A 50,975-nucleotide genomic window follows, 5' to 3' on the forward strand; every position below is an offset into this window, starting at 1 on the left:
GCGCGAAAGTTCGTAGGCAATCGACTGATAGCGGTCACCCTTGGCCTCGATGCCGCGCTCGTTCGATGGACCGAGGGGGGCGCTGAGCATTCCGGCGTCGCTTGAATGTCAACACACTCTAGCGCAATCTCGGGGTCGCCCCGACCACCGGGTGCTGCCGGGGGAACAAGGCGATTGACCACAGGCGGCCTGGGCGGTGGCCAGCGCTGTGATGCTGCACTGCGGTAAGCTAGAATTCGCCCTTTGCCGGCAGCCGAGGTTATCGATGAACGCACGTCTGCGCGAAATCCCCTACAACTACACCTCGTTTTCCGACCGCGAGATCGTCATCCGACTGCTCGGCGAGGAACAATGGGCGCTGCTCGACCAGTTGCGCGTCGAGCGTGTCACCGGCCGTTCGGCGCGAATGCTCTACGAGGTGCTGGGCGACATCTGGGTGGTGCAGCGCAATCCTTACCTCGAGGACGATCTGCTGGCCAACCGCGAGCGGCGAATCGCCCTGGTCGAGGCGCTTCGCCACCGTCTGCGGGAAATCGAGAAGCGCCGTCAGGGCAACGACCGGGTATCGCCACTGATCGTCGCTGCGGCGGCAGCGGTCGATGCCTTCGAGCGCCATTTCGACGACACCGCCAGGCTGCGCGCGCGGGTCAGGAAGGCCTTGCTCAGGCACACCCGTCGCGACAACATCGCCTTCGATGGCCTGGCGCGCGTCTCGCACGTGACCGATGCGACCGACTGGCGCATCGAGTACCCCTTCGTCGTCCTCCACCCGGACAGCGAAGAAGAGATTGCTCCGTTGGTGCGCGCCTGCATCAAGCTCGGGCTGACGATCATCCCGCGCGGTGGCGGCACGGGCTACACCGGCGGCGCGATACCCCTGACGCCGATGTCGGCAGTGATCAACACCGAGAAGCTGCTGGACATTGGCGGCGTCGAAGAAATCCTGCTGCCCGGATGCGAACGCCGGTACGCGACGATCCGGACCGGCGCCGGGGTGGTCACTGCCCGCGTCGCGGAAGCCGCGGCGGCGGCCGGCCGCGTCTTTGCCGTCGATCCGACCTCGGCCGAAGCTTCGTGCATCGGCGGCAACATCGCGATGAACGCCGGTGGCAAGAAGGCGGTACTGTGGGGGACGGCGCTCGACAACCTGGCGTGGTGGAAGCTGGTCGATGCCAGCGGTCACTTGATGGAAGTGACGCGGATCGGGCACAACTTCGGCAAGATCCACGAACAGGAGTTGGTGTCCTTCGAGATCAGGCGCTTCCGCAGAGATGGCAGGACGCTCTACGGGCAGCCGGAAATCCTCGAAATCCCGGGTCGACGGTTTCGCAAGGCGGGGCTCGGCAAGGATGTCACCGACAAGTTTCTGGCTGGTCTGCCGGGAGTGCAAAAGGAGGGGACCGATGGCCTGATCGTCGCCGCCCGCTGGGTATTGCACCGGATGCCGCAGCACACGCGCACCGTCTGCCTGGAGTTCTTCGGGCAGGTGCGCGAGGCGGTGCCGGCGATTGTCGAGATCACCGATCATTTCCAGCCCGGTGGCGGCGGCCAGCAGGCCGGGGTGCTGCTCGCCGGCCTCGAACACCTCGACGAGCGCTACCTGCGCGCCGTCGGCTACGCCACCAAGGCCAAGCGCAAGGCCGAGACTGCCGGACGACCGAAAATGGTCCTGATCGGCGACCTGGTCGGCGACGACGAGAGGGCCGTAATGAACGCTGCATCGGAAGTCGTACGGCTGTGCAACGTGCGCGGTGCCGAAGGCTTCATCGCCGTCGACGCCGAGACCCGCCGGAAGTTCTGGCTCGATCGCTCGCGCACGGCGGCGATTTCAAGGCACACCAACGCCTTCAAGCTCAACGAGGACGTGGTCATTCCGCTGCCCCGGATGGGCGAGTACTGCGACGGCATCGAGCGTATCAACATCGAACTGTCGATCCGCAACAAGCTGGCGTTGTGCGAGGCGCTGACGGACTTTCTGGCCGGCGACCTGCCCTTGCATCGTGGCGACGCCGACCTGGAAAAGGAACTGCTGATCGGTGAGCGGCGATCGGCAGCGATCGACGCGGTGGCCATGGTGCGCAGGCGCTGGCAGTGGCTGCTCGACAGTCTCGACCGGCCGCTGGCCGAAGCCGAAGGGCAGTTCACGGCGCTCGGTGTGCACGCCGGTATGCTGAAGAACCGGGCGTCTACCCCGACGCTGTTCCATCGCCTCCAGGACTACTCGGTACGCGTGTCGTGGAAGAGCGAACTCAAACCGCTGCTCGCCGACATCTTTGACGGCATCGTCTATCGGCCGGTCGTCGAGCGGATCGCCGCCATCCACCAGGAAACGCTGCGCAGCCGCCTGTTCGTGGCGCTGCACATGCACGCCGGCGACGGCAACGTGCATACCAATATCCCGGTCAACTCCGACCATTACGAGATGCTGCAGACCGCTTACGCGGTCGTCGAGCGGATCATGGCGCTGGCACGGGCGCTCGACGGCGTGGTATCGGGTGAGCACGGCATCGGGATCACCAAGCTGGAATTCCTGAGCGAGGACGAAATCCAGCCGTTCCGTGACTACAAGGCCAGGGTTGACCCCGAAGGCCGTTTCAACCAGGGCAAGCTGCTCCCGGGAGCCGACCTGAGCAGGGCCTACACGCCGTCGTTTTCGCTGCTCGGCACCGAATCGTTGATCATGGAGCAGTCGGAGATCGGCCACATCGCGACGATGGTCAAGGACTGCCTGCGTTGCGGCAAGTGCAAGCCGGTGTGCTCGACGCATGTGCCACGTGCCAACCTGCTGTACTCGCCACGCAACAAGATCCTCGCCACGTCACTGCTGATCGAGGCCTTCCTCTACGAGGAGCAGACCCGGCGCGGCGTTTCGCTGAAGCACTTCGAGGAGTTCAACGACGTCGCCGACCACTGCACGATCTGCCACAAATGCGTCACGCCCTGCCCGGTCGATATCGACTTCGGCGACGTTTCGATCAGGATGCGCAATCTGCTGCGCGAGCAGGGCAAGAAGAAGTTCGTCCCGGCGAAGGCGGCGGCGATGGCCTTCCTGACGATCAAGGACCCGGCGACGATCAAGTTGCTCCGCAAGCTGATGATCGACTGGGGCTATCGGGCGCAGCGGCTGGCGCACCGGCTGGCCAGGTCGCTCGGCCTGATCCAGGGTCAGACCAGGCAACCGCCGGCGACGCTCGGTTCGCCGACGCTGCGCGCGCAAGTCATCCATTTCATCAACAAACCGATGCCCGGCGGATTGCCCAAGCGCACCGCGCGCGCCTTGCTCGACATCGAGGATGACAGGATCGTGCCGGTCATTCGCGACCCGCACCAGGTCAGCGCGCCCGATTATGACGGCGAAGCGGTGTTCTACTTTCCCGGCTGCGGATCGGAGCGTCTGTTTTCGCAGGTGGCGCTGGCGACCCAGGCGATGCTCTACGAGATTGGCGCGCAAACGGTCCTGCCGCCGGGCTATCTGTGCTGTGGCTATCCGCAGACGGCGGCTGGCGAAGCCGACCAGGGGCAGAGGATCACCACCGATAACCGGGTACTGTTCCACCGGGTCGCCAATACGCTGAACTATCTGGACATCAAGACCGTTATCGTCTCGTGCGGGACTTGCATGGATCAGCTCGAAAAATACCACTTCGAGCAGATCTTTCCCGGCTGCCGCTTGCTCGACATCCACGAATACCTGCTTGAGAAGGGGGTCAGGCTGGATGGCGTCGGCGGCACTCGCTATCTGTACCATGACCCCTGCCATGCGCCGATGCGGACGATGCCGGGGATCAAGGTGGTCAACAGCCTGATGGCGCAGCCGGTCGACCTCTCCGATCGCTGCTGTGGCGAGTCGGGGACGCTGGCAGTCACGCGTCCCGACGTGTCGACGCAGGTCCGCTTCCGCAAGCAGGAGGAGATCGAAAAAGGCGTCGGCAAACAGCGCGCGGATGGTTTTGCCGGCCCGATCAAGGTGCTCACCTCGTGTCCGTCGTGCCTGCAGGGTCTGTCGCGCTACCACGATGACACCGGCACCGAGGCCGACTACATCGTCGTCGAGATGGCCAAGCGTCTGCTCGGTGACGACTGGATGGCACGCTACGTCAGCAAAGCCAACCATGGCGGCATCGAGCGGGTGCTGCTGTAGGCGCCGGCCGATGCTGCGCGGATCGCCTGGCAGCGTGGCAAACCGGCGGTTTGCTGGGGAGTTCGCGTTAGAATGCCAGCCACACTGCGGCGGCCGGGATCGACGATGGTCCCGCACCCGCGGCTGATTTTCTTCCCTGTCCTTGTTCGTTTCGGATTTGCCCGTGCCTGGCCGATCCCGGCCTGCTCCCCGGCGGATCAGCAAAGCTGGTGGCCAAGATCGTGAAGCTGTCTGGTTTGTCGTCACTTGCCGCAGGCCCGCGAGGGTTTCTCGCGGCGAACCGTTTCGCTCCCGCGCTGTACGTTCTCGGCGTGCTGATCACCGGTTTCGGCTTCCTGATGCTGATCCCCCTGGCGATCTCCTGGCTCACCGCCGACGGCGCGCACGGCGCCTACGACGAGGCGGTACTGATCACCATCGTCAGCGGCTCGCTGTTGTCGCTGTCGGTTGGCCGGCAGCATCGCGAAATGCGGGTCCGCGAAAGTTTCCTGCTGGTGGCCTTGATCTGGTCGCTGTTGCCGGCTTTCGGCGCGCTGCCACTGTACCTGCAGATCGACGGTCTGTCGTGGACCGACGCTTATTTCGAGGCCGTTTCGGGCTTGACGGCAACCGGCGCGACGGTGCTGTCGGGGCTTGACCGGCTGCCGCTGTCGATCAACTTCTGGCGCACTTTCATGCACTGGGTCGGCGGCCTCGGGGTGGTCGTTCTGGCGGTCGCCGTCCTGCCTTTGCTCGGTTTCGGTGGGCGCGGCATGCTCCGGGCGGAAACGCCGGGGCCGATGAAGGATTCGAAGATCACGCCGCGGATTACCGAAACGGCCAAGGGTCTGTGGGTGGTCTACGTGATCCTGACCATCGCCTGTGGATCCAGCCTGTACCAGATGGGGATGGGCGGCTGGGACGCCATGATGCACGCTTTCTCGATCATGGGCCTCGGCGGTTTTTCGAGCAAGGACGCCAGCCTGGGCCACTTCGACAGCCTGGAGATCGAACTGGTAGTGATCTTTTTCGCGCTGCTCGCCGGGATCAGCTTCAGCACCCACTTTCTCGCTTTCTCGCAGCGCTCGCTGCGGGCCTATCGTTTCGATATCGAAGCGCACTATTTCCTCGGCACGCTTGCCCTGAGCATCCTCGCGCTGTCGCTCTACCTGTGGCCGACGGACATCTATCCGGATTACCCGACGACGCTCCGCTATGTCGCTTTCCACTCGGTTTCGCTGGCCACGTCGCTCGGCTTCGCGACTACCGACTATGTGCTGTGGCCCTTGTTCGGGCAACTGTGGATACTTTTCCTGGGCAGCTTCGTCGCCTGCTCGGGGTCGGCCGGCGGTGGCATCAAGATGATGCGCGCCGTGGTCCTCTACAAGCAGGTGTCCCGCGAGCTGATGCGCGCCATGCACCCGCGCGGAATGCAGGCCGTACGCTTTGGCGAGACGGTGATTCCCGACCCCGTGTTGCACGCCATCCTCGGGTTCATGTTCATTTACGTGGTCAGCATCGTCTTGCTGACGCTGCTGATGGTTGCCACGCAGCTCGATATCATTACTGCCTTCTCGGCGGTCGTTGCCTGTCTGAACAACACCGGCCCCGGGCTCAATCTGGTCGGTCCGTCGACCACCTACGCCGTCCTGACCGACTTCCAGACCTGGGTGTGCACCTGGGCAATGTTGCTCGGTCGCCTGGAGATTTTCACCCTGCTGGTGCTGCTGACACCCGGTTTTTGGCGGCACTAGAAGGCAGCGCTCCGGACAGGCGCTCTGGCGCCAGGGGACCGCGCGATCGCGAGATAGTTCTCGGAAAGCGTTGACTTTCCGAGCTGGTGTCAGCTTCCAGTAAGAATCGCCATCAATAATCGCCCCGTGGTTCCTCTGGACGCTCTGAGGACCGCTAAACCGATCGAAAAAAATAATTGGAGGAGGTAATCATGGATGATGGCGGAAAGGCCTACTGGTCGGCGACCCTCGGGTTGCTGGCCAAGATCCTGGTCGTGTGGTTCCTGGTCTCGTTCGGGGCGGGCATCCTGTTCGCGCCGGCATTGAATGGCATCCATCTGGGTGGCTATCCCCTGGGTTTCTGGTTTGCCCAGCAGGGTTCGATGTACGTGTTCATCGCGCTGATCTTCTACTACCGGAAGAAGATGGGCGAAATCGACCGTCAGTTCGACGTTCACGAAGAGTAAGGGGCCAACATGGAACTGCAAACAACGATTTATCTGGTCGTCGGCGCGACCTTCGCGCTGTACATCGGCATCGCCCTCTGGGCTCGTGCCGGTAGCACCAGCGAGTTCTACGCCGCTGGCGGACAGGTGCCACCGGTGATGAACGGCATGGCGACGGCCGCGGACTGGATGTCCGCGGCTTCGTTCATTTCGATGGCCGGCCTGATCTCCAACATGGGCTATGGCGGCGGCCTGTTCCTGATGGGCTGGACCGGCGGCTACGTCCTGCTGGCGATGCTGCTCGCGCCGTATCTCCGGAAATTCGGCAAGTTCACCGTGCCGCAGTTCATTGGCGACCGCTTCTACTCGAAGTCGGCCAGCACGGTCGCGGTGGCCTGCCTGCTCACTGCCTCGATCACCTACATCATCGGGCAGATGACCGGCGTCGGCGTCGCCTTCTCGCGCTTCCTCGGCGTATCGAGTGAAACCGGGATCTACGTCGGCATGGGCATCGTCTTTCTGTACGCAGTGTTCGGTGGCATGAAGGGCATCACTTACACCCAGGTCGCCCAGTACATCGTGCTGATCGCTGCCTACATCATCCCGGCGGTGTTCATCTCGATCCAGCTCACCGGCAACCCGATCCCGCAACTCGGTCTCGGCTCCAGCCTCTCTGGCCACGACATTTCGCTGCTCGCCACGCTAGACAAGGTGGTCACCGACCTGGGCTTTCCCAAGTACACCACGTCGGATGCCGGTGGCATGCTGAACATGTTCGTGTACACGATGTCGCTGATGATCGGAACGGCTGGTCTGCCGCACGTCATCATGCGCTTCTTCACGGTGCCGACGGTCGCTGCCGCGCGTAGTTCCGCCGGTTGGGCGCTGGTCTTCATCGCCCTGCTATACACGACCGCGCCTGCGGTGGCGGCGATGGCCAGGACCAACCTGATCCGGACGATCACGCCGGGCGTGGTGATGGAAAACAAGGACCCGTACGCGGCCGACTCGCAGATCGTGTACGACGAGCGTCCGGACTGGATGAAGCGCTGGGAGAAGACCGGCCTGCTCAAGTGGGAAGACAAGAACGGCGACGGTCGCATCCAGTACTACAACGACAAGTCGAAGAGCGAAGCCTTCAAGGCCAAGGCCGCAGAGGCGGGCTGGAAGGGCAACGAGCTGACGGTCAACGCCGACATCATCGTTCTCGCCAACCCGGAAATCGCGCTGCTGCCGAACTGGGTGATCGCTCTGGTTGCTGCCGGTGGTCTGGCTGCCGCTCTGTCGACTGCTGCCGGCTTGCTGATGGCCATTTCCGCCGCGGTTTCGCACGACCTGATCAAGAACGTCTTCGTTCCCGATATCAGCGAGAAGAACGAGTTGCTGGCCGGTAAGATCTCGATGGCGGTGGCGATCGTCATCTCCGGCTACCTGGGGCTTAACCCGCCCGGGTTCGCAGCGGGCACCGTCGCTCTGGCTTTCGGGATCGCGGCGAGTTCACTGTTCCCGGCGATCATGATGGGCATCTTCTCGAAGAAGATGAACAAGGAGGGCGCAATGTGCGGCATGCTCGCCGGCCTGTTCATCACCCTGTTCTACGTGTTTGCGCACAAGGGGATCTTCTTCATCAAGGGAACCGAGTACGTGGAGCTGATCGGCGGCCCGAATTCATTCTTCGGGATCACGCCGGAAGCCTTCGGTGCGATTGGCGCGCTGTTCAACTTCATCGTCGCCTTCGTGGTCGACAAGATGACCCCGGAACCTCCGGAGCACATCCAGGCGATGGTCGAGGCCGTGCGCATCCCGCGTGGGTCAGGCGCCGTTCATGGTGCTCACTGAGCGCAGTTAGCCGTATCATCACGCTGCCGTCGGCTCTCCGCTGGCGGCAGCGGGCAACAAGGGCAACCCCGCTGGCAGGTCTGGCGGGGTTTTTCTTTGCCCCTTTCCGACACCCGTAGCGCCATCGCTGGCGCGCGGCACAAAAAGGAGTCGTGGATGACTATCAGCATCGCGCTGACATGGATACTGTTTCTCGGGCTGTTCCCGATCGCCTTCTTCTGGCTGCGGCGGGCGTGGCGGATCCTCGTCAGGCGGGATTTTTCCGAGGTGGCCCTGAAGCGTGGCGAGCCGCCCGCTGATCCGGCAAAGTACGCGCCCTACGCGGCGGCCATCAATCTGGTTGCCGGCGGGGTCGCGGTGGCGGTAATCCTGATGGTGGTGGTCGGCGGAGCAGCTTACGACACCTGGACGGCGATTGCCGGCTCGACGATTTGGATGAAATTCTTTGCGGACTTCATTCTCAGCCGGCAGGCCCACCCCATATGGGGTCAGAAGAAGCAAGCGGAAACGTCTACCACGCCCAAAGACCGTCGCTGACGCTTCGCTGCTCGATGCGGTAGCGGTCTTGTGACGATCTGGTCCAGTGCTCCCTGACCGGGATGACGGTTCGCCGGGCTTTGCGGCGCGGTGGTTGGTCAGCCGCCAACAATGCTCTCGGGGTTGGCCGGCTGGCTCGGCTCGATGTGTACACCAAGTTCCCTGGCCTTGGCGTCGGGGATGATCTCCAGCAGGGTGACCACCTTTTGCACGTCGCTGGTGGTTCGCGCAACCTGGATGGCGGCATCCGCTTCCTGCTGGGTGACCAGGCCGAGCAGATAGACGACACCCGCTTCGGTCACCACCTTGACGTAGACCGCATTGAACTTGCCCGCGTCAACGAAGCGCGCCTTGACCTTGGTCGTGATATAGGAATCCTTGCTGCGCGTCCCGAGCGAGGTGGCGGGCGCAATGGCGAGCTCATTGTAGACCCCGCGCACCTGTGGTATCGCGGCGACCAGGCGTTCGACCTCGGCCTTGATCTCCGCGGAGGCTACTTCGCCGGTCACCAGTACCTTGCGGTTGTAGCTGGTGAAGTTGACGTGCGATTCCTTGCCGGCTTTCTCACTGATCTCCAGCGAGGCCTTCCATTCGATGGTTTCGTCTTCGGTCTGCGTGCCGAGAGAGCGGCGATCGATCGCTGCCAGGGTGGCCTGGGTCGCGCCGACGGCGGCGACCGTAACGCAGCCCTGCAGCATCGGCAGTAGCATGGCGCCGAGTACCAGCGTGGTGGGCAGGACTCTGTTCATTCTTCTACTCCCATGAGCAGGCAATCAATACCATCGCAAAGGCAGTGGATGGTGAGCAGGTGCGTTTCCTGAATTCGTGCAGTACGTTCGGCCGGGACCGAGATATGGACGTCGCTGTCGTACAGCAGCTCACCGATGGCGCCGCCACCCTTGCCGGTCAGCGCAACGACGCGCAGATCATTCTCGTGCGCGGCATGGATCGCTTCGATGACGTTGGGCGAGTTCCCGGAGGTCGAGATGGCGACCAGCACGTCGCCGGGCTGGCCGAGTGCACGCACCTGCTTGGCGAAAACCATCTTGAAGCCGTAGTCGTTGGCGATCGCCGAGAGGATCGACGAGTCGGTGGTCAGCGCGATCGCCGCCAGTTCGTGTCGTTCGGCTTCGAAGCGGCCGACCATCTCGGCGGCCAGGTGCTGCGCGTCGGCGGCCGAGCCGCCGTTGCCGCAGGCGAGGATCTTGCCATTGCCGAGCAGGCAGCCGACCATTGTCTCGATCGCCTGCGCGATCGGCCCGGCCAGTGGTTCCATGGCGTCCAGCTTGGTCTGCGCGCTGTCCCTGAAGTGCTGGCTGATTCGCTTGATCAAGTCCATGGGCTGTGCTTCGGCTCCGACCAAAGGAGGGGATTCTAACATCAGAGGATCAGCAGGACCTCGATCTCGACGCGGCGCCAGGGGTCGGGATGGTCGCGGACCCGTGCGACCCGCGCTTCGAGTTGCTCACCGTCGTCGAGCGCCCTGGCGACGGCAGCGTTCTCGCTGCGTGGCAAGTAGCCGAGCCGTCGCCCGTTCCAATCGACGCGAATCGCCTTGTGGTCGTGCCGATTGCCCGGCTCGCGAATCAGCTCCAGGCGGTCGCCAGGCCTGATCTGCGACGACACTTCGGCCAGCGCATAGTACTGACCGCCGGCCAGCGGCGAGGTCTGCACCAGAATCCTGACGCTTTCGGCGGCTATGGCAGGCCAGCAACACGCCAGCCCCAGCGCCGCGCTAAACAGCAGAAAACGCATCGCGGATCCATTCGATCGCGGTGTCCGACAGCGCGTCGAGCAGGATGCAGTCGAAGCGGCAGTCGGACTCGCGGCCTGGATGCGACGCCAGGTAGTGCTGCGCGGCGAGGGCGATACGCGCTTGCTTGGCGGCGGTGATGCTGGCCGCGGCGCCACCGTGGCTGGCGCTGCGGCGCAAGCGCACCTCGACAAATACCAACACCCGCTGGTCAGTGCAGATCAGGTCGACCTCGCCACCCCGGCAGCGATAGTTGCGCGCCACGATGGTCAGCGCGTGCCGCTCAAGAAAGCGCGCGGCGAGTCCCTCGGCAAGCGCGCCCGGGCTGGCCGAGTGCCCGCCTGACGCAGTCGTGCTATCTTTGTCGCTCACCTGTCGGCCTCCGATCATGACGGAAGAATTTCCCGCATTATATGTAGTTCCGACGCCGCTCGGCCACCTCGGCGATATCTCCCAGCGGGCCATCGACGTGCTGCGGCAAGTGTCCTGGGTGGCTGCCGAAGATACTCGCCACAGCGCGCCGTTGCTGCGGCATTACGGCTGCAATGCTCGCCTGCTCGCGGCGCACCAGCATAACGAAGAGGGTGCCGCACAACAGGTCATCGGACACCTCGCCGCCGGCGAGTCGGTCGCCTTGGTCGTCGATGCCGGCACGCCTGCAGTGTCCGATCCGGGCGCGCGATTGGTCTCCAGAGTGCGGGCCGCCGGCTATCGCGTGATACCGCTGCCGGGACCGTGTGCGGCGGTCGTCGCGCTTTCAGCCGCCGGCCTCAGTGAAGCCCACTTCTTGTTCTACGGTTTCTTGCCGGCGAAGGCCGGGCAGCGCGCGGAGGTCTTGCGCGGGCTCGCCAACTTGCCTTACGCACTGGTCTTTTACGAAGCGCCGCACCGAATTGTGGACACCGTGGCCGCTTTGGCGGCCGTTCTTCAGCCGACACGGACGCTGGTGCTGGCGCGCGAGCTGACCAAGTTGTTCGAGAGTGTGCATAGCTGTGCGCTCGGCGACGCGCACGACTGGCTGCTGGCCGACGCCAACCGGCAGCGCGGCGAGTTCGTGCTGCTGGTCTCCGCGGCTCCAGCGGTCGACAACGACGCCGATGGCGAGCGGGTATTGAAGTTGCTGCTCACTGACGGACTGTCGGTCAGCCAGGCGAGTCGGCTGGCGCACGCGATTACCGGCGCAGGAAAGCACGCCCTGTATCAACAGGCTTTGCGCTTGAAGGGATAGCGCACGCCGCGCTGGCGAGCGGTGGGCGCCGGCACCGAGCGCGCTCGGCAGGTTTCGGCTGGAGCCGAAGAAATCATCTAGAATTCCCGGATTCGCAAACTTGGCCAATTGTTTCGATGACCTCGACCATGCAGATTGCCCTGACCCGTCCTGACGACTGGCACCTTCATCTGCGCGATGGTGACGCGCTGGCGACCGTCTTGCCGCATAGCGCGCGGCAGTTCGCGCGGGCCATCGTGATGCCCAATTTGCGGCCGCCGGTGACCACCGTCGCCGCCGCGACCGCCTACCGCGCGCGTATCCTCGCCGCCTTGCCGGCCGGCATGGCGTTCGAGCCGTTGATGACCTTGTACCTGACCGACAGCACGCCGGTCGACGAAATCCGGCGGGCGGTGGCTAGCGAATTCGTGCGCGCGGTGAAGCTCTATCCGGCGGGGGCGACGACCAATTCCGACGCGGGCGTGACCAATCTGGACCGCTGTGCGGCGGTGCTGACCGAGATGGAAAGGTCGGGGTTGCCGCTGCTGGTGCACGGCGAGGTGACAGACTCGAAGATCGACGTCTTCGACCGCGAAAAGGTGTTCATTGAACGCGTCTTGAAGCCGTTACTGGTGCGCTATCCCGGCCTGAAAGTTGTTTTCGAGCATATCACCACCCGCGACGCCGCTGATTTTGTCGCCGCCTGCGGACCGAACATCGCCGCGACGATCACCGCGCATCACCTCTTGTACAACCGCAACGCCATGTTTGCGGGCGGCCTCCGTCCGCATTACTACTGCCTGCCGGTTCTCAAACGAGAGGTCCATCGCCAGGCGCTGCTGCGCGCGGCAACTTCCGGCAACCCGCGATTCTTCCTGGGCACCGATTCCGCGCCGCATCCGCGGGTCAGCAAGGAGGTCGACTGCGGCTGTGCAGGCTGCTACACCGCGCATGCGGCGCTGGAGCTGTACGCGGAGGCCTTCGACGCCGCCGATGCTCTGCATCGACTGGAGGCTTTCGCCAGCTTCAACGGTCCGGACTTCTACGGCTTGCCACGCAACACCGGTTCGGTGACGCTGGTGCGCGAGGCTTGGCGACCACCGGCGGCCTTCGCTTACCTGGGCGACGATACGCTGGTACCGTTGGCTGCTGGCGAGCTGCTACGATGGAAGATGCGCGGCTGATGTCGCCGCGTTGTGCTGTTTTCTGTTCCGGGGCTGGCCCGAGGAGATTGCGTGTGTCGCGGAAGACGCTGCTGCCGATGCTGTTGCTGCCCTTGCTGGTTGCCTGCTCCGATCAGCGGGCGGCCTTCGAGATTGACTCGAGCCAGCATTCCTTGACGCTGATTCGCGTCCAGGACTTCTTCTGGCAAAAAACCGCCGCCTACTCCGTCGTCGCGGCCCGGATGCCGGAGTGCATGCGTCGCCACGACATCGGCTCGGGCAGTGCCAATACCAGAATCGAGGTCTATGCCCCGGGGAACGATGCCTGGATTCTCAAACAGGGCAAGCGGATGGTCGTCGTCGAGACGCGAACCTGTCAGGGCTTTGCCCGGCTCGACGAGGAGCCTGCGGATGGCATGGGTCCTTTGCAGGGAAGCTTCCAGATGCGCGGTGGCAGTTTGACATTTGTCGCTGCGGCGAAGGGCGATGCGGACGCTGTGGCGCCGGCGCCGAATTGAGTGGGCACCACTGGCCTTCACCGGGTGGCCTGTTCGCCCCCTTGTGGCCGCTGCTGACGAGGATTCCCTTCGCGCCGGATTTTGCCTCGCTGGACTTCCTGAGTTCGGGGCTCGACCTGCGCACGGCCAGTGGCCAGCACCTGTCTTTCGTACCGCCGCCGCTTGACGGGCTGGCCTACGAAACGCGCATCTGGGTACGCGGCGAGGTCGCCACGCGCGCCGGCAACTGGCACGATTTTTTCAATGCGCTGGTCTGGCTGAGCTTTCCGCTGAGCAAGGCGGCGCTCAACGCGCGCCACGCCGGGGCGCTGGCCGTTCAAGGCACGGGTCGTGGCAGCGAGCGCGATGCCTTGACTCATTTTGACGAATGCGGCGTCGTCGTGGTCTCATCCGACCCTTCGTTGCTGGCCCTGTTGCGCAACTTCGAGTGGCGAGCGCTGTTCTGGGAGCGCCGCGACGAATTGGGTCGCGCGCTACGCTGTTTCGTTTTTGGTCACGCTACCTATGAGCAGTTGTTGCGACCGTTTCGCGGGCTGACCGCCAAGGCGCTGCTGTACGAGGTCAGCGAAGACTGGCTGTGGCGCCGGCCGCCGCTGGCTCAGCTGGCCGATCTAGACCGGCGTCTGGCGGGTGAACTGGATGGCGGCCTGCAGCCGCAGCCGCGAGCTTTCCACCCGCTACCCCTGATGGGCCTGCCCGGCGTGACGCCGGACAGCGACAGCGCCAGCTACTACGACGACCAGTGGCAATTCCGGTCGGGCCGCGCTGGGCGCGGCGTATAATTGCTGCGGGAAGTCGGTCAGGCAGCCGCTGGGCAAAGGGTGAAAGCCTGGCGCCGAGAGGAAAGTCCGGGCTCCGCAGAGCAGGATGCCGGTTAACGACCGGGCACCGTGAGGTGACGGAAAGTGCAACAGAAAGCAGACCGCCGATGTCCTCACGCAGGCAGGGCAGGTAAGGGTGAAACGGCGAGGTAAGAGCTCACCGCGTTCGTGGTAACACGGACGGCACGGTAAACCCCATCCGGAGCAAGGCCAAATAGGGAAGCGTCGGCGTGGCTCGCGCTGCTTCCGGGTAGGCTGCTTGAGCGTGCTGGTAACAGTACGCCTAGAGGAATGGCTGTCCACGACAGAACCCGGCTTATCGACCGGCTTCCCCCCCCGCCCCCCGCTTTTCCCTTTCTTCCGCGTGGCCGACCGAGTTCCCCGCCGGCACTTCTGCGTCTCCAGGCCCCCGATTCGGATCCGATCAATTCCCGTCACCTGGCCGGCGCGCCTGCGCGGCAGCGCTGCCACCATTTTGCCCCCTGTTTGTAAGAAAGCACTTTAACTACACCAATTTTGCCATTGTTTTTAATAAGCAATAAGGTTTCTAATCTGTCTCAAGAGTCGTCGATAAGTCCTTGTAGCCATTGGGAAAAGCCACGCCATATCCCTTGCTTTAGTGCAATCTTTGTCTTAAAGTGGGGGCAAGTAGGAAAAAGTGGGAAGCTTGGCGTTCTGTCGGCAAGAAAACTAGGGGCGATTCGAACAGATGTTTCAGGGTGCGGCGGCGTTAAGTCTCGACGTCAAGGGCAGGCTGGCGATCCCGGTACGTCATCGGGAGGCGCTGGCTGCGGCCGCCGACGGCCGCCTGGTGCTTACCGCGCACCCCCACGGTTGCCTGTTGCTCTATCCGGAGCCAGCGTGGGAACCCATTCGCGACAAGGTTCTGGCGGCTTCGAGTTTCAACAAGCAGGCGGCGGCGATCAAGCGCCTGCTGGTGGGTAACGCCCGCGAAGAGGAAATGGATGCTGCCGGTCGTTTGCTGATCGCGCCGGAACTGCGCCGCTTTGCGGTTCTCGAAAAACAGGTCTGGCTGGTCGGTCAGGGAAGTCACTTCGAAATCTGGTCGGACAGTGGTTGGCAGCAACAGCAGGAAGCCGTGCTTGCCCTTGGTGAGCAGTTCTTGCCTCCGGGTCTGGAGGATCTGGCGCTGTGACCTTGCCGTCGCAGCATCAAACGGTGTTGCTGCGGGAAGCGGTTGATGCTCTGGAGATCAACCCCGCGGGGATTTACGTCGACGGCACTTTCGGCTGTGGGGGCCACAGTCGGGCGATTCTCGAACGGCTAGGGCCAAACGGCCGACTGCTGGCCATTGACCGTGACCCCGAGGCGGTCGCACTGGCCCGCGAAATGAACGATCAGCGGCTGTTCGTCGTGCATCAGTGCTTCGGCGAACTGGCGGAAGCCTTGCAACGGGCCCGGATCGAAATCGGCGAAGGGGTCGATGGCGTCCTGCTCGATATCGGCGTTTCGTCGCCGCAGCTCGACGACGGGCGGCGGGGGTTCAGTTTCCGCCAGGACGCACCGCTCGACATGCGGATGGATACGAGCCAGGGCGAGACGGTGGCGCAGTGGCTGCAGCGGGTGGACGTGCAGGAGATTACGGAGGTCATCAGGGGCTATGGGGAAGAACGGTTTGCTTTCCAGATTGCAAAGAAGATTGTGGCTGCTCGCCGAGAGCGGCCGCTTGCAACCACGGGTGAGCTCGCCGCCCTTGTACGCGCGACCGTGCGGACCCGCGAGCCCGGGCAGGATGCGGCGACGCGTACCTTTCAAGCTTTACGGATTCATATCAATCAAGAGCTCGAACAGCTCTCGCTAGCGCTGCCGCGGGCAATGGCGCTTCTCAGGCAGGGAGGTCGACTGGTGGTGATAAGTTTCCATTCGCTCGAAGACCGGATCGTCAAGCGCTTTATGCGCGATCAGGCCGCGGCTGACCGTTTGCCGAGGGGGCTGCCCTTGCGTGCCGCGGAGTTGCCGGCGCCCGCCCTTCGCCTGGTCGGCAAACTGACCAGGGCGAGCGTCGCCGAAGTGGCGGCCAATCCGCGGGCGCGCAGCGCGGTGATGCGGGTTGCCGAAAAACTGGCCAGAAGGGCAGCTTGAGATGGCTCGTCTGAACGTTTTCCTGTTGTTGGCGGTGGTCATCTGCAGCCTCGGGGTGGTTACGTCGCAGCATAAGGCGCGGCAGCTTTTTCAGGCTCTGGAAGTTCAGCAGGAACGCGCGCGCCAGCTTGAAGTCGAGTTCGGGCAGCTGCAACTGGAGCTTTCGACCTGGGGAACGGCGCCACGAATCGAAAAAATCGCCGTCGAGAAGCTCGGCATGCATACGCCCGAAATCGAGGCGTTACCGCTCGCTGCCAAACCTGCGGGAGGTGCCTCGCGATGATGCGCTTCAAGGGAAAAGTGTCCCACAAGTTTGCCGAAAGCCCCTTGCTGGAGCTGCGCATGCCGCCTTGGCGTTCGCGCCTGATGGCTTTGCTGATCCTCGGCTCCTTTGTCGTACTGATTGGCCGCGCCTTCTATCTGCAAATCGTGAACACCGATTTCCTGCAGGAGAAGGGGGAGTCGCGCTACCGCCGGGACATCGAAATAACGGCTTCGCGCGGGCGGATCGCCGACCGCCATGGCGACGTTCTGGCCATCTCGACGCCGATGAAGTCGATCTGGGCGGTGCCGTCGGCGGCCACGCTGACCCCCGAGCAAACCCGTCAGCTGGCGGAGCTGCTGGAAACGAACGTGCAGCAGCTGGCCCGCAAGCTGGATGGCGAAAGACCCTTCGTCTTCCTGGGTCGACAGATCCCGCCTGCGGTCGCGGAGCGGGTGGCGGCGCTGAAGCTGCCTGGCATCGGCCAGGACAAGGAGTATCGCCGCTTCTATCCTACCGGCGAGATGACTGCGCACATGGTCGGTTTCACGGGCGTTGACGACAAGGGACTGGAAGGCGTCGAGCTGGCCTTCCACGGCCAGCTGCTGGGGCAACCCGGCAGTCGTAGCGTGATCAAGGACCGCCGTGGCCAGATCGTCGAGGACGTTGGTTCGATCAAGCCGCCGCAGGATGGCCAGGACATCCGCCTGGCGCTCGATTCCAAGATTCAGTATCTGGCCTACAGCCACCTCAAGCAGGCGATTGCCGATAACAAGGCGCAGGCCGGCGGCGTCGTCGTACTCGACGCCCGGAGCGGCGAAATCCTGGCGCTGGCCAATTGGCCGACCTACAACCCGAACAACCGCGAGAGCCTGACCGGCAGTCAGCTACGCAATCGCGCGGTGACCGATACCTTCGAGCCCGGTTCGACGCTCAAGCCGTTCACCATCGCGCAGGCGATGGAGAGCGGCAAGGTTCGTTTCGACACGATCATCAACTGCGCCCCTGGACGCCTGTCCATTGGCAAGGCGACGATTTCCGACGCTCACCCGCACGGCGCCTTGACCGTCGCGCAGGTGATTCAGAAATCGTCGAACGTCGGCGCGGCGAAGATCGCCGCGATGCTGCCGTCGCAGAAGATGTGGGAAATGTTTGACGCCGTCGGTTTCGGCCAGGTACCCCGCCTGGGCTTTCCCGGTGAGGTCAGCGGCCGCCTTCGCCCCTGGAAGACCTGGAAGCCGATCGAGCAGGCCACCATGGCTTATGGGCATGGCATCTCGGTGTCGCTGATCCAACTGGCGCGTGCCTATTCGGTTTTCGCGCGCGACGGCGATCTGGTGCCGCTGTCGCTGACCCGCGTCGATTCGCCGACGCCGCGCGGCATGCAGGTGTTCAGCCCGCAGACCGCCCGCGAAGTTCGCGCGATGCTCGAGATGGCCGTCCAGCCGGGCGGAACGGCGCCCAAGGCCCAGATTCCCGGATATCGCGTGGCCGGCAAAACCGGTACCGCGCACAAACTATCGGGCGGACGTTACGCGAACAAGTATGTCTCCTCGTTCGTCGGCTTCGCACCGGCATCGGAACCGCGGTTGATCGTCGCGGTGATGATCGACGAAGCGGCTGCCGGACAATACTACGGTGGTCTGGTTGCCGCGCCAGTCTTTGCGGCGGTGATGAGCAGCGCCCTGAGAACCCTTGGCGTGGCTCCGGACGCGCCGCTGGAGGTGGCGCCAGGCCCCACCAAGAGCCCGATCTTGAAGGCCAGGTTTTGAGCACCTCGAACAGCGCCTCGTGCGCCGGCGCCATTGGCGCTACGCTGGCCCGACTGGCGGCTCTCGGCGTTGTGCCGAGCGGCGTCACCGACGACAGCCGGCAGGTAGCGCCCGGCGACCTCTTTCTGGCTTATCCCGGTGACCTCGCCGACGGTCGCTGCCACGTCGTCGAGGCTATTGCCAGCGGCGCCGCAGCCGTCCTCTGGGAAGCGAACGCTGCCGGACGATCCGACACGTTTTTCTGGAGCAGCGACTGGCAGGTCGTCAATTTACCGGTGGCGGGTTTGCGCCAGCTCTGCGGACCAATGGCCAGTGCCATCTACGGCCACCCGAGCGAGCGCCTGTCGCTGGTCGCGGTGACCGGCACCAACGGCAAGACCAGCGTCGCGCAGTGGCTCGCCGCCAGTCACCCGCGCCGTTGCCCGAGTATTGGCACCCTGGGTGCCGGGATGGCTGGCGAACTGGTGGAAACCGGGTTCACGACCCCCACAGCGACGACGTTGATGCGTTATCTGGCGCGATTTGCCGATGACCATGCGCAGGCGTGTGCGCTCGAAGCGAGTTCGATCGGGATTGCCGAAGGACGTCTTGATGGAGCCCGCATCGACGTCGCGGTATTCACCAATCTGACCCGTGACCATCTCGACTACCACGGCAGTATGGAAGCCTACGCGCAGGCCAAGGCCAGGCTCTTCAGTTGGCCGCGCCTGCGCCTGGCGGTGTGCAATCTCGACGACCCCTTCGGGCGCCAACTGGCAGCGCTGACCAGCGCCACCAAAGTGGTCGGCTATACCCAGCAAGACCAGTCTGACGACCGGCAGGGGACGATTCGCGCCGAGGATGTCGAGGAAACCATCGACGGCCTGCGCTTTCGCCTCTGCGCTCCGAATGGTCGGGCGCTGGTCGAGACCGGTTTGCTCGGCCGTTACAATGTCTCGAATCTGCTCGCCGTGGCAGCGGTATTGATCGACGCCGGGCTGGCGCCGCAGGCTGTCGCCGAGCGCTTCGCCAGCCTGCGTTCGCCGGCAGGTCGCCTGGAAAAACTCGGTGGTCACAACCAGCCGCTGGTCGTCATTGATTACGCGCACACCCCGGACGCGCTGCAGAGTGCCCTGGGCGCCTTGCGCCCGGTCGCCGAGGCGCGGGGCGCTGGTCTGGTGGTCGTTTTCGGCTGTGGCGGCGATCGTGATCGCGGCAAGCGGCCGTTGATGGGCACAGTCGCGGCGCGGCTTGCCGATCGGGTCGTACTGACCAGCGACAATCCTCGTGGCGAGGATCCGCAGGCGATCCTCGACGAAATCCGTGTCGGGGCGCCGGCCGCCGAGATCGTCACCGACCGTGCACAGGCGATTCGCCAGACCATCATTGCCGCACATCCGGCCGAGGTGGTCCTGCTCGCCGGCAAGGGGCACGAGTCTTATCAGGAGATCGCTGGCGTACGTCGTCCGTTTTCGGACGTGGCGAACGCGGCAGCCGCACTCGCCGCCCGTCGGGAGGTCGCGCTGTGACGGTCATGATGGATCTCATGGCGGCTGCACGTGCGACGGCCGGCCAGCTCGCCGGCGGGAATGTGACCTTCAGCGGCGTGTCGACCGACAGTCGGGCAATTTCCCCTGGCGAGCTGTTCGTCGCCCTGCGCGGCGAGCATTTCGACGGCCACCACTACCTCGCCGCGGCGATGGCGCGTGGCGCCGCTGCCGCGGTGGTGGCGGCAGACTGCGCCGATGGCCTGCTGGTCGCTGGTCTGCCCTTGCTTCGGGTTGCCGAGACCCGCCTGTCGCTGGGTGCGCTGGCGGCCGACTGGCGCAATCGCTTCGCGCTGCCGCTGCTGGCGGTGACCGGCAGCAATGGCAAGACCACCACCAAGGAGATGATCGCGAGCATCTTGAAGGTCGCTTTCGACGGCGCGGTGCTGGCCTCCCAAGGCAACTTCAACAACGACATCGGTCTGCCGCTCACCCTGCTCAAGCTGAACGCGACGCATCGCGCCGCGATCATCGAGATGGGGATGAATCATCCGGGCGAGATCGCCTATCTGGCCGGAATCGCTCGCCCCAGCGTCGCCGTGGTGACCAATGCCCAGCGGGCGCATCTGGAGGGGATGGGTTCGCTGGAGGCGATTGCCGCCGAAAAGGGCAGCATCTACAGCGGTCTCGACGAAAACGGCGTGGCTGTCTTCAACGCCGACGACCTCTGGGCAGACCTGTGGCGTGGCCAGTGTCGCGGCCTGCGGGTGAGCACTTTCGGTTTCGACAAGCCGGCCGATGTCACCGGCCGGTTCTATCTGCACGGTCTCGAGAGCCGGCTGACCGTGCGCGCTCCCGAAGGCGAGGTGGACATCGTCCTGGCCGTGCCGGGGCAGCACAATGCACGCAACGCCTTGGCCGCCGCCACCGCGTGCCTGGCGGCCGGTGTGCCTCTGGCCGCGATTCACGCTGGCCTGAGCGCTTTTCGTGGGCTCAAGGGGCGGTTGCAACGGCGGACCGCGTTGCAGCAGGCGGTGTTGCTCGACGACACCTACAATGCCAACCCGGACTCTGTGCGCGCGGGCATCGACGTACTTGCGGCGACGATCGGCAAGACCGTTCTGGTGCTCGGCGACATGGGTGAAATCGGTGACATGAGCGGCCAGTTTCACGACGAAATTGGCGGCTACGCCAAGAGCCAGGGTATCGATCGGCTGTTGACCCTGGGTGAGGCGAGTGCCCTCACCGCGCACAACTTCGGCAGCGGTGGCCAGCACTACAGCACCATCGACGCGCTGATCGAGGCCCTGGTCGCCGAACTGACGCCGGAGACGACGGTTCTGGTCAAGGGCTCCCGCTTCATGCGCATGGAACGGGTGGCCGACGCCGTCGCGCTGCCACCGGCTGCAGGAGGCGACTGATGCTGCTCCTGGTGACGCAGTGGCTGGCGCAGGACGTGCGCGCCTTCAACGTCTTTTCGTACATCACCTTGCGGACGGTGCTCGCCGTGATGACCGCCTTGATCATCTCATTCGTGGCTGGCCCGCCGCTGATCCGCTGGCTGGCCGCCAAGAAGATCGGCCAGGCGGTTCGCCAGGACGGCCCGCAGTCACACCTCGTCAAGTCCGGAACGCCGACCATGGGTGGCGCGCTGATCCTGATCGCGATCAGCGTCACCACGCTGCTGTGGGGCGACCTCAGCAACCGCTACGTGTGGGTGGTGCTGATCGTTACGATCGGCTTTGGCGGTATCGGCTGGTACGACGACTGGCAGAAAGTCGTCAACCGTGATCCGCGCGGGCTGGCCTCGCGCTGGAAGTACTTCTGGCAATCGGCGCTCGGTTTGCTGGTGGCGCTGTATCTGGCGCTGAGCGCCAGCGGCCCGGCGCAACTGCAGCTGATCGTGCCTTTCTTCAAGACCGTCTCGTACCCGCTGGGGATCGTCGGCTTCATCGTCCTGAGCTATCTGGTGGTCGTCGGTACCAGCAACGCCGTCAACCTCACCGATGGCCTCGATGGTCTGGCGATCATGCCGGCGGTGATGATCGCCGCCGCCCTGGCGATCTTCGCCTACGTTGCCGGCAACGCGGTCTATGCCCGCTATCTGTTCCTGCCCTACGTCCCGGGAGCCGGCGAACTGGCGATCTTCCTCGGCGCCATGGCTGGTGCCGGCCTTGGCTTTCTGTGGTTCAACGCCTATCCGGCCGAGGTCTTCATGGGCGACGTTGGCGCCCTGGCACTGGGCGCGGCGCTGGGAACGGTGGCGATCATCGTCCGCCAGGAAATCGTGCTGGCGATCATGGGCGGTGTCTTCGTCGCTGAAACGCTGTCGGTCGCCGCGCAGGTCGTCTACTACAAGGTCACCGGTGGCCGGCGGATCTTCCGCATGGCCCCCTTGCATCACCATTTTGAACTGGGCGGCTGGAAGGAGACGCAGGTCGTCGTCCGCTTCTGGATCATCACCATCATGCTGGTGCTGATCGGCTTGTCCAGCCTGAAGTTGCGCTGAGATGGAACTGAGCGGAAAGTTGATCCTCGTCATCGGCCTTGGCCAAAGCGGCCTGGCGATGGCCAGGTGGCTGGCCCGTCAGGGCGCGCGCGTGCGCGTTGCCGACAGCCGCAGCGCCCCGCCGCAGGCCGCTGCGCTGCGGGTCGCGGTTCCCGAAGCAGTGGTCTTTGCCGGCCCGTTCGCCGCGGAAGCCTTCGCCGGGGTCGAGTTGATGGCCATTTCTCCAGGCGTGCCAGTAGCCGAACCGCTGGTTCAGGAGGCGCGTGTGCGCGGCGTTCCGCTGGTTTCCGAGGTCGAATTGTTCGCCTGGGCGGTCCGCCGGTTGACCCCCGAGGCGCTGGTGATTGCGATCACCGGCAGCAACGGCAAGACCACCACCACTGCGCTTACCGGCGCCCTGTGCCGGGCGGCGGGCCGGCCTACGATGGTTGCCGGCAACATCGGCCCGGCCGCACTCGACGCCTTGATGGCAGCCATCGACAGCGGCCAGCTACCGGCGGTCTGGGTGCTGGAGCTGTCGAGTTTCCAGCTCGAAACGACCTCCTCGCTGGCTGCCGACGCGGCAACGGTGCTCAATGTCTGCGAGGATCATCTCGACCGCTATCGGGGCCTCGACGAATACGCCGAGGCCAAGGCGCGGATCTTCCAGGGTGAGGGCGTAATGGTCGTCAATCGCGACGACAGCCGCAGCCTGGCCGCCGCGCGCATGAACGGTCGGGTGATCAGCTTTGGTCTCAAGGCACCGGCGCGGGCAGGTGACTACGGAATCGCCGACGGCTGGCTGCTGCGCGGAGCCGAGCGGCTGATTGCACGCAGTGAGCTCAAGCTGGTCGGCGCCCACAACGCGGCCAACGCGCTCGCTGCGCTGGCCTTGTGCGAGGCGGTTGGCATCGACCCGCATACCGTCTTGCCGGCGCTGGCCGCCTTTGGCGGTCTGGCCCACCGCGTCGAATGGGTCGCCGAGATCAACGGCGTGCGCTACTTCGACGACTCCAAGGGAACCAATGTCGGCGCGACGCTGGCCGCTGTCGAGGGGTTGGGCTGCAAGGTGGCGATCATTCTTGGTGGTGATGGCAAGGGGCAGGACTTCTCGCCGCTGCGGCGGGCGATCGCCGGGCACGCGCGTGCGGTGGCGCTGATCGGCCGCGATGCGCCGCTGATCGCTGCGCTTCTCGCAGATTGCGGCGTGCCGCTGCGTACCTTTGGCGAGATGGCCGAAGCGGTCGGCTGGTGTGCGGCGCAGGCACAGCGCGGCGATGCGGTCCTGCTCTCGCCGGCCTGCGCGAGCCTCGACATGTACCGCGACTATGCGCATCGCGCCGCGGTATTCGTCGACGCCGTTCGCGGTCTCGAACGGGAGGCCGCCTGATGTTGCGAGCTCTCGACGCGCCGCGCCGGCTGCCTTCGGAGATCGATCTGGCGCTGCTCTGGAGCAGCCTGATCCTGCTCATGATCGGCATGGTGATGGTCTACTCGGCGTCGATGGCGACCGCCGAGGCGGCGCGCGGAACCGGCAATCAGCCGGCCTATTTCCTGGTTCGCCATGCGGTCTTCCTGATTATCGGGTTGCTCGCCGCGGCCGTCGCCTTTCAGGTCCCGTTGTCGACCTGGCAACAATGGTCGCCATGGCTGTTCGTCGGCGGCTTCCTGCTGCTGGCGCTGGTACTCGTTCCAGGAATTGGTCGCGAGGTCAACGGCGCGCAGCGCTGGCTGCCGCTGGGAATCGTCAATCTGCAGCCGTCTGAGTTGATGAAGCTGTTTGCCGTTCTATACGCCGCCGACTACACGGCGCGCAAGATGCCGCACATGCATGACCTGAAGAAGGCTTTTCTGCCGATGGCGGTGGCGATGGTCGCGGTCGGCATCCTGCTGCTCAAGGAACCGGACTTCGGGGCTTTCGTGGTGATCATTTCGGTGGCCTTCAGCATTCTCTTTCTCGGCGGCATGCGGGCACGCCTGTTCGTCGTCCTGATCGTCGTGCTGGTCGCCGCCTTCGCCGCGCTGATCATCCTGTCGCCTTACCGACGCGACCGCATTTTTGGTTTCATGGACCCCTGGGCCGACGCCTTCGGCCGCGGCTACCAGCTGTCGCACGCGCTGATCGCCTTCGGGCGCGGCGAACTGATGGGGGTCGGCCTTGGCGCCAGCGTCGAGAAACTGTTCTACCTGCCGGAGGCGCATACCGACTTCCTGCTTGCCGTGATCGCCGAGGAACTAGGCTTTGTCGGCGTCGTGGTGGTGATCTTCCTGTTTGGCCTGCTGGTCCAGCGGGCTTTCGCCATCGGTCGTCAGGCGGTGGCCCTCGACCGCCTGTACTCGGCGCTGGTGGCGCAGGGCCTGGGCGTCTGGCTGGGTGTGCAGAGCTTCATCAATATGGGAGTCAACACCGGCCTGCTGCCGACCAAGGGACTGACCCTGCCGCTGATGAGCTTCGGCGGTTCCGGGATCCTGGCCAATTGCGTGGCGGTGGCGGTTCTGCTCCGGATCGACTGGGAAAACCGCCAGCTGATGCGCGGGGCGAAAATATGAGCGCGACGATCGGCAAGACCCTGCTGGTAATGGCCGGTGGCACCGGCGGGCACGTCTTCCCTGGCCTGGCGGTCGCCGATCTGCTCCGGAGCCGCAACTGGAAGGTCGTCTGGATGGGCGCGCCCGACAGCATGGAAGCCCGGCTGGTCCCTGCGCGCGGTTACGAAATGGCCTGGGTCCGCTTTGCCGCGCTGCGCGGCAAGGGCCTGCTGCGCAAGCTGCTGCTTCCCTTCCACCTGTTGTCGGCGTGCTGGCAGGCGCGCCGGGAGCTGCGCCGGGTCAGGCCGGACGTGGTACTGGGCATGGGTGGCTATATCAGCTTTCCCGGCGGGATCATGGCGGCGCTCCTGCGTTACCCTCTCGTCATCCACGAACAGAATTCTGTGGCCGGCCTTGCCAACCGGGTGCTGGCCCGGCTGGCCGACCGCGTCGCCTGTGGTTTCCCCGATGTGCTGCCGAAGGGCGTCTGGGTAGGCAATCCCTTGCGTCCGGAGATGAGCCGCGTCGCGCCGCCGGCCGAGCGCCTCGCCGGGCGCCAGCCGCCGCTGCACCTGCTGGTTCTCGGCGGCAGCCTGGGAGCCGCGGCGCTCAACGAGATGGTCCCCAGGGGGCTGGCCCTGATTGACGCCGACCAGCGACCGCAGGTCGTCCATCAGGCTGGCGAGAAGCATCTCGCGCAACTGCGCGAGAACTACCAGGCGGCTGGCGTGCAGGCGCATTGCGCGGCGTTCATCGACGACATGGCGGGGGCCTACGAGTGGGCTGATCTGGTGCTCTGCCGAGCCGGCGCGCTGACCGTCGCCGAGCTCGCCGCGACCGGCGTGGCGAGCATCCTGGTCCCCTTCCCGCACGCGGTCGACGATCATCAGACCAGCAACGCGAAATTCCTGTCGTCGGCAGGTGGCGCGACGCTGCTGCCGCAAGCCGAGCTGACGCCGGAGTCGATCAGCCTGCTGCGCAACTTCTCGCGCAGCCGGTTGGCGGAAATGGCCGAGCGCGCCCGCGAGCTGGCCAAGCCGGAAGCGACCGCAGACGTGGCGCGGATGTGCGAGGAGCTGGTCGCGTGAAACATAAAGTCAAGAGCATTCACTTCGTCGGTATCGGCGGCGCGGGGATGAGCGGCATTGCCGAGGTGCTGGCCAACCTGGGCTTTTCGGTCAGCGGTTCCGACCTGGCGGAGAATGCGACGACCAGGCGCCTCGCCGAAATTGGCGTGCGCACGCTCCTCGGGCACGCGGCCGAAAACGTCAACGGGGCCGACGCGGTGGTCGTTTCTTCGGCGGTCAAGGCGGATAACCCCGAGGTGATCGCGGCGCGGCAGCGCAAGGTGCCGGTAGTGCCGCGGGCGCAGATGCTGGCCGAGTTGATGCGCCTCAAGCAGGGTATCGCGGTCGCCGGAACGCACGGCAAGACCACCACCACCAGCCTGGCGGCGTCGATTCTCGCCGAGGGCGGGATGGACCCGACCTTCGTCATCGGCGGCCTGCTCAACGCCGCCGGCGCCAACGCTCGCCTGGGCTCCGGCGAATTCCTGGTCGCCGAAGCCGACGAATCCGATGCCTCTTTCCTGTTTCTATCGCCGGTGATCTCGGTGGTCACCAACATCGATGCCGATCACATGGAAACCTACGGCCACGATTTCAACCGCCTCAAACAGGCTTTCGTCGATTTCCTGCAGCGCCTGCCGTTCTACGGGGTGGCGGTGCTCTGCATCGACGACGCCAACGTTCGTGAAATCATCCCGCAGGTCAGCAAGCAGATCGTCACTTACGGGTTCGACCCTTCGGCCAATGTCTATGCCGACAATGTCAGCGCGGCCGCGGGCCAGATGCGCTTTGACTGCGTGCGCGTCAACGGCAGCGTCAGCCGCCTGCCGGTGATCCTCAATCTGCCCGGCCGGCACAATGTCCTGAACGCCCTGGCGGCGATTGCCGTAGCCAGCGAGCTGGGGGTTGCCGACGCGGCGATCGTCAAGGCGCTGACCGACTTCAAGGGGGTCGGTCGTCGCTTCCAGCGCTACGCCGACGTCAAGCTGGCCAACGGCGGCCGCTTCAGTCTGGTCGACGACTACGGCCATCATCCGGTAGAGATGGGGGCGACCATCGCCGCCGCCCGTGGCGCCTTCCCCGGTCGTCGCCTGCTGCTGGCTTTTCAGCCGCACCGCTATACCCGTACGCGCGACTGTTTCGAGGATTTCGTCAAGGTGCTGAGCGCTGTTGACGCCTTGGTGCTGGGTGAAGTTTATGCCGCGGGCGAGCAAGCCATCGTCGCCGCCGATGGTCGCGCACTGGCCCGCGCCTTGCGCGTCGCCGGCAAGGTCGAGCCGGTTTTCGTCGAGCACATCGGCGACCTGCCGCAAGCGATACGGGACGTCGCGCGCGATGGCGACGTGGTGATCACCATGGGTGCCGGTTCAATCGGCACGGTCCCCGGCAAACTGGTGGCTGGCTAGCATGAGTACCGTCAACGTCAGCGATTTCGGCAGGGTCGCCGTCCTTTTCGGCGGCCGTTCGGCCGAACGCGAGGTCTCGTTGAACAGCGGCTCCAGGGTCCTGGCGGCCTTGCGTGGTCGAGGCGTCGATGCGCATGCCTTCGACCCGGCGTCGCGCAAGCTCGAGGAACTGGCGGAATTCGATCGGGCTTTCATCGCGCTGCACGGCCGTTACGGCGAAGACGGGACGATCCAGGGCGTCCTGGAACTGATGGGCATTCCGTATACGGGTAGCGGCGTGCTGGCGTCGGCGGTGGGGATGGACAAGTGGCGCAGCAAGATGCTCTGGCACGCCGCCGGCGTGCCGGTACCGCAATACACGCTGCTCACCCCGGACAGCGATTTTGGTCGTGTCGAAGCCGAGCTGGGGCTGCCGTTGTTTGTCAAGCCCGCGTGCGAAGGGTCGTCGATCGGCATCAGCAAGGTATCCCGAGCCGGTGAGCTGGCTGCTGCGCATGCCGCCGCCGCAAAACATGATTCGCTGGTGATAGCCGAACGCGCCATTCTTGGCGGAGAATACACGGTTGCCATTCTCGGTGACCGGGCCCTGCCGATTGTCAAGATCGAGCCGACCACCGAGTTCTACGATTACGACGCCAAGTACCTGCGTGACGATACCGTCTACCGATGCCCATGCGGCCTGCCCGAGAGCCGTGAACGCGACCTGCGCGAGCAGGCTTTCGAGGCGTTTCGCATTCTCGGCGGCCGTGGCTGGGGTAGGGTCGATTTTCTGATGGATCGGACGCCGCCCGACGGGACCGCCCCGGCCTATTTTCTCGAGGTGAATACCTCGCCCGGGATGACCGACCACTCGCTGGTGCCGATGGCGGCGCGGGCAGCGGGCATTCCCTACGACGAACTGGTCGTTCGCGTCCTCGCACTTGCTGCCCTGGGATGAGCGATGTGGCACAAACCGCACCTATTGACGGCGCTTTCCGACCTGCTGTTTCTGGCAGCAGGTGCGGCGCTGCTGGCTGCTGCGGTGATCTGGAGTGCACCGCGCCTGAACGCCTTTCCGCTGCGCGAAGTCCGGGTGAAACACGAGTTGCGGGAGGTGCAGCGCGTCGATCTGGAGCAATCGCTGGCAGAGCTGCTGCGCGGCAGCTTCTTCACCGTCAATCTGGAAACCCTGCGTTTGTCGCTCGAGCAGCTGCCCTGGGTACGGCGCGCGGAGATCTGGCGGGAGTGGCCTGCACGGATCGAAATCCGCATCGAGGAACAGCAGGCGGTAGCCCATTGGGGCGATGGAACCGGCGAACTGGTCAATACTTTTGGCGAGGTCTTTGCCGCCTCGCTGTCCGGCGAGCAGCAACTGCCACGCTTCACCGGGCCGGCAGGTTCGGCTGCCGAAGTGCTGCGTCGTCACGACGAGTTTGCGCGGCTATTGAAACCGGTCGGGCAGCCGCTGGCACGGGTGGCGCTGTCGCCGCGTTTGGCGTGGGCAATCGAACTGGAGGACGGGATGTTCGTTGAACTAGGGCGCGAGCAGGCCAAGGCGCCGATCCGCATTCGCCTGCAACGTTTTGTAGACTACTACCCGACGCTGTCGGAGACCCGCCATGGGCGGCCGCTGGCGGTGGACATGCGGTATCCCAACGGCTTCGCACTGCGTTTTGCGGCGAGTGTGGGTCAAGAACGCAAAGGAAAGAAATGAGCAGGGACAGCAAGGATCTGATCGTCGGACTCGACATCGGCACGTCGAAGATCGTGGCGTTGGTCGCCGAACTCACTCCCGAGGGTCGGGTGAACGTGATTGGAATGGGTTCGCAGGAGTCCCGAGGCCTGAAGAAGGGCGTGGTGGTCAATATCGAAGAGACCGTGGCCACCATTTCGCGCGTGCTGCAGGAAGTGGAACTGATGGCCGACTGCAAGGTTCGGGACGTCTATACCGGTATTGCCGGCAGCCACATCAGGAGCTTCAACTCGAACGGCATGGTCGCCATCAAGGACCGGGAAGTCACCACGATGGACGTCGAACGGGTGATCGAGACGGCGCGTGCGATGCCGATCCCTGCCGATCAGGAAATCCTGCACATCCTGACGCAGGAGTTCATCATCGACGATCAGGACGGGATCCGTGAGCCGATCGGGATGAGCGGCTTTCGCCTCGAGGTCAAGGTGCACATCGTGACCGGTGCGGTCTCCGCGGCCCAGAACATCGTCAAGTGCGTGCGTCGCTGCGGCCTGGAGGTCAACGATCTGGTGCTGCAGCCGCTCGCCTCGAGCTGCGCCGTGCTCTCCGAGGACGAAAAGGATCTCGGCATCTGCCTGATCGACATTGGCGGTGGTACCACCGATCTGGCGGTGTGGACGCAAGGAGCGATCCGGCACACCTCGGTCATCCCGATCGCCGGCGACCAGGTGACCAACGACATCGCCATGGCTCTGCGTACGCCGACGCGCGAGGCCGAAGACATCAAGCGCCGCTACGGTTGCGCCCTGGCCGACTTGGCCGACCCGGAAGACACCATCGACGTGGTCGGCGTCGACGACCGTCCGTCGCGCAAGCTGTCACGGCGCGCCCTGGCCGACGTCATCCAGCCGCGCGTCGAGGAACTCTTCGAGCTGATCCAGGCCGAGCTTCGGCGTTCCGGTTTCGAGGATGTTCTGTCGTCGGGAATCGTCCTGACCGGCGGCGCGTCGGTAATGCCGGGAATGATCGAACTCGGAGAGGAGATATTCCACATGCCGGTCCGCCTGGGGATCCCGAAGTATCAGGGGGCTCTCGCCGATGTCGTGCAGAGCCCCCGCTTCGCCACTGCTTGCGGCCTGTTGCTTGAAGCGCAGACGCAACGGAAGCGCGGCTTGAAAGTGCGTGAAACACGAGACGTTAAACAGGTGTTCGGGCGCATGAGATCCTGGTTTGGCAAGAACTTCTGATCCCATGCTGGGTGGCAATCATCAATTTTTCAGTAGTTGGCAGGCTTTTTGCAGAGGAGACGACAATGTTTGAAATCATCGACAGGGAAGACAGGGGCGGCGAGCGGGATACCGTGATCAAGGTGATCGGAATCGGCGGAGCCGGTGGCAACGCCGTCGACCACATGATCCGCGAAGGCGTCAATGGCGTCGACTTCATCACCGCCAATACCGATTCGCAGGCGCTCGGCCGCAGCGTTGCCGTCGACCGGCTGCAACTCGGGAAATCCGGCCTGGGTGCTGGCGCCAAGCCGGAAGCCGGACGCAGCGCGGCGATGGAGGCTCGCGACGCGATCGCCGAAGCGCTGACCGGCGCGCACATGGTGTTCATTACCGCAGGCATGGGCGGCGGTACCGGCACTGGCGCCGCGCCGATCGTGGCCGAGGTGGCGCGCGAGTTGGGGGTGCTGACCGTCGCCGTGGTCACCAAACCGTTCGGCTTCGAGGGCAAGCGCCTGAAAATTGCCGAGGCGGGGATTGCCGAACTCCAGAAGCACGTCGATTCGCTGATCGTCATCCTCAATGACCGGCTGATGGACGTCCTGGGCGATGACGTGTCGATGGACGACGCCTTCAAGGCCGCCGACAACGTCCTGCGCAATGCGGTGGGCGGGATTGCCGAAATCATCAACTTCCCCGGCCTGGTCAACGTCGACTTCGAAGACGTGCGCACGGTAATGGGCGAGATGGGAATGGCGATGATGGGTTCGGCCAACGCCGCTGGCGTCGACCGCGCGCGGATCGCCGCCGAGCGGGCTGTCGCCTCGCCGCTGCTCGAGGGTGTCAACCTGTCCGGTGCCAAGGGCGTGCTGGTTAACATCACGGCCACGCGGTCGCTGAAGATGAAGGAAGTGAACGAGGTCATGAACACCGTCCGCGCTTTCGCCGCCGACGACGCGCACATCATTTTCGGCGCGGTCTACGACGAAAGTATCGGCGACGACATCCGCGTCACGGTGGTCGCCACCGGCCTGGGCCATACGCAGGCCAAGCGGCAGAGCTTCGAAGTGATCAACAGTTCGCTCACCCAGGCAACGGGTACCGATGGCCGTTTCGCCAATGGCCAGGGCATCGACTACTCCAGCCTCGACCAGACGCCGGCCGTGTTCCGCAAGGGCCGCAGCGCGACCGTCGAGGCGTTGGCCAACAGCGGCGTCGATCGCTGGGATATTCCGGCGTTTCTCAGGAAGCAGGCCGACTGAGCCTGTCTGCGGGTGCCTCCTCTGCGGGATGGGCGGGTTCCGGGACAGCGCAGGCTGTGCTAGGATCCGCCGGTTCCACTGTTTGTCGAAAACATGTTAAAGCAAAGAACACTGAAGTCCGTGATCCGCGCCGCTGGCGTTGGCCTCCATTCCGGCGTCAAGGTCAATATCTGCCTGCGCCCGGCCGCGCCGGCAACCGGAATTGTCTTTCGACGCATCGATCTTGACCCGGTGGTCGATCTGCCCGCGTCGGCGCTGCTGATCGGCGACACGCGAATGTGCTCGTGCCTGGAGCGTGACGGCGTCAAGGTGGGAACCGTTGAACACCTGATGTCGGCGTTTGCCGGCCTCGGGATCGACAATGCCTTTGTCGATCTGGATGCCGCCGAACTGCCAATCCTCGACGGTTCGGCGTCGCCGTTTGTCTTCCTGATCCAGTCAGCGGGGATCGAGGAGCAGGCGGTGGCGAAGAAGTTCATCCGTGTGAAGCGACCCATCGAGGTTCGCGAGACCGACCAGGCTGGCGACAAATGGGCCCGTTTCGAGCCTTACGACGGCTATCGACTCTCATTCTCGATCGGTTTCAACCATCCGGCAATCGACCGCACGGGGCAGTCGGTAAGCATCGATTTTGCTGAAAACTCCTACGTCCGCGAAGTCGCGCGGGCGCGCACCTTCGGCTTCATGCAGGAGGTGGAATGGCTGCGCGAGCACGGTCTCGCCCAGGGTGGCGGGTTGGAGAACGCGGTAGTGCTCGACGAGTACCGGGTGTTGAATGCGGAGGGCCTGCGTTACAGCGACGAGTTCGTCAAGCACAAGGTGCTCGACGCCATCGGTGACCTCTATTTGCTCGGCCACCCGCTGCTGGCATCATTCTCCGCCCACAAGTCCGGACACGCCATGAACAACGCGCTGGCCCGCGAACTGCTGGCCTGCCCGGACGCCTGGGAATACGTCAGCTTCGACGACCGCGAGCTGGCTCCGCAGTCGCTTTCCCGCTGGCTGGCCTTGCCGGCGGTCTGACCCGATGTGGTTGATGCGCCTGCTGGCGGTGCTGACGGTGATTACCGTTGCCGCAGGCGTGGTGATCTTCCTGTTTACCAGGGACCCGCGCTACCTGCATTTCTCCTGGCGCGTGTTTCGCTATTCGCTGATCGTGGCGCTGCTGGTCTTCGCCTTGCTCATCATCGAGCGGGTGGCGGTCATTCCTGTCTAGCGGCGTGCGCCAGCAGTCTGTCAAGCGCTCCGCGCAAGGGCGAGTTCGGCAGTGAATCGCGCAAGGCGGTCAGATCCTGGCCGGTGCGGACGCTCAACGGCTTCTGTGCTGGCACCCGGACCGGTTGACGCTGGACGCGGGCCTGCACTTTGACCTGAACGCCCCGGCACTCGATTCCCCGCCTCAGCAACTCGTCGACCAGCGTCGGTGCCATCTGGCGCAGTTTGGTCGCGACCGCGCCATTAGTGGCGTGAATAAGGACGATCCCCGACTTGTAGTTGGCCAAGCTACTCGCCTGGCCGAGATGTGGCGGCGCGATCTGTTGGTAGACGCCGGCAAGCTCGCCGAGCAGCCTGGCGTGCGCCAGAACCTTGCCGGCGCCATCGGCTGCTTCGAGATAGTTCTGGAGTGAGACGACCATCGGGGGCTTCAGCGGGAGGCAAGCGTGCATCTTATTCTCGCCGCCGGTCGCCTGGCAACTGGCGGCCAAGTCGCGGAGCATCACCCCGCGTTCGAGGTCGCTTGGGGGTGGGCTCCGCGCTGGCCCTGATCTGGTACTGGCGGCGGCTTGACGCAGCCGCTTGCCGAGCGGCGCTCGTAGACCACGAAATCGAATGGCAAGGTACGGTCAGCGGCGCCCCGTGGCAGCGAATTGCCGGCGCGGCGAGAAACTTCCCGCCACTCGTCGCTAGCAAATTCGGGGAAAAAACGGTCTCCCGGGCAGTCATCATCGACTTCGGTCAGGTACAACCGTGTCGCCAGCGGCAGGGCCTGCCGATAGAGTTCCGCGCCACCGATGACAAAGATCTCGCTCGCATCACCGGCCAAGCCGATCGCCTCGTCGATCGAGCAGGCCAGCACGGCGCCGTTCAGCGGGTAGGCGGGGTCATGGCTGACGACGATATTGTGCCTCCCCGGCAAGGGTCGAAAGGCCCCCGGCAGCGACTCCCAGGTCTTTCTGCCCATGATCACGGTCTTGTCGCGGGTCGTTTCACGAAAGTGCTTCATGTCCTCCGGCAGGCGCCAGAGCAAGTGCTGATCCTTGCCAATGGCACGGTTTCTGGCCACCGCGGCGATCAGCGAGATGATCGCCGCCGGTTGCCGCTGGCCGCAGGGTGTCGTCGCGCGGGTCATTGATCTAGACCGCAATCGGTGCGGCAATGTGCGGATGTGGATCGTAGCCTTCGAGGCTGAAGTCCGGAAAGCGGAAAGCGAACAGGTCATCGACTGCCGGATTCAAGCGCATGCTCGGCAGGGGACGAACCTCTCGGGTCAATTGCAGACGCGCCTGGTCGAAATGATTGCGGTAGAGATGCGCGTCACCGAGGGTGTGCACGAAGTCCCCCGGCTGGTAGCCGCAGACCTGTGCCAGCATCAGCGTGAGCAAGGCGTACGAGGCGATATTGAACGGTACGCCAAGGAAGATGTCCGCGCTGCGCTGGTATAGCTGGCAGGACAGTTTCGGACGCCGATCCGCATCGGCAGGCCCGGCTTCGGCAACGTAGAACTGGAAGATGGCGTGGCATGGCGGCAGCGCCATCCGCTCGACGTCGGCCGGATTCCAGGCGGTCACCAGGTGCCGGCGCGAATCAGGGTTGTTCTTCAGGCCGTCAACGAGTTGCGCGATCTGGTCTATTTCGCGCCCATCCGAGGTTTGCCAGTGGCGCCACTGATGGCCATAGACCGGGCCCAGATCGCCGTTCGCGTCGGCCCATTCGTCCCAGATGCGGACGCCGTTCTGCCGCAGGTAGCGGATGTTGGTGTCGCCCTGCAGGAACCACAGCAACTCGTGGATGATCGATCGCAAGTGCAGCTTCTTGGTGGTCAACAGGGGAAATCCGCTGCCAAGGTCGAAACGCATCTGCCAGCCGAACACCGAACAGGTACCCGTTCCGGTGCGGTCTGCTTTGGCGTTGCCGCGTTCGAGGACGTGGCGCATCAGGTGGAGATACTGCTGCATGGTTCCTGCCGGTCGATCTGTCAGGCCGAATTGTAGAGGAGTCGAGTGTGATGTGGAAACAAGCGCCAAGACGGCGCAAGACGCAGCGGCGGCGCGCGCAACTTCCGATCGCTGCCAAGCACTCTTCGCGCGGAATTTACTGCCGTCGTAGTTTACAATTCGCCGTCTGTTCCCGGCGGTTCCTGACAAGGTCTTGCTTCCCATGCGCCTCAATTTCTTTGCGCAACGCCCTGATCATCTCCTGGCTGACGCCAAGGAGTTGAAGCGGGTACTCGCCGACCTGCACGTCGATAAGGCAGCAAAGGCCGTGGACGAGCTGCGAAGCTGGTTCGAATCGCTCAAGCACGCCGAGCACTTCCGCCTTGACCACTATTTCGACGTGCTTCGCCAACTTGACGATGCCGCGCAGGAACATCTGCGGCCCCTGCTGCGAACCTACCTGCAGTCGCCAAGCCTGTCCAAGGTCGAAGACGAACGCCAGTGGGCGAGGGTCTACGGCTATTGGGGCGACATCGCCGAGCTCTACACCGAATGCGTCGAACGCGCGCGACTCGATCCGAAGGACAAGGGCAGCGAAGCGTTCAAAGTGTCGGTTCCGCTGGCGCAGCTTCGTTCTCAGGCCGCCCGCTGCACGCAACTCAAGTGGTTGGCGTATCGCTACGCGGCGACTCCGGAAGACCTCTGGAAGTCCCTGGGTGCAACCTTTCTCGCCGCCGAGACCGCTGCCAACGCGCACAAGCCGCTGCCCGTCTATCCGACCCAGCGAGGATTGAGCAGCGTTGCGCAGCAGTACCTGCATGCGGTGGTCTTTTCGACCTCGTCGATGGACAGCTTGATGCCCTTGCAGATCGAGTTGGCAGACCGGCTGATCGCCCACTTTCTGTCAAACTTTGTCCTCTCGCCGGACTGCCGCCCGGACAGTGTGTACTGGGTCGACGCCGCCAGTGGCTCGGCGCCCTTCCGCCTGGCGCGTCATCCCGGCACCAGCAGACCCGGTCTGCGCTTCTTCTCGCCAGGGAAGGTACCGCAGGCCCTGGACGATCTAATCCACGTCGTCGAACGTGGCGAGCTGCCGCCGGACCTCAATCTTGGCGGCGAGCACACGCAGCGGGTATTGCTGCCCGTGCTGCGCCACTTGCGCGTCTACTGGGCGATGCATCCGCCGCAGCGGCGCCATCGGCGGCACGCGGTCAAGACCAGAATGCTGGTGCTGCGTGGCTTCGACGAAAGCTATACCGTCTTCGCGGGCGTCCATCCGTCTGCGGCGAGCACTCCGAAGGTCGAAAGCTGGGTGGTCGAAAACGTCAGCCTCGGTGGCTTCCGCGCCTACCTGGACGACGCGCCAGAGCTTCAGGTGAAGCTTGGCGCCCTGCTCTGCGCGCAGCCGGACGGTAGCGGAAACTGGCTGCTGGGAGTGGCCAGGCGCTTCAACCGGATCGGCGGCCGGCGTGCCAGCCTGGGCGTCCAAGTGCTTTCCAGGCAGGCGCAGAGCATCGAATTGCGACCACGCCGAAGCGGCTTTTCGGCGGCTATCGCCATTCCGGGCATCTGGCTGCGTGACGGTGGCGAGGCTGGCGTGGAGCGTATCCTGTTGCCGCTTGGCGCTTTCAACGTGCGCGAATCGGTCGAGTTCAGCCACGACGATCGACGGTATTCATTGACTCCGGTCGAGTTGGAGGAAACCGGTGCCGACTACGAGATTGGCCGCTTCCATGGACAGGCGCCGGCGTGAGGCGCTGGCGTCAGGCTGCCGATCCTGGCCGGCGCGCAGACTTGGGTCTGAAGGCCTTCACGATCTCGTCGGCGGTTTCGACGTAGGGGCCGGCCAACAGGTCGATGCAGTAGGGGACGGCGGCGAAGATGCCGTTGACCAGCACCGTGCCGTCCGCCGCCTTCACTCCCTCCAGCGTTTCCCCGATCGACTTGGGTTGTCCTGGCAGATTGAGGATCAGGGCCCGGCCACGGATCACTCCGAGCTGGCGCGAGAGGATGGCGGTGGGGACGAAGTTGAGGCTGATCCGTCGCATCTCCTCGCCAAAGCCGGGCATCAGCTTGTCGGCGACGGCCAGGGTGGCTTCCGGGGTGACGTCGCGGGCGGCCGGGCCGGTGCCGCCGGTGGTCAGCACCAGATTGCAGCCGAGCTCGTCGACCAGCTCGATCAGGGCTCTTTCAATCGATGGCTGGTCGTCGGCGATCAGACGCGTCACCGTTCGCCACGGGCTGCGCAGCGCGCGGCCAAACCAGTCCTCCAAGGCCGGAATCCCCTGATCCTGGTAGACCCCCTGCGAGGCACGGTCGCTGATCGACACCAGACCGATCAGCAGCTCCTGATCAGCGCCGAGCGTGCTCATCGTCATCGGCCGTGGGGTTTGCCGAGAAATCGAGTTCCTTGAGCAGCTGGAAGATCGCGCGATAGCTGCGCGGCGCTTTTCCCTGCGTCTGCTCGAGCAGGGCTGCGCGGCGTAGCGAGCGCAGATGCTGCAGGTCGACCGACGGGCAGGCTTCGGCAATTCCATACAGCGTCCCTTCGTCGGCCAGCAGCTCGCTACGCAGTCGCTCGAGGCGGTGCAGGTTCGCCGTCTCCTCGACCGAGTCACCGCGCAGGATTGCCAGCGAGCGGCGAATCGGTTCCGGGTCCACGTCGCGCATCAGGCGACCGACAAATTGCAGCTGTCGCCGCCGCGCCTCGTCGTGCCGGCTCATCCGCTGCGCCTCAGCGACCGCTTCGCGCAGTTCCTCCGGAAGCTCGATTTTCTTCAGGCGATCCGCCGGCAGCTCCACCAGTTCCTGGCCGAGTTCCTGCAGAGCCTCCATGGCGCGCTTGCGCTGCGTCTTCGATGGCGGGGCTGGTTCTTCCTCGGGGGTGTTCATGGTCTGCGCACTTGTCTCTCGCCGTGGGTGCCGGGAAGCTTCGGGTGGTGAAAAGCCGGAACTGATCACCTCCGGCGAACTGCTATGATAGCGACTTTTGCTCTTGGCCACCGTCCCATGTCCCGTCCAGCCGCCTCCGGCGCCAGCGAATCGCGCTTCAGCCACCGTGCCGATACCCTGCAGCAACTGGCGCGGGACGTCCTCGCGCGCGCCGAACAGAACGGTGCCAGTGCCTGCGAGGTCGACGTCTCGGACGGTTTCGGTCAGTCGGTGACCGTTCGCCGCGGTGCGGTCGAAACCATCGAGTACAACCGCGACAAGGCGATCGCGGTGGCCGTCTACCTCGGCCAGCGGAAGGGTCAGGCCAGCACCTCCGATTTCTCGCCGACCGCTCTGCGCGAGACCGTGGACGCTGCGCTGAACATCGCCCGCTTTACTGCCGCCGATCCCTGTGCCGGACTGCCCGATGCCGAGTTGCTGGCGATCGGCAGCGCCGACCTGCCGGACCTCGATCTCTACCACCCCTGGTTGCTTTCCGTCGAAGGCGCGGTCGACCTCGCCCGGCGCTGCGAACAGGCGGCCTTCGCGGTCAGCCCGCAGTTGAACAACTCGGAAGGCGCCACCGTCTCGACCCAGGAAGGGCAGTTCGTTTCGGCCAACAGCCTGGGTTTCATCGGCGGCTACCCGACCTCGCGGCATTACCTGTCGTGCTCGATGATTGCCGGTACCAACGAGAACATGCAGCGCGACGACTGGTATTCGACCGCCCGCGATCCGCTGGCGATCGGCTCGGCCGAGTCGATCGGCGAGCGCGCCGCCCGGCGCGCGCTATCGCGGCTCGGTGCGCGCAAGATCAAGACCTGCAAGGTGCCGGTGTTGTTCGAGGCGCCCCTGGCGGCGTCATTGATCGGGCACTTTGTGCACGCCGCAAGCGGTGGCAGCCTTTACCGCAAGACCTCTTTCCTGGTCGATAGTCTCGGCAAGCGGGTGTTCTCCAGGAAAGTGCAGATCAGTGAGCGGCCGCACCTCGCAGGTGGCCTGGCGAGCGGTTACTTCGACAGCGACGGCGTTGCCACCCGTGACCGCGAGGTGGTCGTCGACGGCAGGCTGCAGGGCTACTTCCTGAGCACCTACAGCGGGCGCAAGCTGGGCATGCCGACCACCGGTAACGCGGGTGGCTGTCACAATCTTGTCGTTCGTCCCGGGAAGCGCGATTTCGGCGGCCTGCTCAAGAAAATGGGCCGTGGTCTGCTGGTCACCGAGTTGCTCGGGCACGGCGTCAACTACGTCACCGGCGACTATTCGCGTGGCGCTGCCGGCTTCTGGATCGAGGATGGCGGGATCGCCCACCCGGTCGAAGAGATTACCATTGCCGGCAATCTTCGCGATATGTTCAGGAACGTCGCGGCGGTCGGCAACGATGTCCTGGTCCGCGGCTCGAAGCAGGTCGGTTCGCTGCTGATCGAGCAAATGAAAGTCGCGGGCCGGTAGGGCTGCCGGACGCTGGATGTGCTCCGGCGTATCGTTTCACCCCTCACGCCGTAGCGGCAAATGCTTGTTCCAAGCCGGATTCCTTTCGCTATAATCGCCGGGCAACAACTTTAAAAGAACCCTATAGGAAACAAGTTGTGGAAAGACGTTCATTTCTGAAGAATGCGGGTGTCGGCCTGGCGGCCGGCACCGTTGCCATGCCCGCGATTGCCCAGAGCGCGCCGACCATCAAGTGGCGTCTCGCTTCCAGCTTCCCGAAGAGCCTCGACACCATCTACGGTGGGGCTGAGGTGATGGCCAACCGGGTTGCCGAGGCGACTGGCGGCAAGTTCCAGATCCAGGTCTTCGCCGGCGGCGAAATCGTCCCCGGGCCGGCGGTGTTCGATGCCGTCAAAGACAACACGGTGGAGATGGCGCACACCGCGTCGTACTATTTCTTCGGCAAGGATCCGACCTACGCCTTTGACTGTGCGATCCCCTTCGGAATGAACAACCGCCAGCTCGATGCCTGGATGCGTTACGGCAACGGTACCAAGCTGATGGGCGAGCTGTACGGCAAGTCGAACATCGTCCCCATCCCCTGCGGCAATACCGGCACCCAGATGGGTGGCTGGTTCCGCAAGGAAATCAAGACGGTTGCCGATATCAAGGGTCTGAAGATCCGCATCGGCGGCTTCGCTGGCGAGGTTCTCACCAAGCTCGGGGCGGTGCCGCAGCAGATTCCGGGCGGCGACATCTACCCGTCACTGGAGAAGGGCACCATCGACGCCGCCGAGTGGGTTGGCCCCTACGACGACCAGAAGCTCGGCTTCAACAAGGTCGCCAAGTACTACTACTACCCCGGCTGGTGGGAGGGTGGCCCGCAGCTGTCGGTCTATGTCAATAGTGCCAAGTACGCCGAGTTGCCGAAGGAGTACAAGGCGATTCTGCACATGGCCTGCGCTGACGCGCACGTGGACATGATGGCCAAGTACGACGCCAAGAACCCGATTGCTCTCAAGCAGCTGGTCGGTTCTGGGACGCAGTTGCGGCAGTTCCCGAAGGCGATCATGGACGCGTCGTACAAGGCGGCAATGGAAGTCTATGCCGAGACCTCGGCCAAGAATCCGGGTTTCAAGAAGGTCTATGACGACTACTCGAAGTTCATGGCCGACGAGGTGCTGTGGTTCCGCATTGCCGAAGGCGCCTACTCGAACTACCTGGCGACGGTCAAATAGCCATCGTTTGAGCCGTGGGGCCGTTCGGCGGCTCCAGCGCCAAACATGAAGAAACGGAGGCCAAGGCCTCCGTTTCTTGTCGACGGGCTCGCAGGCGTCCTGCTGCCGGAGCTGGTACCGATGGCTCTCGCGCCCGACGGAGGCCGAAGGTGCTGTCCGGCCTCCGTCGGTGACTGCGCATCCTACTTGTCCTTGCCCTGTTCCTTGAGCATTTCCAGGATGGCATCGGTCGCAGCTGCTCCCGGTCTGCCTGGCTCGCCTTTCGGGGTGTCCATCCCCGCCGGCGCCGAGTAGGTTCCGCCGTAGTCCGAAGTCGGGATGTCGATCTCGACCTTGTCGAGGTCGACCTTGACGTTCTTGTCGAGGCCGAACGTCACCAGCTGCGGGAACGCGATCAGCAGGCCGACCATGACGATCTGGATGCAGACGAAGGGAATCGCTCCCCAGTAGATATCGGTGGTCTTTACCGAGGCGGGTGCCACCGAACGCAGGAAGAACAGCGCAAAGCCAAACGGTGGATGCATGAACGAGGTCTGCATGTTCACCGCCAGCAGGATCCCGAACCAGATCAGGTCGATACCCAGCGCCTGTGCCACCGGCCCAAGCAGCGGCACGACGATGAACGACAGTTCGAAGAAGTCGAGGAAGAACGCCAGCAGGAAAACCAGGACGTTGACCACGATCAGGAAACCGACCTCGCCGCCCGGCAGTCCGGTGAGCAGATGCTCGACCCAGCGGTGGCCGTCTACGCCGTAGAAGGTCAGCGAAAAGACGCGCGCACCAACCAGGATGAAAATCACGAAGGTGGTCAGCTTGGCGGTCGATTCCATCGCCTGCTTGAGCAGGCTCAGCGAAAGTCGTCGGCGCGCCACGGCCATGATCAGGGCACCGGTCGCGCCCATCGCGCCGCCTTCGGTCGGCGTCGCGATCCCCATGAAAATCGTGCCGAGGACCAGGAAGATCAGAAACAGCGGTGGCACCATGGTCGTCATCGCGCGAATGAACAGCTTCATGCCGTGCAGTGTGCGCGCCTCGAGCGGCAACGCCGGTACCCAGTCTGCCCTGAAGATCGCCACCAGTGCCACGTAGCCGACGTACAGGAAGGTCAGGACCATCGCCGGGATGAATGCGCCCTGATACATGTCGCCGACCGATTTGCCGAGCTGATCGGCCATGATGATCAGCACCAGCGACGGGGGGATGATTTGCGCCAGGGTACCGGAGGCGGCGATGACCCCAGCGGCAAGTTTGGTGTTGTAGCCGTAGCGCAGCATGATCGGCAGCGAGATCAGCCCCATCGAGATCACCGATGCCGCGACCACGCCGGTGGTCGCCGCGAGCAGCGCGCCGACGAAGATCACCGCAAAGGCCAGGCCGCCGCGCAGCGGGCCGAAAATTTGGCCGATGGTGTCGAGCAGGTCTTCGGCCATCCCCGATCGTTCGAGGATCAGCCCCATGAACGTGAAGAAGGGAATGGCCAGCAAGGTGTCGTTGTTCATGATGCCGAAGATGCGGTCCGGCAACGCCTGGAACAGCTGTGGGCCGAGCAGGCCGAGTTCGATGCCGATCAGACCGAAGAAGATGCCGTTGGCCGCCAGCGCGAACGACACCGGGAAACCGACGAGCAGGAACAGGACCATCGAAGCGAAGATGATCGGCGCCATGTTGTTGATCAGGAACTCGGTCATCACAGTTCTCCCTTCCGCGCCTTGATGGCCAGCGCCAGCTCTTCTTCCGCAGTCGGTTTGTGCGGCTTGGCCGTCGGGTCGGGACACAGTCCCTGCAGAAAACCGATCCGTTTGATCAACTCCGAGACGCCCTGCATGACCAGCAGAAAGAAGCCGATCGGTACCAGGAGGCGTACCGGCCAGACCGTCAGGCCGCCGGCGTTGCTCGATTGTTCGTTGTTATGAAACGCCAGCAGGAAGATCGGCCACGACATGTACATGATGGCGACGGCCATCGGCATCAGGAAGAAAATGATCCCGAAGATGTCGATCCAGGCCTGGCCGCGCTTGGAGAGGTGGCCGGCAATCAGGTCGATGCGCACGTGTTCGTTGCGCATCAGGGTATAGCCCGAGCCGAGGAGGAAAATCGCCGAGAACAGGTACCACTGGATCTCGAGGAAGGCGTTTGAGCTGAAGTCGATGGTGTAGCGCATGACGGCGTTGCCGGCGCCAATCAGGGTGACGACCAGGACCAGCCAGATGATGCTCTTGCCGACGCGTTCGGTGATACCGTCGATCAGACTCGATAGCTTGAGTAAACCATTCACGGGAAACCCTCCATAGGCGGCTGAAAATTCGGTCCTCCCAGACCCGAGCCTTTGCATCTTGCCGTCTCGCCGGGCGGTGGCCTTGGCCACCGGATCAATACCACAGCCTGTGCCGAACAGGCGGCATGAAAGCGGCGTGATTATGGCACATCTTTTCTCTATGCGAAAACGATTTCACCCGCTGGAAACCATCCCCCAAGAATGGGAAAAATTCTGGTCTATCAGCTATTTAAACTTCGACTCCGGTTCCGGTCAGCGGTCGCTTGCGCGAACCCGGCCGGTCAGGGCGAGCACCCGGGCTGTCCCTTCCGTCAGGGCGCCGCTGCGTCAAAGCCGGTCGAGCGCCGGCTTGACGGACCTGATGACGTCTCGGGGATACGGTGCGCCCGAGCTTCGGCGGCAGTAGGCGCTCGGGGCCGGTGCGACGCTGGTTGCCGCAGCCAGCAAGCGGTTGGGCGGCAGCAAGCGGCATGGAGCCCTGGCAGGTCGAGCAGGGCCAGGAGAGTGGCGGCGACGATCAGCCCGCCCATGATGGCTACCGCCATCGGCCCCCGGAAGACGCTGTGGGTCAGCATGATCGGCCGGAAACGTCGGACGGCCGGCGCGATGACCGCCAGGACGCCACCGGGCAGGTGTTTGTCGGCCAGCCGACAGAATGCGGAGCTGTAGAGCTTGCCAATCGCGAAGTTCGGCGGGTCGGGAAAATCGACGACGACGAAATCGGAACGAGCGTCGTTTTCCTCCAGCCACTGCCGGGGGTCGGCATTGGCCACCGTCACTTCCGGCGAGTGCAGCGCGTCGTGATTGATCTGGCGCAAGGGTGGTGCGCTGGCGAACAGTCGGGTCATCGCCGGGTCGCGTTCGGCCAGCGTCACCGACGCGACCTGTGGGTACCTGAGAATCCCGAATGCCGCCAGCCCGTCGCCGCCCCGGGGTACCAGCACCCGCCGCACGGCCGGCTGGCCAGTCCGGAATAAACCAGTGCTTCGTGGTTGCGGTACTCGTCGCGCGAGCTGAACGGCAGGCTGTTGTTCAGGTGCAGGCGCAAGTCGTCCTTGCAGCGGGTCGGGACGATCCGTTGATAGGGTGTGCTCTCGGCATCGACGATCTCGTCTGCGTAGAGGTGGGCCTCGGCCAGCGCGCTCAGTTCGCCAGCCGCGACGAAGGCCAGCCGCAGTCCGAGCATGGCCGCCGCGCATCGGCCCGGATGCCGGACCAGCAGCAGCGGAAAGAGGACCGACACGACGAGTGCTCCGAGCTAATCGACGGTGAGCACCTGCGAGACCAGATCCTCGAACGCCAGGTCGTGCTTGAGGATGCGCATGATCAACGGGATTTCGAGTCCGACCATCACCCCCTGTCTGAGTACCGCCAGGTACAGCGCCAGCTTGAACGGTGCCGCCGACCACGCGACGAAGAAGAACAGTCCGGTAGCCGACAGGCAACCGACGACGCCGACCATCAACTCGATCTGGATGAGGCCCGGCACCAGGTGCTGTTCGACGTGGCGCGACAGCCACGAGCCGATACCCATGGCCAACAGGCAAGTGCCGATGATCGTCGAGAACTGGGTGACCGAGTCACCGAGCAGCGCGCCGGCGATCAACTCGTAGGCCAGACCACATGCGGCGATAAAGAACACCGAGAAGAGCAGCCCGTGTTTCATGGCCAGCAGCGGCCAGCGATTCCCGGCCCGGGCGTGTCGACTGGGGTGGCGGATGGTTGGCGCTGCGCCGTTGGCTTGCTCTCTTTCGCTCGTCGTCCATTCCATTCCTGAAAGCCGGACGCGCCGTGGTCGGCTTCTGCGCGCCCAGGCGGCGGCCGGAATGACTGTCCGGAAAGCCGGCAGCATGCGAATTGCGCTACCATGTCCAGCCCTGAGGCTGCTCTTTGTACTGCGGCTGGTCCATCGCCGCAAGGGCGAGAAGCAGGCGACGCCAGCGAATCGACGATCCGGATGACTTCACGATGAACCTTACGACAAGCAAACCCGAACTGGCCCGAAACACGCTGGCGATCCTTTTCATCGGCCTGCTGATCGCCGCTTCCGGCTGGATCCTGAAGCCCTTCCTGCCGGCGCTGATCTGGGCGACGATGGTCGTTGTCGCCACCTGGCCGGTGATGTTGCGGGTGCAGCGGCACCTCGGCAATCGGCGTACGCCGGCGGTCGTGGTGATGACCGTGCTGGTGCTGCTGGTGCTGGTGGTCCCCTTGTCGCTGGCGATCGCCACCCTGGTGGAAAACGCCGACCGGATCACCGGATGGGGAAAATACCTCGCCACCGTCGAGGTGCCTGAGCCACCCGCCTGGGTCGCTACCGTGCCGCTGGTCGGCGACAAGATCGAGCACGCCTGGCTGCAGCTGGCGGCGGCTGGAAGGTCGGGGATAGCGGCCAAGGTGGCGCCCTATGCGGGCAACTTGACCAAGTGGTTCGTCGCCGAGGTCGGCAGTTTCGGGCTGGTCTTCGTGCAGTTCCTGCTCACCGTTGCCTTGTCGGCGATCCTCTACGCCAGCGGTGAGCAGGCGGCGGTCGGAGTGCGGCGCTTCGGCCGGCGGCTGGCCGGAGAACGCGGCGACGGCGCGGTTGTACTGGCGGCGCAAGCGGTTCGTGCGGTGGCGCTGGGTGTCGGCATTACCGCGCTGGTACAGGCTCTGCTCGGCGGCATCGGCCTGGCGATCGCCGGCGTTCCGCTGGCCGGGATCCTGACCGCGCTGATGTTCATGCTGTGTCTTGCTCAACTCGGCCCGACCATGGTGCTGGCGCCAGCGGTCGTCTGGTTGTACTGGAGCGGCGACACCGGCTGGGGCACCTTCCTGCTGGTGTGGACGGTGATCGTTGGCACAATGGACAATTTCCTGCGTCCGCTGCTGATCAAACAAGGCGCAGACCTGCCCTTGCTGCTGATTCTCGCGGGTGTGATCGGCGGCCTGCTGGCCTTCGGTCTGGTCGGGATCTTCGTCGGGCCGGTCGTCCTGGCGGTCGCCTATACGCTGCTCGAAGCCTGGCTCGAAGAGGCCGCGGCGCAGGGCGAAGAACGCCCGGTCGAACTCGGCGCGGCGCCGGACCCCGTCAGGACCAGCCCCCAAGCCGCTGCCGACTGATCGTTGCGCTGCCGGCTGGCCCGGCGAAGGTGCGCCAGCGCCGCATGCTAGAATCCGGCGTCTGTTCGATCACCCCTGCGCCGGATCTTCGCCATGTTCTCAGGAATCATCGCCGCCGTTGGCCACATCACCGAGATCACGGCGCGCCACGACGGCGCCGCGACCGTTCGCCTGACGATCGACGCGGGCAAGCTCGACCTCGCCGACGTCTCGGTCGGCGATTCGATTGCCTGCAGCGGCGTTTGCCTGACGGTGGTCGAGCAGCAGGGCCGGTGCTTCTTCGTTGACGTTTCGCCGGAATCGCTGGCGTGCACGGCGGGTCTTGCCGAACCGGGAGCAATCAATCTCGAAAAAGCGCTACGCCTGGGCGATCGCCTTGGCGGGCATCTGGTCTCCGGCCACGTCGATGGCATCGGCGTGGTGCTGCGTTTCGACCCCGTCGGCGACAACCGCTTGCTCCAAATCCGGGCGCCGGCAGGTCTCGCCCGATACATCGCCCGCAAGGGCTCGATCACTGTCGATGGCGTCAGCCTGACGACCAACTCGGTCGACGGCGCCACCTTCACCATCAACCTGATCCCGCACACGCTGGCTGCCACTACCCTGGGGCGCCTGCAGCCAGGCCGCCGGGTGAATCTCGAAATCGACCTGATCGCCCGCTATTGCGAACGACTGCTGAGCGCCGATAGCGAGCCGTGAGGATGACTGCCCTGGCGCTTCTGGCCAGGGTGCTGACGAATACCATCTTTATCGAATGGTGTAACTTCGGGCAACGATCGGCGTACTATCGTCTGTGCGCATGCCCAGCATCCGGAGACTCGCGAAGGCCGTCTCCGTCCCCGCGGGGGGAGCGGTGCCTTCAGGCATGAGCGTCGCCCGAACGAATCTGCCACCCTACGAGGAGTGCTTAATGGCCAATAAAAGTGACGATGTATGCGGTTTTCTCCCCAAGATCGATGCGCATAGTCCGCAAGGCACGCTGGGGCGCCTGAAGCTCAGCCAGCTGATGCCCACCCAGAACGCTGTCGGGATGGACGAAGTGAACGAAAAGATTGCCAAGATCAAGGACAAGACCGACAGCGCTCTCGAGGACTATCTGCTGCCGCGTGCCGTCCCCGTGATCATCGGCAACGGCGGCCGCTACTACCTGATCGACCACCACCATTTGAGCATCTCCCTGTGGCGAGCCAAGGGGGACGTGGATATCCCGGTTCAGGTCACACGCAACTGGAGTTCGCTCGCGGGCAAACACTTCTGGAAAACGATGGCAGCCAGCAACTGGGTCTATCCATTCGACGCCATGGGTGCTGGCCCGTCGAATCCGGACACCCTCAAGCAACACGTGAAAGACCTTGACAACGACCTGTACCGGAGCCTGTCCTGGCTCGTTCGCGAGGGCTACGGGTACGTCAAGGACCCCAACAACGCGATCTTCGCAGAGTTCAAATGGGGCAGCTTCTTCCGCACCCGGGTGATCTTCGCGGCGCAACTGACCTGCAAGAAGAATTGCATGGAAATGACCCTGGCAGACATTCGCGAGGCCGACCCGGACGACTACGCTGAGAAGGTCGGCTACGCGCGATACCTGGCCAGTTCGCCCGAAGCAGCCGGTCTTCCCGGCTTCGTCGGTCGCTTGGCGTAACATCGATGGCCGCGCCGGTTGCAGATCGGAGGCGACTGGCAAGACCGCCTAACGGCTACCGCCGTCGCTGGACGTTTGGCTAGAACGGGATCCGGCCCGCTCCATGGTCGAGGTGCGCGAGCAGCTTGATCTTGCCAACCTGACGCGGCACCATGCGCGGCGAGGATCGCGTTGCGCCTTGGCAACAATTCGTCCTGGCGTGGCGAACTGGAAGGTCTGCGGCCCAGAGCCAGAACGACGTTCCGGGGCCGCTCTGGCGATTATTGTCCGGCGAGCGGCTGTTCAAGCAAGATTGTTGGCAGCGTCGAGGATCGCCTGTGGTGCGGCGCGCGGGGCGCTCACGCCGGCCGACGGAAGGGGAACCATCACCGGTTGCCCTGGCTGGGTGCAACCGCTGTCGCAGCAACGCCCCGGTTGACGGTTGCGGCCGATTGGCCGGGACGGGTCGTCGACCAGGCCACGATCGAGCAGGCGCTCGACCAGAGCCACCTTCTCGCCAACCGGGTAGTTTCGCCAGATCTCCTGCTTCATCGCCGCCGGCGAGCCGCCACCGTGCAGGCTGATCACTGAATACCAACCGGCCTGATAGGACGCCGTGAGATCCTCCATGAAGCGCGCGACCTCGATCCGCTTTTCGTAGGGAATATCGGGATTGGCGCGCAGCACTTCCGCCAGGCTGGCGGCGGTGGCTGGATTGTGGTCTTCGTCCGGCCCCGGAAGGGCAACGATCAGGCCGCCGGAAACCTCGTGCGCCAGGCGGTGCATATCGTAGATCTTCGTTCCCAGCAGCAGCTTGCCGATGTTGGCAAAGACCGGGTCCGGCATGAAGCTGCCGCTGGCGTCGTCGGCTCTGGCATAGACGCTGGCCGCCACGCCGCAGGCGAAGAATCCTTCGACGATGGTGATCAACTCGACCATGGCGTCGCGCAGATTCGACCTGGCACCGGGGTCGAAGCCGTTGGCTTCGCAGATCAGCGCGCCGGCGCCGATCAACAGGTCGCCGAAGCCGGCTCGTGCGCCGATGCAGCTGTGGCGGTGGTGCGTCGCATAGTTGTAAGTCAGAATCCCCGAGTGTTCCCAGTCGCCAGCGCAGAACACCCTGTCCCAGGGGACGAAGACGCGCTCGAAGAGGACTACCGCAGTGGCTTGGCCATAGCGGCGCGAAAACAGCGGCTGGCCATGCTCGGGCTTCTCGCCCGGCCGTCCGGCTGGTCGCGAGACGATGGTTACGCCATCGGCGTCTACCGGCACCGCGCAGCAGACTGCGAAGTCGGCGTCTTCCGGACCCATGTTGCGGCACGGCATGACCAGCAGCTCGTGCATGTACGGCGCGCCGGTGACGATTGCCTTGGCGCCCGAGATGATGATGCCCTGGCCGTTGCGGTCGACGATGTGCAGGTAGGAATCGCTATTGTCCTGCAGGTGCGGACGCTTGTTGCGGTCGCCCTTGGCGTCGGTCATGGCGATGCCCAGCGACAGGTCTCGGTCCTGTACGTGCGTCAGGTAGGCGGCGAAGCGTGCCCGATGCTCGCTGCTACCGCGCGCGTCGTCGATACGCGCGCTGACCTGATGAATGGCATTCAGCGCGTCGTGCGCGAGGTAGCGCTGGGCGCAGCCGGTTTCCTGACAGAGCAGGCGAACGGCTTCGAGCTTGTTGAGCAGATCGCCTGCCGACTCGTCGATATGCAGCATGCGGTTTACCACGCTGGTCCGCTGCGACTGGCGTGCGGTCATCAGGGGAGCTTTCGCGGGGTCCAGCGCAAAGTCGTAGGTGACCGCCAAGGCATTGATTCCCGGCTGCAACTCGGGCGCATCGGCCACCGACTCGATCTGCCGGCCATCGACATACACCATCGGCCGATAACGGCGCAGAGATTCCCGGTAGTCACTGCCACTCATCAATCGGTCGGAGCGGTCGGGCTGGTCGGCGGTTTCCATGGCTAATCTTCCTCGCAGTTCGGGAGTTCATTGAACGGTGTTCAATATTGCGACAAGCGTAGAATGCGATCATGCGCAAGTCAATCCCGAAATCGCTGAGCGACCCAAAGACTGCTGCAGAAGGTGTGCGCGAGGGCAATGCGCGCACCTTGCGCGCGGCTACGATGTTACAGCTACGGCGCGGCCTGGTTCTCGATGCGGCGCGCGCCGCATTCTTCGAACTGGGGCTGGAGGGCGTCAGCATGCGCGAGATCGCCAGGCGCGCTGGCTATACGCCGGGAGCGATCTATAGCTATTTTGCCAGCAAGGAAGAAATCTACGCGGCCTTGCTCGGTGAGTCGCTGGTGCGGTTGAACGCGCAGGTGGCCGAAGCACCCGATGGCGGCAGCGCAGCCGACCGGGTGACCAGCAAGGCCGGTGCGTTCTTCGATTTCTACCGCGCAAACCCGCGTGATCTCGATCTGGGTTTTTATCTGTTCCAGGGCGTGCGGCCGCAGGGCCTGACCCGGGAACTCGACGCGCACCTCAACGCCCAGCTGCGGGCCGCCCTGCAGCCGACCGCGGCGGCCCTCGCCGAGTGCGGCCTCGATGCGGCTGCGGCCGAAATGGAAGTCACGGCGCTGTTCGCGCACATGGTGGGATTGCTGGTGCTGATCCACACCGGACGCCTCCGCATGTTCCGGCAGCACGCGCCGCAGCTCCTCGAGCGCTATCTTGACCAGTTGACCGAGCGGCTGCAGCGCCTTTGAACCAGGGCGGTGCAGGGACTTGACTTGGCCAAGGTGCCGGCGAGGCTCAGTCGGTGTGGAACTGGCTGGCATTGCGGCCCCTGAAAGGCGCATAGAAGGCCTTGATCGCCGCCATGTCGATGTCGATGTCACCGCTTGGCTGGAAAATCGCTCCCAGTCCGCTGATCTTCTTGTCGTAATCCATGTAGGCCAGCACGATCGGTACCTGCGCGCTCACGGCGATGTGGTAGAAGCCGGTTTTCCACTGCCGCGCCTTGCTGCGCGTGCCCTCGGGAGGGACGATCAGTTGCAGGGGTCCGTCGGCCTGGGTGATTGCCGAGGCCGACGCGGCCACCAGGTTGTTCGCCGTCTCGCGTTGCACGGGGATGCCGCCCAGCCACATCATCAGCCCACGAAATGGCGGTCGGAAGATCTGTGCCTTGCCCATCCAGTAGATGTTCAGGCGTAGCGCAAAGGCGACCATCAGCGTGTAGGGCAGGTCCCAGTTGCTGGTGTGCGGAGCGGCGATCAACACGCTCTTGCTGGCGCCGAATGGCAGGCTGCCCTCCACCGTCCAGCCTGTGAGTCTCAGAAAGCTCACCGAGAAGGCGCGCAGCAAGGTGTTGACGATCGGCGTAGTGAAAATGGTGCGGTGCATGCGTCGGCCTGTCAGTTGAGGCGCACAGCAGTACACCGGGAGGCAGACCACCGCGTTTCAATTTGTCGGTGCATTATCGCCTACCAGCGGCCGGGGTTCCCGCCGCGCGTTGTCGATTGCCGTCTACGCACGCTGCTTCCGTGGTGCTCGGCCGTGCGTGCCACAAAAGATGCGGCGGCGTGCCGGGTGGGCCGAACGGCATGGCGCTGAATGTTCTTGACAAGCTTCCGGCGGCTGGCTGCACGAGCAGGTGCGCCGGACCGTGTGCCGGCAACTGGCTGCCGCTGGCCCGCGCTTGCGGGCGACATCGACAAGGCGGAACTGCTGCGCGTGGCGACCGCGGTCTATCAACAGCTCAACCCCTTGTCAGCAACGGAAGTAAATTGATACAGCGCAACGATTGAAAGTTGATACACCGAACTGAGAAGATCGGCGATTTTTTGAGGCGCCGATGATCACGAAGGAGGTGTATGTGGAAATCGAAGTA

Annotated in this window: 49 protein-coding genes and 1 other RNA gene; 34 read left to right on the plus strand and 16 right to left on the minus strand. The window is 64.3% G+C overall.

Annotated elements, in window-relative coordinates:
* Positions 1–265: 265 nt before the first annotated feature.
* The 5 genes from Q1L50_RS14110 (at position 266) to Q1L50_RS14130 (ending at position 8,675) form a co-directional block, all read left to right on the plus strand.
* Entirely contained in the window at positions 266–4,141 is a 3,876-nt protein-coding gene (locus tag Q1L50_RS14110; protein WP_300339802.1) for a DUF3683 domain-containing protein, read from the plus strand.
* Between the two features lie 311 nt (positions 4,142–4,452).
* Positions 4,453–5,874 carry a potassium transporter TrkG gene (locus tag Q1L50_RS14115; protein ID WP_300339891.1) on the plus strand — a complete coding sequence of 474 codons (1,422 nt, stop codon included), beginning with the start codon at positions 4,453–4,455 and terminating at the stop codon, positions 5,872–5,874.
* A gap of 191 nt (positions 5,875–6,065) precedes the next feature.
* Complete coding sequence (locus Q1L50_RS14120; protein WP_300339804.1) at positions 6,066–6,320, plus strand: DUF4212 domain-containing protein; 255 nt, start codon at positions 6,066–6,068, stop codon at positions 6,318–6,320.
* A 9-nt stretch (positions 6,321–6,329) separates the two neighbouring features.
* Complete coding sequence (locus tag Q1L50_RS14125) at positions 6,330–8,138, plus strand: sodium:solute symporter family protein (RefSeq protein WP_300339806.1); 1,809 nt, start codon at positions 6,330–6,332, stop codon at positions 8,136–8,138.
* A gap of 156 nt (positions 8,139–8,294) precedes the next feature.
* Positions 8,295–8,675, plus strand: coding sequence for a hypothetical protein (locus tag Q1L50_RS14130; RefSeq protein WP_300339808.1), 381 nt, complete (start codon positions 8,295–8,297; stop codon positions 8,673–8,675).
* Between the two features lie 98 nt (positions 8,676–8,773).
* Here the strand turns inward: Q1L50_RS14130 and Q1L50_RS14135 are convergent, their stop codons facing one another.
* The 4 genes from Q1L50_RS14135 to Q1L50_RS14150 are packed head-to-tail and all read right to left on the minus strand — an operon-like array spanning position 8,774 to position 10,800.
* Positions 8,774–9,424 (minus strand): BON domain-containing protein, encoded by a 651-nt coding sequence (locus Q1L50_RS14135; protein ID WP_300339810.1) that lies wholly within the window; start codon positions 9,422–9,424, stop codon positions 8,774–8,776.
* Positions 9,421–10,014, minus strand: a complete 594-nt coding sequence (locus Q1L50_RS14140) for a phosphoheptose isomerase (RefSeq protein WP_300339812.1) — start codon at positions 10,012–10,014, stop codon at positions 9,421–9,423. Before Q1L50_RS14140 ends, Q1L50_RS14135 begins: the two co-directional genes overlap by 4 nt.
* Positions 10,015–10,055: 41 nt before the next feature.
* Positions 10,056–10,430 (minus strand): HIRAN domain-containing protein, encoded by a 375-nt coding sequence (locus tag Q1L50_RS14145; RefSeq protein WP_300339814.1) that lies wholly within the window; start codon positions 10,428–10,430, stop codon positions 10,056–10,058.
* Positions 10,411–10,800: a YraN family protein gene (locus tag Q1L50_RS14150; RefSeq protein WP_300339816.1), complete on the minus strand. Its 390-nt coding sequence runs from the start codon at positions 10,798–10,800 to the stop codon at positions 10,411–10,413. Before Q1L50_RS14150 ends, Q1L50_RS14145 begins: the two co-directional genes overlap by 20 nt.
* 16 nt (positions 10,801–10,816) lie before the next feature.
* Here Q1L50_RS14150 and rsmI point away from each other — a divergent pair, with 16 nt between their 5' ends.
* The 22 genes from rsmI (at position 10,817) to Q1L50_RS14260 (ending at position 32,606) form a co-directional block, all read left to right on the plus strand.
* Positions 10,817–11,656 (plus strand): 16S rRNA (cytidine(1402)-2'-O)-methyltransferase, encoded by an 840-nt coding sequence (gene rsmI / locus Q1L50_RS14155; RefSeq protein WP_300339818.1) that lies wholly within the window; start codon positions 10,817–10,819, stop codon positions 11,654–11,656.
* A 116-nt stretch (positions 11,657–11,772) separates the two neighbouring features.
* Positions 11,773–12,819, plus strand: coding sequence for a dihydroorotase (pyrC, locus tag Q1L50_RS14160; RefSeq protein WP_300339820.1), 1,047 nt, complete (start codon positions 11,773–11,775; stop codon positions 12,817–12,819).
* Positions 12,820–12,872: 53 nt separating this feature from the next.
* The gene (locus Q1L50_RS14165; RefSeq protein WP_300339822.1) at positions 12,873–13,316 is read left to right on the plus strand and encodes a hypothetical protein; all 444 of its coding nucleotides are present in this window, start codon (positions 12,873–12,875) and stop codon (positions 13,314–13,316) included.
* Entirely contained in the window at positions 13,313–14,098 is a 786-nt protein-coding gene (locus Q1L50_RS14170) for a DUF3025 domain-containing protein (protein ID WP_300339823.1), read from the plus strand. Before Q1L50_RS14165 ends, Q1L50_RS14170 begins: the two co-directional genes overlap by 4 nt.
* 9 nt (positions 14,099–14,107) lie before the next feature.
* Positions 14,108–14,472: RNase P RNA component class A (gene rnpB / locus Q1L50_RS14175), an RNA gene on the plus strand.
* Positions 14,473–14,846: 374 nt separating this feature from the next.
* Complete coding sequence (gene mraZ / locus Q1L50_RS14180) at positions 14,847–15,293, plus strand: division/cell wall cluster transcriptional repressor MraZ (RefSeq protein WP_300339825.1); 447 nt, start codon at positions 14,847–14,849, stop codon at positions 15,291–15,293.
* Positions 15,290–16,240 (plus strand): 16S rRNA (cytosine(1402)-N(4))-methyltransferase RsmH, encoded by a 951-nt coding sequence (gene rsmH / locus Q1L50_RS14185; RefSeq protein ID WP_300339827.1) that lies wholly within the window; start codon positions 15,290–15,292, stop codon positions 16,238–16,240. Before mraZ ends, rsmH begins: the two co-directional genes overlap by 4 nt.
* A 1-nt stretch (position 16,241) precedes the next feature.
* Positions 16,242–16,523, plus strand: coding sequence for a cell division protein FtsL (gene ftsL / locus Q1L50_RS14190; protein WP_300339829.1), 282 nt, complete (start codon positions 16,242–16,244; stop codon positions 16,521–16,523).
* Positions 16,520–18,274 (plus strand): penicillin-binding protein 2, encoded by a 1,755-nt coding sequence (locus Q1L50_RS14195; protein ID WP_300339831.1) that lies wholly within the window; start codon positions 16,520–16,522, stop codon positions 18,272–18,274. The genes ftsL and Q1L50_RS14195 overlap by 4 nt, the downstream gene beginning before the upstream one ends.
* Positions 18,271–19,782, plus strand: a complete 1,512-nt coding sequence (locus Q1L50_RS14200) for a UDP-N-acetylmuramoyl-L-alanyl-D-glutamate--2,6-diaminopimelate ligase (RefSeq protein ID WP_300339833.1) — start codon at positions 18,271–18,273, stop codon at positions 19,780–19,782. Before Q1L50_RS14195 ends, Q1L50_RS14200 begins: the two co-directional genes overlap by 4 nt.
* A 5-nt stretch (positions 19,783–19,787) precedes the next feature.
* Positions 19,788–21,161 carry a UDP-N-acetylmuramoyl-tripeptide--D-alanyl-D-alanine ligase gene (gene murF / locus Q1L50_RS14205; RefSeq protein WP_300339835.1) on the plus strand — a complete coding sequence of 458 codons (1,374 nt, stop codon included), beginning with the start codon at positions 19,788–19,790 and terminating at the stop codon, positions 21,159–21,161.
* A complete protein-coding gene (gene mraY / locus Q1L50_RS14210; RefSeq protein WP_300339837.1) occupies positions 21,161–22,249 on the plus strand; it encodes a phospho-N-acetylmuramoyl-pentapeptide-transferase in 1,089 nt (362 codons plus the stop codon). The genes murF and mraY overlap by 1 nt, the downstream gene beginning before the upstream one ends.
* A 1-nt stretch (position 22,250) precedes the next feature.
* On the plus strand, positions 22,251–23,618 hold the full coding sequence (murD, locus tag Q1L50_RS14215) for a UDP-N-acetylmuramoyl-L-alanine--D-glutamate ligase (RefSeq protein ID WP_300339839.1): 1,368 nt from the start codon (positions 22,251–22,253) through the stop codon (positions 23,616–23,618).
* Positions 23,618–24,778, plus strand: a complete 1,161-nt coding sequence (ftsW, locus tag Q1L50_RS14220) for a putative lipid II flippase FtsW (RefSeq protein WP_300339841.1) — start codon at positions 23,618–23,620, stop codon at positions 24,776–24,778. Before murD ends, ftsW begins: the two co-directional genes overlap by 1 nt.
* Positions 24,775–25,845 carry an undecaprenyldiphospho-muramoylpentapeptide beta-N-acetylglucosaminyltransferase gene (gene murG, locus Q1L50_RS14225; protein ID WP_300339843.1) on the plus strand — a complete coding sequence of 357 codons (1,071 nt, stop codon included), beginning with the start codon at positions 24,775–24,777 and terminating at the stop codon, positions 25,843–25,845. Before ftsW ends, murG begins: the two co-directional genes overlap by 4 nt.
* The gene (gene murC, locus Q1L50_RS14230; protein WP_300339845.1) at positions 25,842–27,230 is read left to right on the plus strand and encodes a UDP-N-acetylmuramate--L-alanine ligase; all 1,389 of its coding nucleotides are present in this window, start codon (positions 25,842–25,844) and stop codon (positions 27,228–27,230) included. Before murG ends, murC begins: the two co-directional genes overlap by 4 nt.
* 1 nt (position 27,231) lies before the next feature.
* Positions 27,232–28,167 (plus strand): D-alanine--D-alanine ligase, encoded by a 936-nt coding sequence (locus tag Q1L50_RS14235; protein ID WP_300339846.1) that lies wholly within the window; start codon positions 27,232–27,234, stop codon positions 28,165–28,167.
* 3 nt (positions 28,168–28,170) lie between these two features.
* Positions 28,171–28,923 carry a cell division protein FtsQ/DivIB gene (locus tag Q1L50_RS14240; protein WP_300339848.1) on the plus strand — a complete coding sequence of 251 codons (753 nt, stop codon included), beginning with the start codon at positions 28,171–28,173 and terminating at the stop codon, positions 28,921–28,923.
* Positions 28,920–30,149 carry a cell division protein FtsA gene (gene ftsA / locus Q1L50_RS14245; protein ID WP_300339849.1) on the plus strand — a complete coding sequence of 410 codons (1,230 nt, stop codon included), beginning with the start codon at positions 28,920–28,922 and terminating at the stop codon, positions 30,147–30,149. The genes Q1L50_RS14240 and ftsA overlap by 4 nt, the downstream gene beginning before the upstream one ends.
* 65 nt (positions 30,150–30,214) lie before the next feature.
* Positions 30,215–31,390 carry a cell division protein FtsZ gene (gene ftsZ, locus Q1L50_RS14250; protein ID WP_300339851.1) on the plus strand — a complete coding sequence of 392 codons (1,176 nt, stop codon included), beginning with the start codon at positions 30,215–30,217 and terminating at the stop codon, positions 31,388–31,390.
* 93 nt (positions 31,391–31,483) lie between these two features.
* Positions 31,484–32,413: a UDP-3-O-acyl-N-acetylglucosamine deacetylase gene (gene lpxC / locus Q1L50_RS14255; RefSeq protein WP_300339853.1), complete on the plus strand. Its 930-nt coding sequence runs from the start codon at positions 31,484–31,486 to the stop codon at positions 32,411–32,413.
* A 4-nt stretch (positions 32,414–32,417) separates the two neighbouring features.
* Complete coding sequence (locus Q1L50_RS14260; protein WP_300339855.1) at positions 32,418–32,606, plus strand: hypothetical protein; 189 nt, start codon at positions 32,418–32,420, stop codon at positions 32,604–32,606.
* Here Q1L50_RS14260 and Q1L50_RS14265 read toward each other — a convergent pair.
* The 3 genes from Q1L50_RS14265 to Q1L50_RS14275 all read right to left on the minus strand — a co-directional run bounded on the left by Q1L50_RS14265 (position 32,593) and on the right by Q1L50_RS14275 (position 34,566).
* A complete protein-coding gene (locus Q1L50_RS14265) occupies positions 32,593–33,027 on the minus strand; it encodes a DciA family protein (protein ID WP_300339857.1) in 435 nt (144 codons plus the stop codon). The two genes, Q1L50_RS14260 and Q1L50_RS14265, sit on opposite strands and share 14 nt — an antisense overlap.
* 80 nt (positions 33,028–33,107) lie before the next feature.
* Positions 33,108–33,740: a dihydrofolate reductase gene (locus Q1L50_RS14270; protein ID WP_300339859.1), complete on the minus strand. Its 633-nt coding sequence runs from the start codon at positions 33,738–33,740 to the stop codon at positions 33,108–33,110.
* A gap of 4 nt (positions 33,741–33,744) precedes the next feature.
* Complete coding sequence (locus Q1L50_RS14275; protein WP_300339861.1) at positions 33,745–34,566, minus strand: thymidylate synthase; 822 nt, start codon at positions 34,564–34,566, stop codon at positions 33,745–33,747.
* A 202-nt stretch (positions 34,567–34,768) separates the two neighbouring features.
* Here Q1L50_RS14275 and Q1L50_RS14280 point away from each other — a divergent pair, with 202 nt between their 5' ends.
* Positions 34,769–36,298, plus strand: a complete 1,530-nt coding sequence (locus Q1L50_RS14280; RefSeq protein ID WP_300339863.1) for a hypothetical protein — start codon at positions 34,769–34,771, stop codon at positions 36,296–36,298.
* A 10-nt stretch (positions 36,299–36,308) separates the two neighbouring features.
* Here the strand turns inward: Q1L50_RS14280 and mog are convergent, their stop codons facing one another.
* Both mog and yjgA read right to left on the minus strand, forming a co-directional pair.
* Positions 36,309–36,917 (minus strand): molybdopterin adenylyltransferase, encoded by a 609-nt coding sequence (gene mog, locus Q1L50_RS14285; RefSeq protein WP_300339864.1) that lies wholly within the window; start codon positions 36,915–36,917, stop codon positions 36,309–36,311.
* On the minus strand, positions 36,898–37,437 hold the full coding sequence (gene yjgA / locus Q1L50_RS14290) for a ribosome biogenesis factor YjgA (RefSeq protein ID WP_300339865.1): 540 nt from the start codon (positions 37,435–37,437) through the stop codon (positions 36,898–36,900). Before yjgA ends, mog begins: the two co-directional genes overlap by 20 nt.
* Before the next feature lie 117 nt (positions 37,438–37,554).
* Here yjgA and pmbA point away from each other — a divergent pair, with 117 nt between their 5' ends.
* Together pmbA and Q1L50_RS14300 are read left to right on the plus strand one after the other, a co-directional pair.
* Positions 37,555–38,928, plus strand: coding sequence for a metalloprotease PmbA (pmbA, locus tag Q1L50_RS14295; RefSeq protein ID WP_300339867.1), 1,374 nt, complete (start codon positions 37,555–37,557; stop codon positions 38,926–38,928).
* A gap of 137 nt (positions 38,929–39,065) precedes the next feature.
* Entirely contained in the window at positions 39,066–40,145 is a 1,080-nt protein-coding gene (locus tag Q1L50_RS14300) for a TRAP transporter substrate-binding protein (protein ID WP_300339869.1), read from the plus strand.
* Positions 40,146–40,327: 182 nt separating this feature from the next.
* Here the strand turns inward: Q1L50_RS14300 and Q1L50_RS14305 are convergent, their stop codons facing one another.
* The 5 genes from Q1L50_RS14305 to Q1L50_RS14325 all read right to left on the minus strand — a co-directional run bounded on the left by Q1L50_RS14305 (position 40,328) and on the right by Q1L50_RS14325 (position 44,191).
* The gene (locus Q1L50_RS14305; protein WP_300339871.1) at positions 40,328–41,833 is read right to left on the minus strand and encodes a TRAP transporter large permease subunit; all 1,506 of its coding nucleotides are present in this window, start codon (positions 41,831–41,833) and stop codon (positions 40,328–40,330) included.
* A complete protein-coding gene (locus Q1L50_RS14310; RefSeq protein WP_300339873.1) occupies positions 41,833–42,420 on the minus strand; it encodes a TRAP transporter small permease subunit in 588 nt (195 codons plus the stop codon). The genes Q1L50_RS14305 and Q1L50_RS14310 overlap by 1 nt, the downstream gene beginning before the upstream one ends.
* Positions 42,421–42,731: 311 nt before the next feature.
* Positions 42,732–43,373: a hypothetical protein gene (locus Q1L50_RS14315; RefSeq protein ID WP_300339875.1), complete on the minus strand. Its 642-nt coding sequence runs from the start codon at positions 43,371–43,373 to the stop codon at positions 42,732–42,734.
* Positions 43,292–43,663: a hypothetical protein gene (locus Q1L50_RS14320; protein ID WP_300339877.1), complete on the minus strand. Its 372-nt coding sequence runs from the start codon at positions 43,661–43,663 to the stop codon at positions 43,292–43,294. The genes Q1L50_RS14315 and Q1L50_RS14320 overlap by 82 nt, the downstream gene beginning before the upstream one ends.
* 15 nt (positions 43,664–43,678) lie before the next feature.
* On the minus strand, positions 43,679–44,191 hold the full coding sequence (locus Q1L50_RS14325) for a hypothetical protein (protein WP_300339879.1): 513 nt from the start codon (positions 44,189–44,191) through the stop codon (positions 43,679–43,681).
* Positions 44,192–44,388: 197 nt separating this feature from the next.
* Here Q1L50_RS14325 and ydiK point away from each other — a divergent pair, with 197 nt between their 5' ends.
* From ydiK to Q1L50_RS14340, 3 genes are all read left to right on the plus strand, one after another.
* On the plus strand, positions 44,389–45,522 hold the full coding sequence (gene ydiK / locus Q1L50_RS14330) for an AI-2E family transporter YdiK (RefSeq protein ID WP_300339881.1): 1,134 nt from the start codon (positions 44,389–44,391) through the stop codon (positions 45,520–45,522).
* Between the two features lie 93 nt (positions 45,523–45,615).
* Positions 45,616–46,221 carry a riboflavin synthase gene (locus tag Q1L50_RS14335; RefSeq protein WP_300339883.1) on the plus strand — a complete coding sequence of 202 codons (606 nt, stop codon included), beginning with the start codon at positions 45,616–45,618 and terminating at the stop codon, positions 46,219–46,221.
* Positions 46,222–46,432: 211 nt separating this feature from the next.
* Complete coding sequence (locus tag Q1L50_RS14340) at positions 46,433–47,164, plus strand: ParB/Srx family N-terminal domain-containing protein (RefSeq protein ID WP_300339885.1); 732 nt, start codon at positions 46,433–46,435, stop codon at positions 47,162–47,164.
* A gap of 282 nt (positions 47,165–47,446) precedes the next feature.
* Here the strand turns inward: Q1L50_RS14340 and Q1L50_RS14345 are convergent, their stop codons facing one another.
* Entirely contained in the window at positions 47,447–49,102 is a 1,656-nt protein-coding gene (locus tag Q1L50_RS14345) for a 4-hydroxyphenylacetate 3-hydroxylase N-terminal domain-containing protein (protein ID WP_300339886.1), read from the minus strand.
* Between the two features lie 71 nt (positions 49,103–49,173).
* Between Q1L50_RS14345 and Q1L50_RS14350 the strand changes: the two genes are divergently transcribed.
* Positions 49,174–49,851: a TetR/AcrR family transcriptional regulator gene (locus tag Q1L50_RS14350; protein ID WP_300339888.1), complete on the plus strand. Its 678-nt coding sequence runs from the start codon at positions 49,174–49,176 to the stop codon at positions 49,849–49,851.
* Between the two features lie 46 nt (positions 49,852–49,897).
* Here the strand turns inward: Q1L50_RS14350 and Q1L50_RS14355 are convergent, their stop codons facing one another.
* Positions 49,898–50,488, minus strand: a complete 591-nt coding sequence (locus tag Q1L50_RS14355; RefSeq protein WP_300339889.1) for a 1-acyl-sn-glycerol-3-phosphate acyltransferase — start codon at positions 50,486–50,488, stop codon at positions 49,898–49,900.
* Between the last annotated feature and the right edge of the window lie 487 nt (positions 50,489–50,975).

This window comes from Accumulibacter sp. (genome assembly GCF_029255145.1).
GTDB lineage: Bacteria > Pseudomonadota > Gammaproteobacteria > Burkholderiales > Rhodocyclaceae > Accumulibacter.

Bases quoted from the DNA above. Each gene is read 5' to 3' on its own strand.
- Q1L50_RS14110 (WP_300339802.1), top strand. From the start codon at position 266: ATGAACGCACGTCTGCGCGAAATCCCCTACAACTACACCTCGTTTTCC.
- Q1L50_RS14120 (WP_300339804.1), top strand. From the start codon at position 6,066: ATGGATGATGGCGGAAAGGCCTACTGGTCGGCGACCCTCGGGTTGCTG.
- Q1L50_RS14125 (WP_300339806.1), top strand. From the start codon at position 6,330: ATGGAACTGCAAACAACGATTTATCTGGTCGTCGGCGCGACCTTCGCG.
- Q1L50_RS14130 (WP_300339808.1), top strand. From the start codon at position 8,295: ATGACTATCAGCATCGCGCTGACATGGATACTGTTTCTCGGGCTGTTC.
- Q1L50_RS14135 (WP_300339810.1), bottom strand. From the start codon at position 9,424: ATGAACAGAGTCCTGCCCACCACGCTGGTACTCGGCGCCATGCTACTG.
- Q1L50_RS14140 (WP_300339812.1), bottom strand. From the start codon at position 10,014: ATGGACTTGATCAAGCGAATCAGCCAGCACTTCAGGGACAGCGCGCAG.
- Q1L50_RS14145 (WP_300339814.1), bottom strand. From the start codon at position 10,430: ATGCGTTTTCTGCTGTTTAGCGCGGCGCTGGGGCTGGCGTGTTGCTGG.
- rsmI (WP_300339818.1), top strand. From the start codon at position 10,817: ATGACGGAAGAATTTCCCGCATTATATGTAGTTCCGACGCCGCTCGGC.
- pyrC (WP_300339820.1), top strand. From the start codon at position 11,773: ATGACCTCGACCATGCAGATTGCCCTGACCCGTCCTGACGACTGGCAC.
- mraZ (WP_300339825.1), top strand. From the start codon at position 14,847: ATGTTTCAGGGTGCGGCGGCGTTAAGTCTCGACGTCAAGGGCAGGCTG.
- ftsL (WP_300339829.1), top strand. From the start codon at position 16,242: ATGGCTCGTCTGAACGTTTTCCTGTTGTTGGCGGTGGTCATCTGCAGC.
- Q1L50_RS14195 (WP_300339831.1), top strand. From the start codon at position 16,520: ATGATGCGCTTCAAGGGAAAAGTGTCCCACAAGTTTGCCGAAAGCCCC.
- murF (WP_300339835.1), top strand. From the start codon at position 19,788: ATGATGGATCTCATGGCGGCTGCACGTGCGACGGCCGGCCAGCTCGCC.
- mraY (WP_300339837.1), top strand. From the start codon at position 21,161: ATGCTGCTCCTGGTGACGCAGTGGCTGGCGCAGGACGTGCGCGCCTTC.
- murD (WP_300339839.1), top strand. From the start codon at position 22,251: ATGGAACTGAGCGGAAAGTTGATCCTCGTCATCGGCCTTGGCCAAAGC.
- ftsW (WP_300339841.1), top strand. From the start codon at position 23,618: ATGTTGCGAGCTCTCGACGCGCCGCGCCGGCTGCCTTCGGAGATCGAT.
- murG (WP_300339843.1), top strand. From the start codon at position 24,775: ATGAGCGCGACGATCGGCAAGACCCTGCTGGTAATGGCCGGTGGCACC.
- Q1L50_RS14235 (WP_300339846.1), top strand. From the start codon at position 27,232: ATGAGTACCGTCAACGTCAGCGATTTCGGCAGGGTCGCCGTCCTTTTC.
- Q1L50_RS14240 (WP_300339848.1), top strand. From the start codon at position 28,171: ATGTGGCACAAACCGCACCTATTGACGGCGCTTTCCGACCTGCTGTTT.
- ftsA (WP_300339849.1), top strand. From the start codon at position 28,920: ATGAGCAGGGACAGCAAGGATCTGATCGTCGGACTCGACATCGGCACG.
- ftsZ (WP_300339851.1), top strand. From the start codon at position 30,215: ATGTTTGAAATCATCGACAGGGAAGACAGGGGCGGCGAGCGGGATACC.
- lpxC (WP_300339853.1), top strand. From the start codon at position 31,484: ATGTTAAAGCAAAGAACACTGAAGTCCGTGATCCGCGCCGCTGGCGTT.
- Q1L50_RS14260 (WP_300339855.1), top strand. From the start codon at position 32,418: ATGTGGTTGATGCGCCTGCTGGCGGTGCTGACGGTGATTACCGTTGCC.
- Q1L50_RS14265 (WP_300339857.1), bottom strand. From the start codon at position 33,027: ATGGTCGTCTCACTCCAGAACTATCTCGAAGCAGCCGATGGCGCCGGC.
- Q1L50_RS14270 (WP_300339859.1), bottom strand. From the start codon at position 33,740: ATGACCCGCGCGACGACACCCTGCGGCCAGCGGCAACCGGCGGCGATC.
- Q1L50_RS14275 (WP_300339861.1), bottom strand. From the start codon at position 34,566: ATGCAGCAGTATCTCCACCTGATGCGCCACGTCCTCGAACGCGGCAAC.
- Q1L50_RS14280 (WP_300339863.1), top strand. From the start codon at position 34,769: ATGCGCCTCAATTTCTTTGCGCAACGCCCTGATCATCTCCTGGCTGAC.
- mog (WP_300339864.1), bottom strand. From the start codon at position 36,917: ATGAGCACGCTCGGCGCTGATCAGGAGCTGCTGATCGGTCTGGTGTCG.
- yjgA (WP_300339865.1), bottom strand. From the start codon at position 37,437: ATGAACACCCCCGAGGAAGAACCAGCCCCGCCATCGAAGACGCAGCGC.
- pmbA (WP_300339867.1), top strand. From the start codon at position 37,555: ATGTCCCGTCCAGCCGCCTCCGGCGCCAGCGAATCGCGCTTCAGCCAC.
- Q1L50_RS14305 (WP_300339871.1), bottom strand. From the start codon at position 41,833: ATGACCGAGTTCCTGATCAACAACATGGCGCCGATCATCTTCGCTTCG.
- Q1L50_RS14325 (WP_300339879.1), bottom strand. From the start codon at position 44,191: ATGGAATGGACGACGAGCGAAAGAGAGCAAGCCAACGGCGCAGCGCCA.
- ydiK (WP_300339881.1), top strand. From the start codon at position 44,389: ATGAACCTTACGACAAGCAAACCCGAACTGGCCCGAAACACGCTGGCG.
- Q1L50_RS14335 (WP_300339883.1), top strand. From the start codon at position 45,616: ATGTTCTCAGGAATCATCGCCGCCGTTGGCCACATCACCGAGATCACG.
- Q1L50_RS14340 (WP_300339885.1), top strand. From the start codon at position 46,433: ATGGCCAATAAAAGTGACGATGTATGCGGTTTTCTCCCCAAGATCGAT.
- Q1L50_RS14345 (WP_300339886.1), bottom strand. From the start codon at position 49,102: ATGGAAACCGCCGACCAGCCCGACCGCTCCGACCGATTGATGAGTGGC.
- Q1L50_RS14350 (WP_300339888.1), top strand. From the start codon at position 49,174: ATGCGCAAGTCAATCCCGAAATCGCTGAGCGACCCAAAGACTGCTGCA.
- Q1L50_RS14355 (WP_300339889.1), bottom strand. From the start codon at position 50,488: ATGCACCGCACCATTTTCACTACGCCGATCGTCAACACCTTGCTGCGC.